We start from the raw sequence: 57,273 nt of genomic DNA, 5'->3' as shown, positions 1-57,273 counted from the left end.
GAGGGTTTAAACATTGTGAAAACCATCTATGTACCAGGCAAATTATTCAGCTTCGTTGCCAAATAACAGCAATACCCCACGCCACCCGCGTGGGGTTCATTTAGGATTTTAGAGAAAACAAAATGCGTAATCTAATGAAAAAATTCTGTCTTATTGCAGGCATTGCGGTGCTAAGTGCTTGCGGTTTCCATTTCCAAAATGGGGAATTGATCCCACAAGAAATGAAAACCCTACGCTTAGAAAGCAATGATCCTTATGACGCAATGACAATGGCAATGCGTAAAGAATTGCGTGCGAATAATGTCAAATTGGTTGAAGAGGCGGACGCGGTGGTACTACGTCTGAATAACGCCCGCACCAATAGCGAAGTGGCATCGGTTTTCAAACAAGGGCGAGAGGCGGAGAAAGTGTTGGTGTTGCAAGTGAGTGCGACAGTGCAACTGGCGAACAAACAGCGTTACCCAATCGAAACCCAAGTTAGCCGAACCTTCTTTGACAACTCCCGTGCGGCATTGGCGAAATCAGCAGAAAAAGAAGTAATTTGGAATGATATGCGGGAGCAAGCCGCTCGTCAGCTCATCACCAAAATGGTGGCATTAAAACAGCAGGTGAAAGGTCAATAATGCAGCGTTTATTTGCGGAACAGCTCGCGGGATCATTAACGGCTCGCTTAGCCACGATCTATTATTTAGTCGGGCAAGATCCGCTATTGCTGTTAGAAAGCAAAGATCACATCTGGGCTGCCGCAAAAGCACAGGGATTTGATGAAAAAAACGAAATCACCATTGAAAATAGCACCGATTGGACAGCCCTGTTTGAGCAAGTGCAATCAATGGGGCTGTTTTTTAATCGTCAAATCCTATTGCTAAATTTGCCCGAAAATCTGACCGCACTTTTACAAAAGCAACTTTCGGAGTTGGTCGCTTTATTGCACCCCGATATTTTATTGGTGTTGCAATCGCCCAAACTGACGAAAGCAATGGAAAAACAGGCTTGGTTTATGCAGGCGAATCAGCTTGAACCGCAACTTTGCATTGTTAATTGCCAAACGCCAAATATTGATCAGCTCCCGCGTTGGATTACCGCACGGGCGAAATCGCTGGATATGTTTATTGAGCCTGACGCGGTTCAGCTTCTTTGTTACAGCTACGAAAATAACTTACTGGCACTCAAGCAAACCTTACAACTGCTCGCTTTGCTTTATCCAAAAGAGAAAATCACCCTTGCTAAAGTGCAAAATGTGGTGGAACAATCTTCCGTTTTCACCGTGTTTCAATGGATTGATGCCTTATTGGAGGGCAAAAGCCAGCGTGCAAGACGCATTTTAGACGGTTTACGCGGCGAAGACATTCAGCCCGTGATTTTGCTCCGCACTTTACAACGCGAGCTGATCACAATCCTAACGCTCACCGCCTCTCAACAGCAGATCAATATCGATTCCCCTCTTTCTACCGCAAGATTGCGGGAACAATTTGATCAACTAAAAATCTGGCAAACCCGCCGCAGCTTATTCACCCAAGCGATCCAACGCCTCACCTACCGCAAACTGTATCAAATTATCCAACAACTGGCAGAGCTTGAACGCTTGGTAAAACAAGAGTTTAGTGATGAAGTGTGGGGAAAATTGGCAGATCTCTCAGTGAAAATTTGCCATTGATTTGTTGCTGTAGAATATAAAACAGCAAAACAATTAAATCCTCCGCATCTTTAATTGTTTTACTGAGCTAATTAAGCATAACCAATGTCTAAACTATTATATAACCATTGCATTTACAAATAATTTTTCTGCGAGTACCAGCGAAATAGCTTTCATTAGCTTCGATCTCACCTTCAAACATTTCTAATGTGTAAATTTGTTTGATAGATGAAAGCATAATCGGTAAAAGTAATAAGCTGCTGTATTTTTGTTTTCATTAGGGCAATACAAGGGGGTTGCCCGACATTTCACGTTTAATTTTAAATTTAAAGTGCGGTGGAATTTTTTAGAATTTTTGGGGAAAATGACCGCACTTTTTATTCTGTAATCAGTTTTCTTACTGGGGCAAAACTTCGGCGGTGTTGGGGTAAGGGGCCGTGTTCTGCCAGTTTTTCTAAATGTAATTTTGTTGGGTAGCCTTTGTGTTGGGCGAAGGCGTATTGAGGATAGTGTTTATCCAACTCTTCCATTTCTAAATCGCGGGCGACTTTTGCCAAAATAGAAGCCGCACTGATTTCTGCCACAAGGCTATCCCCTTTCACCACCGCTTGAGCGGGCATTGCAAGCTGGGGTATGCGGTTGCCGTCCACGAGTACAAAGTGCGGTGTAATGTTGAGCTGATTGACTGCGCGTTGCATTGCTAACATTGTAGCGTGCAAAATGTTAAGTTCATCAATCTCTTCGGGTTCAGCTCGCCCTAACGCCCAAGCTTTGGCTTTTTGCTTAATTTCTTCCGCTAAAGCAAGGCGTTTTTTGTGCGAGAGTTTTTTGCTGTCCGTTAAGCCTTCAATGGGATTGTTAGGGTCTAAAATCACTGCGGCAGTTACCACTGCGCCCACTAAAGGCCCACGCCCTACTTCATCAACGCCTGCGATCAATTCATAATCAGGATAGACAAATTCGCTCATTGTTTTTCCCCTTGCAATAATTCAATCACTGCGTCGGCGGCTTGTTTGTCCGCATCACATTGGATCATTTTATGCAGATCAATAAAGTGTTGCACTAAATTATGGCGATTTTGCACCGCACTTTCTTCTGTGGAAAAATAAGGGGCGAGCTTTTCTAGCAATTTTTCTGCCGTGCAATCTTGCTGGATCATTTCTGGCACGAGCATTTCATTCGCTAATAAATTCGGCAATGAAATATAAGGGGTTTTCACCAAGCGTTTAGCTAGGAAATAAGTGAAGGGTTTCATTTTATACCCCACCACCATTGGCGATTTGCATAGCATACATTCTAATGCTGCCGTGCCTGAAGCAAGCAAGGTGGCTTGGGCGGCGATCATCGCTTGGCGAGCCTGCCCATCAAGCAAGATCATTTCTAAATCAGGGGCTATCTTCGCTTTGATTTGTTCAAATTGTTGGCGGCGTTTTTCATTCACCAAAGGCACGAGAAATTGCACGTCTGGATATTGTTCTTTCAGCAATAAGGCGGTTTGCAAGAAAGGTTCGGCAAGGAATTCCACTTCTGAGCCACGGCTGCCAACCAGCATCGCTAAATAGCGTTGTTGTGGATCAATATTAAGCATTTGGCAAGCGGCAAAGCGATCAGGCTTTAGCGGAATGGCGTCTGCCATTGTGTGTCCAATAAAACGACAAGGTACGTTGAAACGATCGTAAAAGGCTTTTTCAAAAGGTAAAAATGCGAGAACAAGGTTGGTAGCCCGTGCAATTTTGTGAATGCGATTTTGTCGCCACGCCCATACTGATGGGCTGACGTAATGAATGGTTTTGATGCCTTGTTCTTTAAGTTTGAGTTCAATATCAAGATTGAAATCAGGTGCATCGATGCCGATAAACACATCAGGTTTTTCTTGTAGCATTTTGTCAATCACTTGACGGCGAATTTTCAGCAAACGTGGCAAATGTTTCACCACTTCGGCTAGCCCCATTACGGCAATTTCTTCCATATCCACCAAGGTTTCGCAACCTTCTGCCAACATTTGCTTGCCAGCAATGCCGATAAAACGTGCGTTAGGATAACGAATTTTTAGGCTACGCATTAGCCCTGCACCGAGAATATCTCCCGAAACTTCACCAGCGACAATGCCAATGGTAGGAAATTGTTTTGTTTGTTCCATTTCGTTTTTTCTCATAAACCGTTTTCTTTCATAAAAATAACCGCACTTTATCATTGCTAGCTTAATAGATAAAGTGCGGTGAAAAATTGTCATATTTTTAGCCGGTGTTACCGAATAATCCCGCGTGTTGAACGTTTGAAGAAATCAAGGAAAAAGCTAATTGCACTTTCTGTTTTGGCATAATGCTCAATTTCTGGCATCACTTCTTCTAAGGTTTTTCCACTGCGATAAATTAATTTGTACACGTTGCGAATGGCGTGCAATGTAGGTTTATCAAAACCGCGACGTTTCAATCCCTCAATGTTCACCCCAAAAGGGTGAGCGTGATTGCCTTGTGCCATTACATAAGGCGGTACATCTTGGCTCACCATAGAACCACCGCCCAACATAACGTGTGCACCGATAATGACAAATTGGTGAATCGCTGACATTCCGCCAACAATCACGAAATCATCAAGCTCAACGTGCCCAGCAAGCGTGGCATTGTTAGCAAGAATACAGCGATTTTTGATTTTACAATCGTGCGCAATATGGGCGTTGATCATAAATAAGTTATCATCACCCACACGCGTTACGCCACCACCTTGCACCGTGCCACGGTGAATAGTTACACTTTCACGAATGCGGTTACGGTTGCCGATAATGGTTTTCGTTGGCTCATTTTGGTATTTCAGATCTTGGTTTTTCTCACCAATGCTGGCGAATTGAAATATTTCATTGTCTTCGCCAATTTCTGTTACACCATTAACCACAATATGCGAATGTAATACTGTGCCTTTGCCAATTGTTACATCAGCACCAATAATACAAAATGGCCCTATTACCACATTTTCGCCAATTTTTGCCCCTTCTTCTACAATGGCTGAGGGGTGAATTTTTGCACTTGGATGGATCATATTGACCTCTCGTTAGGTTATCTACGTGCGCACATTAGTTTCGCTTCGCAAGCCACTTCGCCATTGACCGTTGCGATGCCGGTGAATGCGGTAATACCACGGCGTTCTTTGATGACTTCAACATAAAGCTCCATTTGATCCCCAGGTAATACTGGGCGTTTGAAACGTGCGTCATCAATTCCCGCAAAATAAAATAATTCGCCACCTTGTAATTCGTGAGTTTTAAACGCCAAAATCCCCATTGATTGGGCGAGTGCCTCTAAAATTAACACACCAGGTAAAATAGGTTCACCTGGGAAATGCCCAGTGAAACAAGGCTCATTAACACTGATGTTTTTGATCGCTTTTAACCATTTCCCTTCTTCAAAATCAGTTACACGATCCACTAATAAAAAGGGATAGCGGTGCGGAAGTAAGGTCATAATTTCTTTTGCTTCAATGACTTTTGCGGTTTGTTCTGTTGTCACAATAGTACCTTTTTAATTTGAAAATAATAGAAAATAAAATTGATGCAAATTATACGGTATTTCATCATTTAATACAAAACGCACCACATAAAGTGGCACGTTTGAGAGGGGAATTAAGCATTATTAAGCTTTTTTTCTACCGCTTTTAGACGTTTGTTCATTTTGTCAATGTCTAAAGTCAATGCGGCGGTTTTACGCCATTCTTTATTTGGCTGCAATGGAATACCAGAAGAATACACGCCCGGTTCGGTGATTGGTCGCATTACCATTCCCATTCCCGTAACGGTAACTTTATCGGCAATTTCCATATGGCCATTGATCACACTTGCACCACCAATTAAGCAATAACGCCCCACTTTTAGGCTACCCGCCATAATCACACCACCAGCCACCGCTGTACCCGTACCGATATGCACGTTATGGGCAATTTGGCAAAGGTTGTCGATGATAACATTATCTTCAATAACGGTGGCATCTAATGCTCCGCGGTCAATACAGGTGCAAGCCCCGATTTCAACGTGATTTCCAATAATAACGGTTCCAGTCTGTGGAATTTTGATCCAACGACCTTTATCGTTTGCATAACCAAAGCCGTCACTACCGATCACAGCACCAGATTGGATCAAGCAATGTTCGCCAATTTGCACTTGGTGATAGATGTTTACATTTGCCCAAAGCTGTGTATTTGCACCAATTTTTGCACCTTTACCGATGAAACAACCTGCACCAATAATCACGTTATCGCCAAGTTCCACATCATCTTCAATCACGGCATTTGCGCCAATAGACACATTTTCGCCTAATTTTGCAGAGGCAGAAATCACCGCACTTGGTGCAATGCCAGCAGCCGCTTTTGGCGTTGAATCCATATATTGTGCTAGCACGGCGTAAGCCACATAAGGATCTTTGACAATAAGCAAGTTGCTTTCAGGTGAACAAAATTCCACATCATTTTCGCTTACCACTAAAATCCCTGCTTGGGATTGTGCAAGTAAATCGCGGAATTTAATGTTTGAAATAAAGGTGAGCTGGTTTGACTGTGCTTTGTCAAGCGGAGCGATACTATCAATAAGCACATTGGCGTTACCACGAATGGTAGCGCCAATTTGTTGTGCTAATTCTTCAAGAGAATAAGACTTTTGCATTATTTGGCCTTTGCTGGCACAGCTGGAGCAGGAATCGCTTTTAATACATCTTCAGTAATATCTTTTCCTTCAACTGAATATACTGACGCCTTATCATCTAAAACAATAGTATATTTTTTAGTTTTAGCGACATTACTCGTTGCAGTTTGAATATCCGAAGCCAATTTACGTTGAATATCCATTTGTCTTTTCTGTACATCTTGTCTGAATTGCTCTAATTGTTGTTGATAATCCGCGACTAACTTTTTAAATTCTTCTTCACGTTTTTGCTCTAATTTCACAATTTCATCTTGACGTTTTTTTATCTCAGCTTGACGTAATTTGGGTGCATCTTTTTCTAAGGCCTTTACCTTACCATCGATTTCTTTTTCAAATGCACTTTTTTTATCTTGTAACGCCTTTTCTGCCGCTTGTAATTTTTCAGATGGGGATTTGAATTCATCATCTAATTTTTGTAACTCTACTTGACGAGCTGGATGATGAGCAAAAAGATAATCTATGTTTACAAAAGCAATATTATCATTCGCCACAGCAGATGTACCTAATGCTAATGCAAAAGAAAGGGTTGTCAATTTTGCTACTTTTTTCATTGTAAATGTCCTTAAGTTAAATAAATAATACGGTTTAACAGGTTATCATTGTTAAACTAGATAAAAAATCATAGGTTCTAATTAAAAAGAACCACCAATACTAAATTGGAATTGCTCAATCTCATCTCCTTGATATTTTTTGATTGGTTTAGCATAAGAGAAAACCAATGGTCCTATCGGAGATTGCCACTGCAATGCCACTCCAGCAGAAGAGCGAATCCGACTTGGATCGCCATAATCAGGTAAATCTGGGAAACGTGTTTTTCCATCAGATTTCCATTTTGTATTCCACACACTCGCCGCATCAATAAAAAGGGAAGTTCTTACTGAATTCTGATTCTTATCGGCAACAAATGGAGTAGGAATTATTAGCTCAGCACTTGTTGTTATCATCGCATTTCCGCCTACAACATCATTACTTGGCTGACAAAATTTATCACTCACATTACAATCTTTGTGTTGATAAATGGCATTAGGTCCTATCGCACCATAAGAAAAACCTCGTAAACTACCTATTCCTCCTGCACTATAGGTTTGATAGAAAGGCAATCTTTTTCCACCAAAACCACTTGCATAAGCAGCTGAAGCTCTTGCTGAAATAACCCAAGAATGATCCCTATCTAAAGGATAAAAACCTTGTATATCCGCAGATAATTTATAATATTTATTATCAGAACCTGGAATCGTTACTTTTCCACCTAAAGAAGCTTTAAGCCCTGAGGTAGGGAAATATCCTCTATTTAAACTGTTATAATTCCACCCCAGTGATAGCTCAAAATCCTGAGATTTAAATGTCCAATCATCAATGTCCATTGATAAACGATACAAATTACGATTGTACTCAGGTGTAACATCTTTGAGTTTATTATAGATATATCCTAAACCAATATAATATGAGTTATTTTCATTTACAGGGAAACCAAGTGTTCCATTAATTCCATAGCTTGCCCTACTATATGAAGCGGTATTATTATTTTTCGAGTTATCGTATTTTTCAACAAATAGATTACCTCCTAAACTCACGCCATCTTTAGTGAAATAAGGTTCAGAATACCCCAAATTTAAACTGGTTCCATAATCATTACGAGAACCCCCAAAGCTCACAGATGATCCCAATCCAAGGAAATTATCTTGTTTAATACTTGCCTGATAACTTAAACCACTTTCCGTTCCATAACCAATACCAAAGTTTATACTTCCAGTATTGCGTTCTTTTACTTTATAAACAACATCGAGTTCGTCATTTGTATTTTCCACTGCATCTGTTCGATATTCGACAGATTCGAAGAAACCTGTACGTTCTAGCCTCACCTTTCCTAACTCAATAAGTTGTGATGATAACCAAGAACCCTCTTGCTGACGCATTTCTTGTCTTAATGTTTCATCGGCACTGACATTATTCCCTTCAAAACGGATTTGTCGAACTGAATAACGACGCCCAATATCTACAACATAGGTTAAAGTAATCGTATGGTTTTTATCATCAAATTCTGGGCTAATACTTACTTGCGGATTAGCATATCCTTGCTGGCTCAACACTGTCTTAATAGCATTTTCAACACCAGCAACATCACTACGACGAAAGTGCTCATTAATATGAATTTGATTTAATAATGGAAGTAACTCATTCTCCATTTGTGCTACATTACCAACGATACGAGCGTTCTTGACAATATACTTTTCACCTTCGTCAATCTTAATAAAAACTTGAACTTCTGTTTTTTCATCATTTAATTGAACATTGGTATTGAGAATACGCATTTTCGCATATCCTTGTTCAAGGTAAAAATTACGCAAGGTTTCTAAATCTTTATTAAACTGAACTTCTTCAAATTTATTACCAAAAATTTTCCACCACGCGTCAGGTTGTAACTCTATCTGTTCCTCTAACTTACTTGCACTAAAGTTGTGATTACCTTCAAAAGTGATATTTTTTAATATTGCAACATCATTTTCTTTTATCTGAATTTTTACTTCCGCTCGATTATTTGGCAGAGGAGTAACAATGGTTTCAACTTTTGCATTATAACGCCCAACGCTATGATAATGCTCCAACAAGCTTTGACGAAAAGCTTCTAATTTCTCAACATTTAATATATTGCCTACAGAAAAACCATTAGAATCTAGATTAGACTTTAAAGCCTCATTGGGTATCGAACTGTTACCGTTAAAAACAACATCAGCAATCACTGGATTTTGTTTCACCGTGATCACTAATGTATCGCCCTCTCTGATGGCCTTAACGCCATCATACCCTTGTAAAAATAACGACCTAACTACATTCGCGATATCATTATCCGTTGCTCTTTGACCAACCCGAACAGGTAAATTTGCAAGGAATTTTCCTTCCCTGCCAGCTTGGATGCCATCTACACGAATATCTTGTACGACAAAAGGAGCGGCAACCACAGAGGTTGAACCAAATAATAAACTTGTGATTAAAAGTTTTTTCATTGTTACTTTTTATCCTTATAAAAGAAAGAATTATAAACGTAAAAAATCATTAAATAAGGCAAATATAGTTAAAGCTAATAAACATATTGCACCTATTCTATAAGCGATATCTTGCACCTTTTGAGAAAGTGGTTTGCCTTTTATCCCTTCTGCCGCAAGAAAAACTAAATGCCCACCGTCCAGCACTGGTAATGGAAACAAATTCATAATGCCTAAATTGACACTAATTAGTGCCATAAAGCTTAGATAGTAAACAAAACCAATTTCAGAGGAAATACCAGCCCCTTTCGCAATAGAAATTGGACCACTCAAGTTATTCAAGGAGAGTTCTCCAGTAAATAATTTACCAACAACTTTGAGCGTCAACACCATTAGATCTTTCGTTTTATTGAAACTTTTTTGTAAAGCCTCAATCGGATCATATTTTAATTCGGTACGGTATTTATCATTAAGAGGCTGAACTGTTGGCGAAACGCCGACAAACCATCTTCTTTTTTCATTCAAAATTGGGGCTAAAGTTTTATATAACGTTTCCCCGCTCCGCACAATCTTAATGGTAAATGGCTGACCTTTCTGCACATCTTGTATAAAATCTTGCCAACTTAGTGGCTCTCCCGTATTGGTATATAATTTATCCCCAACTTGCAAGCCGGCTCTTTCCGCTGGTGAATTAGGTGCAACTTTAGACAAGATCATTTCCACTTTAGTTCGCACGGGAACGATTCCCAATGCACCAAAAGCACTTTCTTTCTCGGGATTAAATCGCCAATGAGTTAAATCTAAAGTGCGGTGCTGTTTGACATCAGAATTAAAAGGCGAAAGGGTGATTTCCACATTCGAACTGCCCATTTTGGTGGCTAGCACCATATTGATGGTTTCCCAATCTGGCGTTGCCGTTCCATCAATAGCCAGAATTTGTGAATCAGGTTGGATCTGTGCAGTCGCGGAGATAGATTGTGGTTCGACCTCTGCAATCACAGGTTTCACGCTTGGAATACCGATGGAATACACCAGCCAATACGCTAACACGGCAAAAATAAAATTGGCAATCGGCCCTGCGGCAATCACAAAGGCTCGCTGAGCCACAGATTTATTATTAAAAGCTTGCGATTTCAATGCTTCAGGCACGGCTTCATTGCGTTCATCAAGCATTTTGACATAACCGCCGAGCGGAATCAGCGAAATGGAAAATTGCGTGCCTTTTTTATCAAAAAACGACCACAACACTTTGCCGAAGCCAATGGAAAAACGCTCAACTTTAACACCGCACTTTCTTGCTGCCCAAAAATGCCCGTATTCGTGTACGAAAACCAGCACACAAATGGCAATTAAAAACGAACCTAGCGACCACAAAAACGACATTACAACCTAGCCCTATAACACATAAAAATAGAAATACGCGAAGAACGGCACAGCGGCAGTTAAGCTATCAATGCGATCCAAAATGCCCCCGTGTCCAGGGATTAAATTACTACTGTCTTTAATACCACTTTCTCGTTTGAACATACTTTCTGTGAGATCACCCAGCACTGAAATTGCCACCGTTGCTACAGATAACACGATAAAAGGCAAGGTCGGCACATTAAATAAATTTTGCGGTGCGACTTGCATAAAAATGCCCGCTAACACGCCTGCCGTAACCAAACCACCTAATACCCCTTGCCAAGTTTTACCTGGTGAAACTTTCGGAGCGAGTTTATGTTTGCCAAATTTTCGTCCTGCAAAATACGCCCCCGAATCGGCTGCCCAAACAAGAATGAACACATAAAAAAGCAACATCAGCCCGTGATAAGGGTTCGTGTTATAGCTGTCTAAACGTAAACGCAAGACCCCAACAATAAACGGAATTAGTGTAACCAATGCAAAAACCCCTTGCAACAGCACCGATTTCGCCCAAATTTTCGCTGACTTCGGATAGCTCACCACAAAGCCAATCGCCACAATCCACCAGACTACTGCCGTGAGTAAAATCGGTTGTGCATAAGCCTCAAACACACGTCCCGCATTGAGATAATGCTTCTCGCTGACAATCCATAAAAACAGCACTGATCCCGCTAATGCAGCGATAATCCAACGCCAAAACGGATTTTTAATTTGAGCAAATTGCGTCCATTCCCACACACCTAATGCGACAACCGCCCCCAGTGCGAGTGCAAAATAAAAGGGGGAAAAGAGAAATAATGCCACACAGACTAACGCAATGAGAATTATTGCCGAAATAACACGTTGTTTAAGCACAGTTTAGTCCTCTTGTTCTGCACCGCCAAATCGGCGATCTCGTTGTTGATAAGCGAAAATCGCTTGATTAAATTCTTGTTCGTCAAAATCAGGCCATAGCACATTAGAAAAATAAAATTCCGCATAGGCAATCTGCCACAGCAAGAAATTACTCACCCGCTGCTCACCACTGGTGCGGATCAACAAATCCACCATTGGCTGATCTTGGGTAACCAAATGTTGTTGGAAACGCTCAGCGGTGATCTCATCAAGCGTCAGCTGCTCATTTTTCACCAAGCCGGCAAGCTGCTTGGTTGCCTGCACAATATCCCAATAGCCGCCATAATTCGCGGCGATATTTAGCGTAAGTGCGGTATTATTTTGCGTTAAATTTTCTGCATTGGCGATCTTTTGTTGTAATTTTTTGCTAAACCGCGAGGTGTCGCCCAAAATTTTTAGCCGAATATTGTTTTTATGCAATTTTTTGACCTCGAGATCCAAAGCTTGCATAAATAACGTCATCAACGCACTCACTTCATTTTCTGGACGACTCCAGTTTTCACTGCTGAAAGCGTATAATGTCAGCACCTTTATCCCGATCTTTCTGGCATAGGAAACCGCTTGACGCACCGCTGCCACGCCATTTTTATGACCGAAGATTCGCATCTTGCCTTTTTGCTTAGCCCAGCGACCGTTTCCGTCCATTATAATAGCGACGTGCTGTGGAATGTTGTTAAGATCGATGTCTGTCATTGCTCAATGAGTTACGCTATAAAATGTGTGAGAATATATCACAAGTTCCACTAACTTGCTATGAAAAGCCAATTCGCGTTCATTTGTAAGACAACAGGGGAAAACAAAAGTGCGGTGCTTTTTTTACAACGTTTTTAGACCGCACTTGTTCTTTTAAGATTGAACCTGCTGCCAAGCCTTCGCTCTAGCTTCCTGATCCACGTTTAGCACGTCGTCCACGCTAGCAATATGGCGTGGCTGAATGGCTTCAACCACTCGTAAATTCAGTTTGGCGATGTCGGTAAATTTGATCTGCCCAGCTAAAAAGGCTTCCACAGCAACCTCATTTGCGGCATTCATCGCGGTGGTGGCATATTGTCCTGCGGCAAACGCGTCCATTGCCAGCTTCAAACAAGGGTAACGCTGATAATCAGGTTTGAGGAAAGTTAGCCCATTTAGCTGATAGAAATCCAACGGCTCAACGCCCGCGAAAGTGCGGTGCGGATAAGCCATTGTTTCGGCAATTGGGGTTCGCATATCAGGGTTGCCCATTTGTGCAATCACCGAGCCGTCAATATAACGCACCATTGAATGGATAATGGATTGCGGGTGAATAATCACCTCCATTTCCTCCGCACTGGCGTTAAATAGCCAACGGGCTTCGATATATTCTAAGCCTTTGTTCATCATCGTGGCTGAATCCACCGAGATCTTTTTCCCCATCGACCAATTCGGGTGAGCCACCGCTTGAGCTGGGGTGATGTGTTCAAATTCAGCTAGATCCGTATAGCGGAAAGGCCCGCCCGATCCCGTCAAAACAATCTTGCTTATTCCCAATTCTTGCAATGGGCAGAAGCCGATTTGCTCTTGGGCTTGCGGCGGTAAAGATTGGAAAATCGCATTGTGTTCGCTGTCCACCGGCAAAAGCTGGGCTTGATGTTTTTTCACCGCATCAATAAAAAGCTGACCGCAAGTAACCAAACTTTCTTTGTTGGCTAACAGTACGCGTTTTCCCGCCTGCACGGCTGAAAGTGTCGGCAACAACCCCGCCGCTCCAACAATCGCTGCCATCACTTGATCCGCCTCTGGGTGAGCGGCTAGCTCGCAAATCGCTTTTTGCCCGCTTAATACTTGGGTTTGAATACCAAGTGCGGTCAGTTCTTGCTTCAGTTTTTTCGCCGCATTTTCATCATCTAATGCCGCAAACGTCGGCTGAAATTTGACGCACTGAGCGAGCATTAATTCCACATTGCGTCCGCCAACTAAAGCAAAGGCTTGATATTGTTCAGGATTTTGCTCAATAACGGAAAGGGTGCTTGTGCCAATAGAGCCTGTTGAGCCTAAAATAACGAGTTTTTGTTGATTTTGCATAAAATTTTGACCGCACTTTATTAAAGGTTGTTACCGTCTTTTGGTGTTAAACTCAAATAATGATATTGTTCATTAAGTGGTGCTGAATATACTCAAAAGCCTGCCATTCAGCAAGAAAAAACGGGCGAACTTACTGTCCGCCCTGTCATTTTAATAATGCGACTTTGCTTTCCTGAGGATTAGAAATCTAATAATTCTTTTTCTTTATCCGCTAACACTTCGTCCACTTTTTTCACATAAAGATCGGTGATTTTTTGGATTTCATCTTGTGCTTTGCGTTCTTCATCTTCGCTGATTTCTTTCTCTTTCAATAAGGCTTTGATTTGATCATTGGCATCACGGCGAACATTACGCACAGCGATTTTTCCTTGCTCAGCTTCACCTTTTACGATTTTGATTAAATCGCGGCGGCGTTCTTCTGTTAATGGTGGAAGGGGAACACGAATGGTTGTGCCTGCTGATGATGGGTTTAAGCCTAAATCAGAAGTTAAAATCGCTTTTTCTACTGCCCCAATAAGGCTACGGTCAAAGACGCTCACCGCTAAGGTGCGAGCATCTTCCGCCACCACGTTGGCAAGTTGGCGTAATGGGGTTAATGCCCCATAATATTCCACTTGAATGCCATCAAGTAAACTCGGTTGAGCACGTCCTGTTCTCACTTTAGAAATATGATTTTTAAAGGTTTCAAGGCTTTTTTCCATACGCTGTTGCGTATCTTTTTTAATTTCGTTAATCACAATTATTCCTTTTAGTCGTCTTAGTTAATCACAAATAAGCGTACCTTCACGCTCACCTAAAATCACGTTGCGTAATGCCCCCGGCTTGCTCATATTGAACACGCGAATTGGCATTCCGTGATCCCGTGCCAAGGTAAAGGCGGCGAGATCCATCACTTGAAGTTCTTTATCGATCACTTCCGCATAAGTGAGTTTTTCATACAGCACGGCATCAGGGTTCTTCGCAGGATCGCAATCATACACACCATCAACTTTCGTCGCTTTCAACACCACATCGGCTTCAATTTCAATACCACGCAAGCAAGCGGCTGAGTCCGTAGTGAAAAATGGGCTGCCTGTTCCTGCAGAAAAAATCACCACGCGTCCTTCACGCAACATTTTAATCGCTTCCGACCAGTTATAAGTATCGCAAATGCCGTTAAGTTGGAAGGCAGACATTAATTTCGCATTCACATCAGCACGGTGCAAAGCATCACGCATCGCCAGCCCGTTCATCACCGTTGCGAGCATTCCCATATGATCGCCCACTACACGGTTCATTCCTGCTTTCGCCAGCTTCGCCCCACGGAATAAATTTCCGCCGCCAAGCACCACGCCAACTTCAACGCCCATTTCTAGCAATTCTTTGATTTCTAACGCCATTCTATCCAAAATAGAGGGGTCAATGCCAAAGCCTTCATCGCCCTGCAACGCCTCACCACTCAATTTGAGTAAAATGCGTTTATATACTGGTTTGCTCATTTTTTCTTCGCCTCACAAAAGTTGAGAATAAAATTCTGCGTATTATAGAGCAACATCGATTTGCTGAAAATACTTCAGACAAAAAATAGACTGGATTCTATGATTAGAACCTCTATTTAATAGAGAGATATATCGCAGAATATCAATGATATACTTTAAAAGTATCGGGCTTCAGATTTAATCTGGAATAGCAATTTGCTGCATTAATTTACAAATGTTTATAATTCACTATCTTAATTTTTAATTAAGCTATAGTTCAGCTTTTGTATGCCTACCTAAAACTCGTTCTAATTCAGCAATATCTGTGATACCTTGTGCTATTTTATGTGAAGCACTATCCCATAATGAGGGATAATCGGTTTGATAAGAAATTTGCCCTGTATTTGAATCAAAAATAGCTTGTAAAAATTGATAAATACCAGTACGCCCACTATAACCTTGATAACATTCGCAATTTTTCGTTTTGTGTAGACATTTTTTACGGACTAAACGCTGGGCAATCACTAATAATAAACAACTTTCAATTTCATATTGTTGAATACCAAGCTGTAACAAGCGAGCAATAGCTGAATGTGCATTATTTGTATGTAATGTTGAAAGGACTAAATGTCCAGTTTGTGCTGCACGTAACGCAATCGCTGCACTTTCTGCATCACGGATCTCACCAAGCATAATAATGTCTGGATCCTGACGTAAAAATGTACGCAACAAACGGTTAAAATCTAAACCAATTTGTGGGTTAATTTGCGTTTGGATAATCCCTGGAAGTTCTATTTCAATCGGATCTTCTGCTGTTAGAATATGTTTTTCCGATTGATTAAGCCATTCTAATGCTGTATAGAGCGTAATACTTTTCCCACTCCCAGTTGGCCCCGTTACTAAAATGAGTCCTTGAGGTTGAGATAAAGCATCTTGTAATGTTTTTCGTTGTATCGCTGTCATCCCCAGCTCAGAAAAATCCAAGGTAACAGGTTTATTTTTTTGTAAACGTAGTACCGCTTTTTCTCCATAATATGTAGGTAATGTCGATATACGGAAGTCTAATATATCGGAAAATGTCGTTTTGAAATGAAATCTTCCATCTTGTGGTAAGCGAGTTTCGCTAAGATCAAGACGAGCTAGAAGTTTTAAACGAGAAATCAAACGTTGGCTCATTTGTTTAGAAATAGGAGGCTGATGTTGCAATACCCCGTCAATACGAAAACGGATCTGCAATTGCTCATTTTGTGGCTCTAAATGAATATCTGAGGCATTTAATTGCATTGCCGATTCAAAAACTTTATTTAGTATTTGAATAATTGGTTCATCAAGTTTTTCTGGTTGATTTTCGCTATAAGGTGAAATAGACGATTGATAAAAATCAAGTAATGCCGGCTCTTCTACTAATGTGGGAGATAACTTCTGTAATAGCGATTTTAAATCTTGTTCTGATAACAAAATCGGCTCAACTATTTTTCCTGTTAGAAATGAAAAACTTTCACAAGCCGATAGATTTGTTAAGTCATCAATACCAAGCCAAAGTGTATGTTCATCCTCCTGTAAAGGTACTGCTAAATAACGTATTAAAATATCTTTTTGCTGCTTATTCTGTTGCCATAAGTGCGGTGTTATTTCAAAGCATTTTCCATCAACAGCATATACAATGTCGTCCTCGTCTAAAGAATACTCAGCCATTACATTATCCTATTATCCGCAAAATCCCGCTGGGAAAAACTCTACAGATTTTCCACAATTTACCGTCCAAGATACACCTTTTGAGGCATCTCCACTGGCTTTTAATGAATAAGTAATATCAGAAAGATTATCTTTTCCTTTAACCGTAATCGTGCCTTTTTGTACATCAATAGAAGCCACTTTCCCTTTATTCGTTAATTTTTTCTGAATTCCATTTGAACCCGCATTACATTTCGTGGTAGCCCCCGTATTATAAATACATAATTCCACCTCTGAACGATAGGGGCTTGCGGCTTGAATTAACTCAGATATTGCCGCTTTCTTGGTGTAATTTTGATAGGCAGGAATCGCAATGGTCGCTAAAATCGCCACAATCGCAATCACGATCATCAGTTCAATCAAAGTAAAGCCTTTTTTGATTTTTAAATGGGTTGGGTTTTGCATAACTTATCCTCTGCATTTCTATTCTGATAAATTTTCGTTACAATGTGAGGGTTTTATCAACCTCGGGATAAGTGTGCCGCAAATGAAAAATAACGCCAAAAACCACCGCACTTTTTCTCGATCTGGATCGCAAAAAAAGATGACACGACCCTATTTAATTAACCAAGCGGGCTGGTTGGAAAATGAAAAACATTGCCCCTCACCCTATTATGATTTACGCCCTGATCCACAGGATATTTCTTTGTTAGTCATTCATTACATCAGCCTACCCCCTGAAGAATTTGGTGGCGGCTATATTGATGCGTTTTTTCAGGGAAAATTAGCTCCCCGCCTTCACCCTTACTTTGAAGAAATCAAAGATCTTCGTGTTTCTGCACATTGTTTGATCGACCGAAAAGGGGAAATCACCCAGTATGTTAGCTTTGGTGATCGAGCTTGGCACGCGGGGCTTTCTTGTTTTCAAGGGCGGGAAAAATGTAACGATTTTGCGATTGGCATTGAGTTAGAAGGTAGTAATAATCAACCTTTCACCGAGCAACAATATGCCACATTGCAAAAGCTTACCCAAAACCTAATGCAACGTTATCCCCAAATTTCTAAAGATCGCATTGTGGGGCATAGTGATATTTCCCCTGGGCGGAAAATTGACCCTGGGCAATATTTTGATTGGAAAAAATATCTTGAGGGAGTATAAAAATGAGTGAAATTTATTCTCTTTTGTGAGGCGTATCACGGTTTTTTTGGCACATCTTTTCTATAATGTGCCATTATCTTTTCTGGGGGCTGAGCAAAATGAAAATTAGAACCATCAACGTTCTTGTTGCACTTATCTATTCACAAATTTTGCTTCATTTTGGAAAACCTTACCAGCTAAATCACGATTATAGGATTGAAATTGCTTTAGTCATTTTTTTGATCTTGCCCTGCTTGCTTAGAAAACTCGGTTTTTTTGCTCAATTTTTAGATAAAAAATTTAATGCAATCAAAGAGGTAAACCAAATTTGCCTTAATGCAAAAGCCACTGTGTCCTATTTTTTGCTCTGCAATATCCTCACAGTCATTTTGTTCACCGCACTATTCTATACAAAAAAATTTGTGATTACCGACAATCATAGTTACCTAATCGCTCTCCTCTTTGCCATTACAGTACTTTTATTTTATGACTGGCTGTATCATAAATTCATCATTCCTCACTATGTAAAAAAACGCTGAAAAAACACACCGCACTTTTTTATTGGTGAATTAGTAATCAGCTCATTTTGTGCTATTCATTCACAACCAATTATTCAGGAACTTTTTCTCTATCTCTTTAATAAATAAAGATTTTTTTATTTATTCCATATCTATCTTGGTGAACCACAACGATTAATTCCCGACTATTCGGTATAAAACCACAATTTTATCCACAGAAATTCTGAATAACTCACAGCAAGCGGAAAAAAGTGCGGTGCAAATCCTGATAAAAATACAGTGTGCGTTTTTTATCAACGGAGATCGATGTAAAAAAATGCGATCTCAGATCCTATTTTTAGATCGTAAAAATTTCCACAACAATAGCTTAACTCATTAATAGATAAATTATTTTTTTCCACTATTCACAAGTCATCTAGGATTATCCCCGCCTCTTCCACAACATTATGCACAGCCCGCTGATTTTTATCTCAGTTATCAACAAGCCTAATCCGTTCTTTGCCACAGAAAAGCGGGTTTGTGGATTGTGAAAACTTCGCGTTTATGTAACAATTCACACTCATTATGAATTTGAAAACAAAGGTGAACGATAGTGATCGATTTCGATGGCTACCGTCCGAATGTGGGAATTGTGATTTGCAACCGTAAAGGACAAGTATTATGGGCAAAACGCTATGGGCAAAACTCGTGGCAATTTCCGCAAGGCGGTATAAACGATGATGAAACAGCTGAACAGGCGATGTATCGTGAGCTTTTTGAAGAAGTGGGTTTAACGCGAAAAGACGTAAAATTGCTTTATGTATCAAAGCAATGGCTTCGTTATAAACTGCCCAAACGCTTATTACGCTATGACAGCAAACCGATGTGCATCGGGCAAAAACAGCGGTGGTTTTTATTACAGTTAGTTTCTGATGAAAAAGACATCAATATGCAAGCCACCAAGTCCCCCGAATTTGACGGTTGGCGGTGGGTGAGTTTTTGGTATCCTGTGCGGCAAGTGGTTTCATTTAAAAAAGAGGTTTACCGCAAGGCAATGAAAGAATTTGCGGCAGTGCTTTTCAACCTCAAAACCGCTGGGGGTTCAACATCTCAGCAAAATGAAAATAAGCTGGCTTATTCAAACTCACATAAAAAATATTCATCAAAAAAATATCAGAAACGTGCATTTCATCGCATAAGGGGATAACAATGCTTAGCTTTTTTCTTATTTGTTTAGCCTTGGGCTGCGTTGTCGGCTTTCTCGCGGGCTTATTCGGCATAGGGGGAGGATTAATCATTGTTCCCGCCTTAGTGTATCTATTACCTATGATAGGCGTACCTAATGAACTGTTGATATCCACCGCGTTAGGAACATCTTTTGCCACTATAGTAATTACAGGTTTTTCATCGGCTCAGCGTCATCACAAATTAGGCAATATTGTTTGGAACGCGGTGAAAATTCTCGCTCCAGTTATAATGATTACCACCTTTATTTCAGGGCTTTTCGTTGGAAAATTAGACAAAGCCATCGCGAGCAAACTGTTCGCCTGTTTAGTGGTTTATCTTGCGGTCAAAATGCTGCTTTCCATTAAGCCAAAAGCGGTGCAAAAAACGCTAACCACAGCATCTTCAATTATCGGCGGAATTTTAATCGGTATCGCGTCCAGTATCGCGGGCATTGGCGGCGGCGGCTTTATCGTGCCTTTCCTTAACGCACGAGGCATTGAGATGAAAAAAGCCATTGGCTCATCAGCGTTCTGCGGAATGCTGCTCGGATTGTCGGGAATGCTGAGCTTTATTGTCGGCGGTTGGGGGCAAATAGGAATGCCAAACTATTCACTGGGCTATGTTTACTTGCCAGCGGTCATCGCCATTACTGCCACCTCATTTTTCACCTCAAAATTAGGGGCGAGTACCACCGATAAACTGCCCGTGAAAACACTTAAACGCTATTTTGCCGTATTGCTGATCTGTATTGCGATCAATATGCTTATTAAATAAAGGAACATTATGACTTCTCAATTTTTCGCTTTTCCTCAATTCGATCCCGTGATTTTCAGCCTCGGGCCACTCAGTTTACGCTGGTATGGCTTGATGTATTTAATCGGCTTCCTGTTCGCCCGCTGGCTTGCGGTTCGCCGAGCTAATCACCCGAACAGTGGTTGGAGCGTTGAACAGGTGGACAGCCTGCTTTTCAACGGTTTTTTAGGCGTGTTTCTTGGCGGTCGTATTGGTTATGTGATGTTCTACCAATTTGACTATTTCCTACAAGATCCCAGCTATTTATTCCGCGTTTGGGAAGGGGGAATGTCCTTTCACGGCGGGTTAATCGGCGTGATTTTAGCAATGTGGATCACCGCTAAATTACAACATCGTGGCTTTTGGGCTACGGCGGATTTCGTCGCTCCGCTCATTCCCTTTGGCTTAGGAATGGGACGCATTGGCAACTTTATTAATGATGAACTTTGGGGACGTGTAACCGATGTACCTTGGGCGGTGCTTTTCCCGTCGGGCGGTTATCTCCCTCGCCACCCTTCTCAACTTTATGAAGCGGTTTTAGAGGGTGTGGTGCTATTTATCATCTTAAATTTATTCATCAAAAAACCTCGCCCAACTGGCTCAGTTGCGGGGCTATTTTTACTTTGCTACGGCATTTTCCGCTTCATTGTAGAATATTTCCGTGAGCCTGATGCTCAACTCGGGCTTTTCTTCAGCCAGCATATTTCAATGGGGCAAATTCTTTCTCTGCCGATGATTTTGCTCGGTGCAATCATTATATTCATCGCCTATAAAAGTGCGGTGCGAAAATAACGAGGTTTTTTATGCGTCAGTATTTAGATTTATGCCAAAAAATTATTGATCACGGCACTTGGGTAGAAAATGAACGCACGGGGAAACGTTGTTTAACCCTCATCAATGCCGATCTCACCTACAACGTGGCGGATAACGAATTTCCCCTTATCACCACGCGTAAAAGCTACTGGAAAGCAGCGATTGCGGAATTTTTGGGCTATATTCGTGGCTATGACAACGCAGCGGATTTCCGCAAGCTCGGCACAAAAACGTGGGACGCCAATGCCAATGAAAATCAAGCGTGGTTGAATAATCCGCACCGCAAAGGCACGGACGATATGGGACGCGTTTACGGCGTGCAAGGGCGAGCGTGGCGTAAACCCAACGGCGAAACGCTGGATCAACTGCGAAAAGTGGTAAACCATTTAAGCAAAGGCATTGACGATCGTGGGGAAATCATCACATTCTATAATCCCGGTGAAATTGATCTCGGCTGCTTACGCCCTTGTATGCACACCCATACCTTTTCTTTGCTTGGCGACACCCTTTATTTAACCAGCTATCAACGCTCTTGCGATGTGCCACTCGGTTTAAATTTCAATCAAATTCAAGTATTTACCTTTTTGGCATTGATGGCACAGATTACGGGAAAAAAGGCAGGAATGGCGTATCATAAAATCGTCAATGCCCATATTTACGAAGATCAGTTGGAACTAATGCAAGATGTGCAACTCAAACGCGAGCCATTGCCGTTGCCGACATTGGAAATCAACCCTGACATCAAAACCCTAGAAGATTTAGAAACTTGGGTAACGATGGACGATTTCAAGGTGGTGGGCTATGAATCTCACCCCGCGATCAAATACCCTTTCTCGGTATAAAAAACAGTGCGGAAAACCCACCGCACTTTGCTTTAACCCACCACGACCTTAACGGAGAAAAAAGTGCGGTCAGATTTTGATGCAAATTTTGACGAAAAAATGATGCGTTATGCCCTAAGCCTCGCCGACAAAGCCGAAGCCTTGGGAGAAATCCCCGTGGGGGCGGTACTGGTTGATGAAACGGGGAATATCCTCGCCGAAGGTTGGAATTTATCCATAACCCACAACGACCCCACCGCTCACGCCGAGATTGTTGCCTTGCGTCAAGCGGGAGAAAAACGCCAAAACTACCGCTTACTCAACACCACCCTTTACGTTACCCTCGAGCCTTGCACGATGTGTGCAGGGGCAATTTTACATAGCCGAATCAGACGCTTAGTTTTTGGTGCGAGCGATTTAAAAACAGGGGCGGTGGGTTCACGCTTTCATTTCTTTGACGAGTACAAAATGAACCACAGCGTGGAAATCACCAGCGGCGTATTGCAGGAAGAATGTAGCCAAAAACTCAGCCGTTTTTTCCAAAAACGACGGGAACAAAAAAAACTAGAAAAACAAGTTCATAAAGAAAAAATTTCAGCCCTATAACAACTAGCTATGATTTAGAAGATTAAATCCGATCACTTGCCATTAAATAAAAATGGTCGTGCTTGGTCATAAAAAATCTGCTCTTTACTCAGTTGAGTATTCCCCCCAACCTTTCAAGAGCATTACTATGCTATCTTCTGAATAGAATAAATCCCTTGATAAAACTAATGAAAATCACGACAAATCAAAGTGCGGTTAGTTTTTATGCCATTCCCACTGCCCATTAACGGCGGTTGCTAGCACGTTAAAATCATTAGTGAACAAGGTTAAATTAGCAATTTTGCCTTCGCTAATATCCCCTAAGCGATCGGTAACGCCAATGGCTTTGGCAGGATAATAATTGCACATACGCAAGGTTTCGTCTAATGGAATACCAACGTGTTTCACCGCATTTTCGACCGATTCCATCATCGTGATCGCCGAGCCGCCCAGTGTGCCGTTGGCGTCATAGCATTTGCCATTGCGAACATAAACCGTTTTGCCAACAAAATCAAAAGAATCAATCTCCGCACCAGCTGCGGCGGTTGCGTCCGTAACAATGCACAACTTGTCGCCTTTCACTTTTTTATCGATCTTGATATTATCAAATTCAACGTGCAATCCGTCCACGATAATGCCTGCATAAATATCGCTTTCCAACACCGCGCCGACAACGCCCATTTCACGTCCTGAGCTAATTGGCGACATCGCATTATGCAGATGAGTAGCAAAACTCGCCCCATTTTCAATGGCTTGCTTGGCAATCTCATAAGTGGCATTGGAATGTCCAATAGAAACCACAATGCCTTTTGCGACAAACTCTGCCACATATTGAGCCGTTGGATTTTCTGGAGCAAGGGTGATTTTGCTAATCACTTCCGCATTTTGGCAAAGAAAATCTTTCATTTCCTCGCTAATCGCACGGATATATTCAACCTGATGCACCCCTTTTTTCTCAACGCTCAAATAAGGCCCTTCTAAATGCAAGCCCAACGCCTGATTTTGATGGGTTTTGAGATACTCACGCATCACCACAACGGCTTTTTTCATTCCCTCATCATCGGCGGTGATAAAGGTTGGCAAATAGCTGGTTGTACCTGAACGCAAATTGGTTTCCTGCATAATTTCAAGGGTTTTCACGCTAGTTTCGCCGTTAAACATCACCCCACCACAACCATTTAATTGCAGATCAATGAACCCAGCGGTCAAATTATGACCTTGTAAATCAATCTGTTCTAACTCTGACGGAACATTTTCTTGTGGCACAATGGCGACAATTTTATCGCCCTCCACCACCACAGCTTGCCCGTAAAGCACGGCTTCCGCTGTATAAATTACGCCATTTACTAACGCATAGCTCATTTTTTACCTTCTTTTTATACTACACTGTGAATCGCTTTCGCCTCTAACTCGGTGAAATATTTCACGGTTTTCACTTTCAATTCTTGCGTTGCGGGTTCATCGCATACAAAAATCGCGTGGCGGTGTAATTGCAAGGCACTGATTGTCCAGAAATGGTTTACACTACCCTCCACACCCGCTTGCAAGGCAAGTGCTTTGTTATGCCCAGTGATCAACAACATCACTTCTTCCGCATCAAGCAAGGTCGCCACTCCAATAGTTAAGGCATATTTCGGCACTTTATTTACATCATTATCAAAGAAACGCGAATTAGCGATCAACGTGTCTTCCGTCAAAGTTTTAATGCGAGTACGCGATGCCAAAGAAGAAGCAGGTTCATTAAAGGCAATATGCCCATCAACACCCACTCCGCCCATAAACAAATTGATCTTACCATAAGACTGAATTTTTTCTTCATAACGGCGGCATTCCGCATCAAGATCGGGGGCATTACCGTCTAATAAATTGATGTTTTTTTCTTGAATATCAACGTGATTGAAGAAATTGTTATACATAAAAGAGCGGTAACTTTCAGGGTGATCTTTTGGCAAGCCCACATATTCGTCCATATTGAACGTAACCACATTCTTAAAGCTCACCTCACCCGCTTGATACAATTTAATCAATTCTTTGTAGGTTTCCAACGGCGTTCCCCCCGTTGGCAAGCCCAACACAAAAGGGCGATCTTCCGTTGGTTTAAACGCATTAATGCGATCTGCAATATGACGAGCTGCCCATTTGCTCACCTGAGAAGCGGTTTTGAGTGGAATTAAACGCATAGCAATCTCCTATTTTGTAAAAATTAAAACATTATTCCGAAGAAATATTTCACACTTTGAATTATAAAGTAATATAAACTCCAAAATAAAGTGAATTTAGAGAAAAAAGGCAAAATAGTGAGATACATCACAAAATTAGACTATTTTTGTCAATTCCATAAAACATATACTCAAAAATAACCGCACTTTTACGACAGTGATCGCAAAACCAAACATTTCTACTTTCCATTTTCTTTTTACCTAATAAGCTAAGCCATATCCAAGCCCAATAAGGAAACTAGAATGAAAAAATTCGTTACTTACCTCATCACATTGCTGTTTATACCTAACCTCCTCAGTGCCACTCCACCAGATTTTATGCTGCTTGGCACTTACAGCAACCAAAATGTCGCAGGCTGGGTAATGAGCGAAAAATTAGATGGCGTAAGAGGCTATTGGGACGGTAAACAACTGTTCACTAGACAAAATAAAATCCTCACGCCTCCTGCTTATTTTGTAAAAGACTTTCCACCGTTTGCGATTGATGGCGAACTTTTTACCCAACGCAATGAATTTGAACGCATTTCATCCATTATCCGCTCACAAAAAGATAAAGGCTGGGAAGACATTAAACTCTACGTTTTTGATGTGCCAAATGCGGAGGGCGATCTTTTTGCCCGCCTCGCTGTGCTAGAGCAATACCTCGCTCAGCACCCAAGCAAACACATTACTATTATTCCGCAAATCCCCATTAAAAATCATCAACATATCAAAGAGTTTCTGTATCAAGTTGAAGCACAAAAAGGCGAAGGTATCGTACTACGCAATCCAAACGCCCCTTACGAAAAGAAACGTAGCAACCAAATTTTGAAACTGAAAAGTACTCACGACGAAGAATGTGAAGTCATCGCTCATCATCAAGGAAAGGGGCAATTCACCAACCTCCTAGGTGCAATCACCTGCAAAAACCAGCGTGGCGAATTTCGTATCGGGTCAGGGTTCACCTTAGAAGATCGCCAAAATCCTCCGCCTATCGGCTCAACCATCACCTACAAATATCGAGGATTAACCTCAAAAGGTCTACCTAGATTTGCGACTTATTGGAGAATAAAAAGCGAATAATCTCAAAATTCGTGGTCAGTATGTTTTAAATGAAACTATATTCATTCAATCCCGATCAATTTATGTGTTTGGATGCTCAGTTGCCATTTGGGTTTATTGGGACGCTGGTTGAGCAGCCCTAATTGGGTGATGGTGTGGAGCAAATTCATCTCGCCATTGATTTCACAAGGGGAAAGATAGTAATGGCTTGCTTGAAATATTTACACGAGCACTTCCATCCGAGAAGATAAAAATGGTTCAAAAAAGCACCGCACTTTATTTAATAGAAAAAATCAAACTGAAGCTCTATACCTCGTTTGATTTCAAAATAATACGGCACTAGCCTGCCTCGTCATAGTCGTCGTACTGTCTATGGAGTACAACGCTTTGCCTTATTTTGAACTAAAATGACTATAATCGAACAGCTACTATCATTCAATTTTCTCTTCTGGTAAGATCACTTTATTATAAAAACTGCCATTAATTTGGGTTTTATGCAAATGGTAGAGATGGTATGCCTTAAATGCTTTTTCATCGGGTTGTTGTGGAGTATGCCAAAATTCTTCTAGTGTTCCTTGGTGTGTAATATCAGGAATATTATAATTGGCTAGTCCTAGCGTCATTACAGGCATATTATGAATGAGTGCAGATAGTCCACTCGTACTGTTCAATGTTACCATTGCTTTTCCATATCGAAGTAAAACAGGCATTGGTACATCATAGACGTAGAATACCCGCCCTTGCAGTTCGGGATGTTCAGATAAATAGCATTTAATCACATTTTTATAGCTAATAAACCCGCGATCCATTGGATGATGCTTGATTACCAAACTCAATGACTTTGGAGCATTTTTTACAAAGGAATTCAGTACATAGATTAAAAATGCTTCAACACTATCAAAATCACAATGTACTTTCACTTGGCTATCATCATAAACTTGTAAAGGTAATATATAAAAATCACCTAATTTATTTTGCTCAATTTTGCGAATAAATCGCTTTTCTTTCACATAACGACAAACACGTTTTAGCCCTGAAATAAGCCATAATTTTATATAATAATTGAGGTTATAAACGCGGTGATGTTTATAATGAGGAAACTGTTCTTCCCTATGTCTAGCAACGACATAATATTGGGTGGCTAATTTAGCCATCGGGAAAAAACCTTTTGCAATAGGAATTGGCTGTATATATTCTGTTAAGTTTTCTGCTTGTTGCAGAAAGAATTGTTTATTTCTCGGAAGCGTTGAATAGGCATTTACGCCCTCTTTTTCTAGGGTAACATAATGAGGGCGAAAATAGCCTTCTTCAAATGCCCAAAATGAATATTGCAATTGTTCTGATACTCTTTTAGCAACTTGATGATAGGGGCGAGTATCACCAAAACATACCAAAGCATCAATTTCATTTTCTTGACACAACTGCAAAAGAAAGGCTTCAAAATTCTCAAAGGTATCACGATAATCAATAATAGATTGTTGTTCTAACGCAGAAGAAAAATAAAATTTATCTCCGGCATTAAAGTTCAATTTATAAACATATTTGCCTTGAACGTTAACTAGCCAATCTGCAAAATACTTAAAAAAAGGACCAATTGGACCTTGCAATAACAAAATTCGTTGTGATGAAGTTACTAGCTCAGTGAGGTTATCCACAATCATTGAATTAAATATATCCTATAAAATTTGGCTTATTGTAACCAAAATGTTCTAATGAAATACCAATATTTTCCTAATTTTTTACTTAACCAATTTTTATACATTCCGCTATCTTTTAATTGTTCACGTTGTTGCAACAAAATTTGAATAGCTGTTTTTGCATCAGTGAGTTGCATCGTATTTGGATTTAAATAGAGTGGATAATATAACAGAGTTCCTGCAATTAACTGCTCTAATGTTAATTTTCTTTTTCTACGCTGCAAGTCATAGGCATCAATGGTTAACCCCCAGTGAGCATAAAACGGTGAACCATAGCAATAGACTGTTTTACCTCGTAATAATGCTTCAAAGCCGGCTAAAGAAGTCATTGTATGAACTTCATCAACAGCTTGAATGCAATCTAAGATATTTGCATCAGTAACCACTTGATCAGCATACATTAATGCTTTTTCTTGTTTTATATCGCCTGTTCGATTTCCACTCAATACGTCAGGGTGTGGTTTATAAATAATATAAGCATCGGGGTAAGTTTCTCTAACTCGTTGTAGTAAAGTCAGGTTTGACTTACACTGGAGGGAACCAAAACGTATAGAAGCGTCATCTTCTACTTGCCCCGGCACTAAAATCATTTTTTTAGCTGTATTTGGGCGTGAAAAACCTGTATAGCCCACATTATACTTACCGATATTCGCCTCAATAAGCTGTTGTTGGATCTCTTTTGCTAAATACTCATCATTTTCTGAGAACTGCGTATTTTGCAAAATATACTCTAGTTGTGAAGGTTGCTGCGGATTGAAATAAATCCCCAGTTGATCCACTACAAGAGAAAGCGGTGCCACTAAATTTGAGCCTAATCCAACAGAACGAATGAAGCCATCTTCCATTCGCCAAATGGGAATATTACGTTGTTCTGCGTATGAGATGATTTCTGGTTTTCCTTGCCCCCAAAGCAAAAGTTTTGCATTTTCGCTCAGTTGAATTTTCTTAAACTTAGCAAGCGAATGGACAAAATGTAAACGGCAGTTTGGCAAATGAAAAAAAGGTTTTAACACCGTTTTTTTCCACAAAGAAAGCCCAATACAATAAAAATCGCCCACTAATACAGATTGCCAATGTTTAACCCAATTTAGATAATGAATGACATCAAAAATATCGCCTGATTTTCCCGTGAAAGGATTGATATAGCGACAATATTGAAAATAGGCAGCATAAAATACAGTAGCCAAATCACGAGAAATGCGATGCTTTGTTTGAATTAATTTAGCAACAAAAGGATGACGATCATCTGTTAAGCCCCAACCGGCAAACCAAGGCACACCAAAGGTAACCACTTCTTTGCCTTGTAGCAATGCTTCAAATCCCATTTGTGAAGTAACACAATATACTTTATCCACCTGAGATAATAAGGTAGGAGGATTAATATCTTGGCTAATGATTCTCACACGAGCTTGATCTAATAAATCGGTTAAATATCCACGTTTTTTCCCTGCAATCACATCAGGATGTGTTTTTACCCAAATTTCAGCATCAGGATTTTCTTGCAGTGCTGATCGCAGCATCTGACGAAAACCATTTTCATCAGCCAAACCATATTGCACCGCCATATCACCAAAGGTTTGATCAATAACTAATACAATTTGATTTTTATGTTCTGTGTCTATTGGCTCGCAAGGTGCGTGATTATATTTAGATAATTGCCATTCACGAATCAATGCCATAGCTCGATGGGATTGTTGCGCTTGCTCATCATTTAAGCAGCAATCAGCAATTAACTTTTCCAACCGTGAAGGTTTTTCTGCCGCATAGTAAATACCCATATCGTCCACAACCAAAGAAATGGAGGGTATCCTTCAACCCCAAGTCCGATAGAGCGAAGAAAGCCATCTTCAAGTGCAATATAGTGCAGATTATGCTTTTTAGCATAATCACGTGCTTTGTTTGCCGTAGGGCGAAATCCCCAACCCATCACAGAATTTCAAAGGAACAGGTTGGGCTATCCTTTAGAAAACTAGATAGATTCGGGATTTTTTTGATTCCAGAGGAAAAAATAATTGGGTTCATCAAATCATCTCAATATTAAATTGTCGCTATCCTAAAGCAGAGAAGCTATTGAATCAATAAAATGGTCTGTATAGAAAACAAACTAGCTATCTTTCAGCATTTTTCTTTGATGTCCAAAATCAAAATTAAAAATAATGGATAAAAAAACAGCGGAAGGATGCTATTTTGATTAGTATCAAATAAAAGAAAAGTATTTATCATTTTGAAAAAACAGAAATTTTTGTAATATTTGCTTGCTTGCTTGCTTGCTTTTTTTATTTTATAATGAACAGCATTTTTAAATCTATCCTTTTTATAATTTGAATATTCAGATATACAGGCACTTATGAATAAGTTATTATTATTGGACATCATTCTTCTCATTTTTTGAATGTTGAGCGGCTACTTCAACAACATGGATTGGATCCTGCTAATAAATCAAAACGAGAGCAACTTACTCCAGTAGAAATTACAGAAATTTTACGAAAAGTATGTTCGCAACAAGAAAATACATCGGCGACTATTTTCCCAGAACAATTATTAATAAATCTCAGATTGCTATCAAAGGTAATAAAAACAAAAGAAGAAAGAAACAGAAGATTATCTCTGTAATGCCTGTAACTGGTTCAAATAATCAACTAAAAATTAATCCAATATGGAATGGATTATTTCTAGACTTAATGCTATCCAACTTAGAGCAAGATATGTGGGGATGGGCAGATTCTAATGCGATAGAAGTTTTAAATTACTGGGCAGAATTAGATCCTGAGATTAAATTTATTTTTGTTTATGATCACCCAAGTAATATCTTCTTACATTCTAACGTAGAGCAAGCATTATCTTTAAGTGCTAACGAGATAGATAATAAATTACAGCAGTGGCAACAATATAACCAAAAAATGTTGACCTTATTTAATCAATATAAATCACGTAGTGTACTTCTTTGTGGGCAACAAATGCTTGATGAAGTTAATAGTGCTGTAGAGAAAGTAGCAAATACATTATCAGCTCCTTTATCTTTAGAACAGCAGTGTGATGTTATGGATGTTGAAGATGATACTGAACAAGGGCAGAACTCAACATTAGAAAAATTTGTAGTAAATAATATCCTTCAAGGCTATAAAGAAGTTGCTAATATTTATGAGGAATTACAAAATAACGCTACCTTACCTTACCTTACCTTACCTTACCTTACTCTTGAAGGGCAAAATTCAGCAGTGTTAAGTGCTTGGAAAGATCTGATTAAACAAAAATCTGATTTAGAGAGCCAAAAATATACCATCAAAAAGAATCAAGATCGAATAGCTGAATTAACTTCTTCAACAACAGAATTGTCTGAGAGATTAAATACAGCACAAAATTCATTTTCATCACAAAAAGCAAATCTAGAACTCAAAAATCATCAATTACAAGACGATTTAGATCATAGCAGAAAAATAGTCAAGAACTTTCTAGACAGCTAGGAAATATACAAGAACAAACCACTAGAATTATAACTGAAAAGAAAAGATTGCTAAGGAATTGCAACAAATAAAAGAGAAAAATCATTTATTACAAAAAGAATTATCTGAGGAGAATAAAGAACTTTTAGAACAGGTGCATATCTTGCAACAAGAGTTAGAGCACTATTTTGAAGAAAATCAAAAATTAAAACAAAAGCCATTATTATTCGGAGCACCTGAACGTGTCAAGCAACAACTGAATTATCAGCTTGGTGCAAAATGATTAAGAATAGTCGTAGTTATCAGGTTGGCTAAAAATGCCGTTTTCACTGTCTCATATTCAACGTGAATATAAAATACATAAAAAATATAACCAACAGCAGAAAACTTTACCTAGATTAGAAGAATATCAAGATTATCTTCAATCAGAGAAAGTGAAACGTCATCTTTCTTATCAATTAGGTGAGCTTTATTTAAAGAATAATATTTTTAGTTTTTTAGCTAAAGTGCCGAAAGTAGTAAAAGAATTTAGAAAAAATAAAAAAGGCTATGGGAAATAAATTACAGCAATTACAGAATAAACGTGATCAGTTGGGTCGAAATATTGGTGCTCTTGATTTTCTTATAGATTTTATAAAAAGAAGAATAATAAATATATTTTTTAGATAAAGATTCGTTAAGACTAAATCAAATGCACATAAAATCCATTTATTGTCAGAAGAAATTTCCAGTAAAAAATCTGGAGAAGAATTTGATTTTTTATTGCAATATACAGAGATTAGAAAATTAGATTAGAAAAATTAGAGTTAACAGAAACATATATAGCATTAGTTAAATATTTATGTCTCATTATCATTCACTCAATCTTAAAAATAAAAAGCAATTTTTAGTACATATATCCAATGCATTAAGAATTTCAGAAGATTCAGAGATTATATAGAGATATATAATGAGTTTTCCTTATTTAATAAAGGATCTTCCCTTATCACCAAAATTAAAGGATAACTTTTTAAAACGAATTTTTCTGGATACTGGGATTACTCACAAACCGAAGATAAATATCTCTTATTTGATTTGCAAGATGATCCTAAACAGGCTTTCACATTCTAATAGAAAAAGAGAACATAGAAACTAAGCTAAAGATTAATCCAGAATTATATGGTGTATTTTGCAATAATTTTAGTGATGATTTTGAAAAATATAAAATATTTTTAATAAGTTTTTAAATTCTTATGCTTTACCATTAATAACTAAGGTCAATAATGGTAAAGGTAATATTCTTAAAAGAATACAATTGAAACAATGATAGGATTGTATTGAGCAAACAGAAACCTAGTATCTATCTATTGTAATGTCAGCCTATAATTCACAAGATACTATAGAGTATGCCATTAATTCTTTATTGAATCAGAGTTATCCGAATATTGAAATAGTAGTTTGTGAGTGATTGCTCTAAAGATAATACCTTGCTATTTAAAAGATATGGAATTAAAAAATTCTAAAATAAGAGTCTATCAGTCTATTAAAAACCAAGGCACATATAAATTTAGAAATGAAATGATTAAATTAGCAAAAGGAGATATATTACATTTCATGATTCTGATGATTTTGCTTTGCCGACTAGAATAGATGAGCAAGTAATATATTAAATAATCATCAGCATATTATGTTGTGTGTTCTCAATGGGTCAGAATTGACCAGATGGAAGATTTTCTATTTTTTTGATGGAAAATTAAATAGATTGTGGTTGTTTCATCAATGATAAGAAAAGAGATTTTAGAAAAAATAGGTTCTTTTAAAAGTTCTTTAGTTGCTGCTGATACTGATTTCTACGAAAGAGTGATTCATTTTTATGGTAGAGAAAGCATTTATAAATTAGAAAAACCATTGATTTTAGGATTATGGGGAGATGGCTCCTTAACGAAACAAAAAACATTAGTAGCAGGAAATAGTGGGTTTGTTGCAAAAAAAGAAGAGCTTCTCTGATATATGTGCAAGGCAAAGATTATTAGGAAATGAAATTTTTCTGATGAAGATATTAATGATGTGTTGAAGGAACATAGCATTTTTAAAGAAAATTTGGAGTATAAATATGATTATGCTAATATGGCAACCTTCCCAGCAAGAAAGGATATGTTATAAAAGTATTCAATCTCTACATAAACAAATAGACTTGCTAAATCTTTGTTTAAATGAATTACATCTATTCTAAAGAATATGCGAAGTTCTTAATTTGAATCCTATTATTCCTAATAAAGATTATAAGGATGTAGGTAAATTTATACACCCTATAGTATTAGATGCCCTCTTATATCTTAGTTGATGATGATATTATTATCCTCCTAATTATGTAGAACATCTACAATATTTTATGAAAATAAAAACTTGAATGTTGTTATCGGTACGCATGGCGTTATATATTCCGATATATACAATGGTTCATTTAAAGCAAGAAAAGTTTTTTCGTTTTAGACAGACCTTAGATAAAATAAGAGTGGTAAATCAATTAGGTACGGGAACTGTTTTTTTGTGAAAGGTCATCAATTACCCTCATTATCTTATATGGAGGGATTCACAAAAATATGTTGATGTGAGATTTAGTAAATATTTATAGGAATAATATATCTTTATTATGCATTCCTAGAGAGGCTAACTGGCAAAAAGAAATAACAGTAGAGAATTCTATCTTTCCAGTTTTACTAAAAAAATGGCCTAGTGAAATTATTAGAGAAGTACAAGTCATATCAGGATATTCAAAATTAAGATTTTCTGTAGTAAAACAAATTGAATTAGATGAATCAATTTCTTATTAATATATAAATATCAATTAATAATAGATATATATTAGATGAGCTTATTTCTAATATTTCACTATTCATAAGGAAATAAAAATGGACTTCTTATTAACTGTTCTGAAATCAGAAAAAAAATTATCGAGATTAAGAGAATGTGCAGAAAATGCAAATAAAACAATTCTTTTTCAATATAATATAAATATTATTATCAAAACAAAAATTTAAGATTGTGTGTTTTTTTTGAGGGGGGGGGGGGGGGGAGAGGGTATAGATGGGGCATTATCAGCCTTTATGGCAATTAATCCAAGTATTACTAGTTAAGCAAATTTTGGATAAGGATAACTTATTTAGATTTGATAAAAATAAAAAATAGACCCTATATTCTAAGGACTTTAAATGACAAAGATAGCTATTATAGGAACAGGATATGTAGGTTTATCTAATGCTGTACTTCTTGCACAACATAATCAGGTTATTGCTCTTGACATTATGCAAGATAAAGTAGATTTAATTAATCACAAAAAATCACCAATTAAAGATAAAGAAATTGAGGAATATCTTGCAAGTAAAAAGTTAAATTTATCTGCAACGACAGATGTTAATTATGCGTACAAAGAAGCTGATTTTATTATTATTGCGACTCCTACAAATTATGATGTAGAAAGCGGTTATTTTGATACCTCATCAGTAGAAAAAGTTATCTCTGATGTTTTAACCATTAATTCATTAGCGACGATTATTATAAAATCAACTGTTCCTGTTGGCTTTACGCAAAAAATGCGTGATAAATTTAATACTAATAATATTATTTTCTCACCTGAGTTTTTGCGAGAAGGGAAAGCGTTATATGATAATTTATATCCTAGTCGAATTATTGTGGGTGATCATAGCGAAAAGGCTAAAATATTTGCTCAATTACTTGCTAATGGTGCAAATAAAAAAGAGATTCCTATTTTATTTACAGATAGTACCGAAGCGGAAGCAATAAAATTATTTGCTAACACTTATTTGGCTATGCGTGTGGCTTATTTTAATGAGCTAGATACTTATGCGGCTATTCATCATTTGGATACAAAACAGATTATTGCTGGTGTGTGTTTAGATCCACGTATAGGTAAACATTATAATAATCCAAGTTTTGGCTATGGTGGTTATTGTTTACCGAAAGATACCAAACAATTATTGGCAAATTATAGAAACGTTCCTCAGAATTTAATTGAAGCAATTGTTCAATCTAATCGTACTAGAAAAGATTTTATTGCAGATGAGATAGAAGCGATGAATCCTAAGGTGGTGGGTATTCATCGTTTTATTATGAAGGCTGGATCTGATAATTTTAGAGCATCTTCTATCTTTGGTGTCATGAAACGTTTAAAGGCAAAAGGAGTAGAGTTAATCGCTTATGAGCCCGTTGTAAAAGACGATGATTATTATTGTGCTACAATTATTAAAGATTTGGAAGAGTTTAAAGATAAGTCAGATCTTATTATTACTAATCGTCTATCGGAAGAATTATTTGATGTTATAGATAAAGTTTATACAAGGGATATTTGGGGTAGTGATTTTTAAATTTTCAAAGATAAATCGATTATTTAAAGAGAGACAATATTCTCTATTATTGGCAAAATATTCAGCTCAATTTAATAAATCTTTATTAGGAAAAACTATTTTTGAGTCCGGTTTATATAGTCAATTTTTGACGGATCCTCAATGGAAAGGATCAGTTTTTTATGCCGTTGGATTATTATTTTATAAAGATTATACTGATTTTAGGGTTTATTGGCGTTCGTTCTCTAAAAAGAAAAAACTAAGTGCATCTGATAAAAGAATTATATTAAAATCTTTATATATTAATTACCCACATAAAGCAAAAGCTTTTTGTAAATTTTATTTTCCACAGGATAAAATATTATATTATTCTATTTTAAGTGTTATAGATGAGAAACTAAAGGATAATTCTCTTTTAGAAATTAGTTTATTAAAAAAACCTCAGAATATATTATTGGCTAGTAATTTTTTAGCAATAGATAATCCATTAAAACAGCAGTATTATTTTAACCAATTAATGGATGCTTATGGGTTAAGAAAAATAGTATTAATTAATTACACTAAAGCTATATTTAGTACTAATTTGCGATGTGATAGAGTTAAAATAGAACAAAAAAATGCAGAAAACTTTCCTTTGGTGTCGATTTTAATGACGACATTTAATAGCCAAGAATTTGTAGAAAATAGTTTGTTATCTTTAATTTATCAAGACTATCCGAATAAAGAAATTATTGTGATTGATGATTGCAGTTCCGATAATACGTGCAATATTGTTCAAAAAATTTCTGATAAATATTCTTTTGTTAAATTAATTCAGTTGTCAGAAAATGTGGGGACATTTTTGGCTAAAACAATTGGGGCTAAATTTGCAACTGGAGAGTTTATAACTTGCCAAGATTCTGATGACTGGGCACATCCAGAAAAATTAACAAAACAAGTAGAACCTCTATTGAAAAATAAAAATATAATAGTCACTTTTTCTAAGTGGTTTAGAGTTACAGAAAAAGGAAAAGCATATTCAAGGATGATCTATCCTTTTATCCGTTTGAATCCTTCTTCTGCATTATTTAGACGTCAAATTGTTGAAGAAAAAACTGGATTATGGGATTGGGTAAGAACAGGTGCTGATAGTGAATTTAATGCAAGATTAAAGCTTGTTTTTGGTAATAAAGCTATTTTTGTTATTAATAAGCCTTTGACTATTGGAGCTCATAGAGAAAATTCTTTGATGACTAGCATTGAAACAGGTTATTCAGATCATAGTGTTTTAATTCGACAACAGTATTGGGAGAATTGGAATAATTGGCATATCAAACAGTTAATGTTAGGGCATTCTATTCGTATGAACTATAAAAATAGAAAAGAGCTTTTTTCTATTCCAAAAGAGATAAGTGTTGATATAAATAAAATTTCCCGAGTCTTTAAAAAATTGGAATTATTTTTATAAAAAAGTTTTCTACAGGAAATTGAGCAAAAATTAATAATTATCTATGATAATTACTCACTTTTAATAGAAAAATCATGATCAAAAACAAAATAATTAAGGTAAAACTATGCGTAAATCGCTGATTGCAGTAAGTTACTGCTTATTATTAATGTCTTGTTCTTATTTGCCAAATTCAGGACCGAGCAAAGGCAATATTGAGGTAGTCAATAAACAGAAATCCAATGAGGATTTGCTTGCAGTACAGTTGATCGAGGTGAATAATAAAGTTGTGGAAAGTATGTTTAATCAACAACAACCTCAATCATTTTTGCAGTTTCCTTCATCAAAAGCACATTATCAGGGGGTAGTAAATGCTGGTGATTTACTTGATATTACTCTCTGGGAAGCACCGCCAGCAACTTTGTTTGGCAGTGTGTTGAATCAAGCCGGTGTGTCGGGCGGACAAAGCACTCACTTACCGGAACAGGTGGTTAATAGCAATGGAAGAATAACCATTCCTTTTGTTGGTGCATTAAAAGTAGCAGGGAAAACACCGGAGCAGATCCAATCTGAAATTGTTGGACGTTTACAAGCAATTGCCAATCAACCACAAGCAGTGGTGCGAATTGTGAAGAATAATTCTGCTAATGTGACGGTTTTAACTAAATCGACTACTATTCGAATGGCTTTAACTGCTTACGGTGAACGAGTGTTAGATGCTATTGCGGCAGCAGGTGGAGCCGGTGGTAATGTGCAAGATGTTTCAGTGCGACTGACTCGTGGAAATCAGGTGCAAACGATTTCTTTAGCCAGATTAACGGAGGAGCCACAGCAAAATATCCTATTACGTTCCGGCGATGTAGTAACGTTATTAAATAATCCACTTTCTTTCACTGCAATGGGTGCGGTAGGAAATAGTAAAGAAATTCGTTTTTCGGCAGAAGGTTTAACTTTAGCAGAAGCAATCGGTCGTTTAGGTGGATTGAATGATGATCGTGCAGATCCAAGAGGAGTATTTATCTTTCGTTATGTTCCATTTGAAGAAATGCCCTTAAGTAAACAAAATGAATGGCAAGCCAAGGGGTATCACAACGGAATGAAAATTCCAACAGTATATCAAGCGAATTTACTTGAACCTCAATCAATGTTTTGGATTCAACAATTTCCAATTAAAGATAAAGATATTGTTTATGTATCTAATGCACCATTGGCTGAATACCAAAAATTTATTCGTATGATTTTTGGAGCAACTACACCGGCGGTTTCAACTGTAAACAGTGTTAATAATCTGTAGGGGGAGATGATGGAACAAAATGTAGTAGTTCAATCGAAAGAACAACTGAGAAAGTTAAAACAGTGGTTGCGAAAAATTAATCTGTTATTTTTACTGACGGTGATTATTCCGACTTTTTGTTCGTTATTTTATTTTTCTATTTGGGCTTCCGATGTTTATATTTCGGAGTCCAGTTTTATTGTGCGTTCTTCTCGTGCTCAAGCATCGCTCGGAGGTATGGGGGCTTTATTGCAGAGTATCGGTTTTGCTCGTTCGCAAGATGATACTTTTACGGTGCAAGAATTTATGCGTTCGCGTAATGCGTTGACAACATTGGAAAGTGAGTTACCGGTGAGAAAATTTTATGAAGATGAAGGGGATTTTTTCAGCCGTTTTAATCCGTTAGGTTTTTTTAATGAACAGGAATCGTTTTATCAATATTTTCGTAAACATTTGATGATTAATATCGATTCTTTATCTGGTATTGCTACTTTACAGGTTCGTGGTTTTAATGCTGACTCGGCACAACAGATTAATGAAGCATTATTGCATTTGGCGGAAACATTAGTGAATAAACTCAATGATCGTGCACGTAAAGATACAATTACTTTTGCGGAACAATCGGTAAATGAAGCAGAAAAATATTTGTCTGAAACCTCGACAGCCTTAAGCCAATATCGTGTAAAAAATGGGATATTTGATATTGGGGCACAATCTGAATCGATTTTAACTTTAGTGCAGAAGTTGCAGGATGAACTGATTGCCATTCAGACGCAACTTGATCAGGTGAGGGCGTTATCTCCGGATAACCCTCAGGTTAAAGTGTTAAAGGCAAGGCAAAAAAGTATTCGTGAAGAAGTGGCACAACAATTGAATCGGGTTTTTGAGGGAAACCATTCTTTAACAACACAATCAGCAGAGTACCAGCGTTTAATTTTAGATGAAACCTTGGCAAAACAGCAATTAACAGCTGCAATGTCTGCGTTACAAAGTGCAAAAGAAGAAGCTGGAAGACAACAGCTTTATCTGGAAATTATTGCTAAACCTAGCCATCCAGATTTAGCATTGGAACCGCACCGTTTATACAATATTTTGGCAACTTTGATTCTTGGATTAGTTATTTATGGCGTTTCAACTTTATTATTAGCCGGTGTGAGAGAGCATAAGAACTGATGCAGTATGGTGAACAAACTTCGTTAAAAGATTCATTTACTATCCAAGGACGGGTGTTGAAAGCGTTGTTGTTGCGTGAAATTATCACTCGTTATGGTCGTAAAAATTTAGGCTTTTTGTGGTTGTTCGTTGAGCCATTTTTGATGAGCCTAGTTATTGTGTTAATGTGGCATTTTTTTCGTGCTGATCGCTTTTCAACATTAAACATTGTTGCTTTTGCAATGACGGGTTATCCATTATTAATGATGTGGCGTAACGCTTCTAACCGTGCAATTAGCGGTATTGATTCCAATATCTCATTACTTTATCACCGTAATGTACGTCCTCTTGATACGCTTTTTTCTCGTATGATTTTGGAGATTGCTGGTGCGACTGTAGCACAAATTGTGATGTTAGTGATTTTAATTGCTATTGATTGGATCGGCTTGCCAAATGATGTGTTGTATATGCTTTTTGCTTGGTTCTTAATGGCACTGTTTGCCATTGGTTTAGGTTTAATTATTTGTGCTATTTCTTATTATTTAGAGTTTTTCGGTAAAATTTGGGGAACATTATCTTTTGTGATGTTTCCTATTTCCGGTGCATTCTTTTTAGTGAATAGTTTGCCAAACAATCTGCAATCTATTTTGCTTTGGTTTCCAATGGTTCACGGTACGGAAATGTTTCGTCACGGTTATTTTGGTTCTTCAGTTATTACAATGGAATCACCGAGTTATTTATTTATTTGTGATTTGGTGATGTTATTAATCGGTCTACTGATGGTGCGTAGTTTTAGTAATAGGATTAATGCAAGATGATTAGTGTAGAACACGTTTATAAAAAATATCAAACACGGACAGGTTCGGTAACCGTATTAAATGATATTAATTTTAGCCTTAACAAAGGAGAAAAAATTGGTATTTTAGGACGCAACGGAGCAGGAAAATCAACATTAATTCGTTTAATGAGTGGTGTTGAAGCTCCAACTTCAGGAATAATTCGACGAGAAATGAGCATTTCTTGGCCATTAGCCTTTAGCGGTGCATTCCAAGGTAGCTTAACGGGAATGGATAATTTACGCTTCATTTGTCGTATTTATAATGCTGATATTAATTATGTTACTGAATTTACGGAATCCTTTTCCGAATTGGGCAATTATTTATATGAGCCTGTAAAAAATTATTCTTCAGGAATGAAAGCACGCTTAGCTTTTGCATTGTCGTTATCCGTTGAGTTTGATTGCTATCTCATTGATGAAGTGATTGCCGTTGGAGATTCTCGTTTTAGTGATAAATGTCGCTATGAACTTTTTGAAAAACGCAAAGATCGTTCCATTATTTTAGTTTCTCATAGTCCAACCGCTATTAGACAATATTGTGATAATGCAAAAGTATTAGATAAAGGAAAATTGTTAGATTTCTCTTCTATTGATGAGGCTTATCAATATTATAATCAGACATAGAGGTTAGATTTTAAAATAAAATAACGTTACTTTCTTGCTTTATCATAAATTTCAATGGCTATAGTTAAGTTCGAAATAAATCAAGGTAACAAGCTGAATACAGTGAAAATAGCACTTTTATGCCAAGTAACGCTGGATGATTTCTAAATTAAACACCTATAAAATTCACAAAAAGAAAACATCGTACTTTGATCTACCCCCAAATCCTAGACACCTAGGAAGTTAAATATTGAGCTCTGTATTGCACAGGATTCAAGTTGTTTAATGCGGATTTCCGTAATTCGTTATAATACGAATATACTCGTACAGTGCCACCTCTAGCTTCGCGACATTGGCAAAGCGATTCGGGTAAAAACATTATTTTACAATGCTAAAGAAACTCTCTATCACCGCAATAGCAATTTCCCTTACGACTCATACTCTGAATCGCCTTTGGAAAGCCCTTTTTACCCATCAATATTTCTCGACACGCAGACAGTTGATAAAGGCAACCTTGCTCTCTATGAATCATCGGTACTGTGCCAGAAGTTCGCTTTGATAAGGCTTCTTCAAGCATTTTCGAAAAAAGCCCAAAACTTTGTCGCCGTCTGATTTGGTAGGTAATAATCTCACGGCTCACCAAATCCATTATGGGTGAAAGATATAACTTTTCATTCCTAACACGAAATTTGGTCACATCTTAGCCTTAAAGTTTCGAGCTATCAAATTCGGCACGACATAGGCTGTTCTTCCCGTCTTCACAAGTTTTTTGGCTTTCACACAGGAACGAATATTCAGTTGACGCATTTGTTTCAGCACCGTTTTTCCACTTAGACAATACTCTTTCTCGCGTAACTTCGCTCGAATGATGCGGTAACCATTTCGCCCTTGATGTGCCTTAAATATTTTCAGTATTAAGTTATCAATATCATCTAATTTCTTGATTTTTCTTGCATAACAGAAGGTTGCACGAGGTAGCTTCGATACGGAAAGGGGATATTGTGCCCTTAGTCAGCAGACGGTGGCACATTTTTCCGTTTGAGTTTGAGGTCTCTGAGCTCCAAAGACTTTTTAAATAGGCATTCTCCGAGCGAAGATATTCAAGTTATTGTAATAAAAGGTTTTTTCATAGATTTTGACGGGTCTTTGGGTAGTTTCGTCGTATTTTTCTTCCGATTAGGCTGGCGAATTAGCCCATTAATACCGTATTCTTTATACGCGTTGCAACCAAATCACAATTTGGGTCTGATTGGAAAGACCACAATATTCCACCACCTGACGCACACTCATTCCTTGCTCAGAAACTAATGAGATGGTTTGTAGTTTAAGTTATGTTGAATAATGTTTTCCCATAAAGAATCTGCCCTTTAATTCGTGGATAGTGTCCAAATTTTTTTAGGTAAATTACTTTATAAAATAAAGTGCAGTGCTTTTTCTTACTTCATTCAATCCCGATCAATTTATGGGTTTGAATACTCAGTTGCCATTTCGGTTTATTGGGACGCTGGTTGAGCAGCCCTAATTGGGTGATGGTGTGGAGTAAATTCATCTCGCCATTGATTTCACAAGGGGAAAGATAGTAATGCGTGGCTTGGATTTTGCTTTCAATTAAGGCACAGAAATCTTGCACATCACCGTCAGCCACAATACGAATTTCATCAGCGTGAGAAATGCAACGTTGGCGATATTTCGCTTCGTATTCCCGCTTTGGGCTGGTGGCGATGTAGTCGATTTGCGTCGGAATGGTTTTTAATCCGTTGGTTTCAATGGCTAAAAAATAGCCTTCCGCTTTGAGTTGATCGAGCAATAACGCAAGTTGCGGTTGGATTGTGGGTTCGCCACCCGTGATGATAATATTCTTCGCCGAAAACGACCGCACTTTTTGCAAAATCGCTTGCAACGACCATTGGCTAAATTGGTTGTACGGCGTATCACACCAAGGGCAAGCCAAATTGCATTTGCCAAAACGCACAAAAATGCTCGGCATTCCCGTGTTTGCCCCCTCCCCTTGCAGGCTTTCAAAAATCTCAACAATGGGGTAATGGGGATTAGAAATTAACGCTGCCATTAGGATTTTCGGTACTCACAAAATGAAGTGGGCGTTTCCCATAAGCGAATGGCACTCAGTGGCAGCCCTTGCTGTTCAAGACGCTGAAAAATAAAACGTGCCATTTCTTCCGCCGTGGTTCGCGTTGGCATTGCAAAGGTTTTGGAGTTCAACTCTTGCAGTAAGCGAGCGATTTTACATTCGCGTTCGCTGGTTTCGTCATAGATAAAGGCGTGATCCATTGGAGCGAGGATCTGTTCTTTGACGATCTTTTTCAAATCGGAAAAATCCATCACCATTCCTTTTTTCGCTCCGCTTGGGTGAAGCTCGCCTTGCAGTTCAACTTGTAATTTGTAGGTATGACCGTGTAAGTTTTGGCATTTGCCATCGTGTCCGTCAAGCAAATGTGCCATATCAAAACTAAATTCTTTAGAAACCTTAAACATTTTGCACCGCACTTTTTTGTTGTAAATATTCTTCTAGCCCTTTGTTACGCAAAATACAGCTCGGGCATTCGCCGCAGCCGCCCTCTACGCCCATATAGCAAGTATGCGTGTGCGTGCGGATATAGTCCAACGCCCCGAGGCTGTCTGCGAGTTCCCAAGTTTGGGCTTTTGTCAGATACATCAAGGGCGTGCGAATGTTGAAGTTGTAATCCATCGCAAGATTGAGCGTTACATTCATTGATTTTATAAACACATCGCGACAATCTGGGTAGCCGCTAAAATCCGTTTCGCAGACCCCAGTGATAATGTCAGAAATGCCCTGCCCTTTGGCATAGATCGCGGTATAGAGTAGAAATAAGGCGTTACGCCCATCCACAAAGGTGTTAGGAAGCTCGCCTTTTGCCTGTTTGATTTGAGCGTGATCGTCCATTAACGCATTGGTGGTAATGGCTTTGATTACGGAGGTGTCAATCAAAGTTTGTTTAATGCCTAAATCCTGAGCTATCCATTGGGCTTTTTCGAGTTCAATGGCGTGGCGTTGCCCATAATGAAAGGTAACCGCTTGTACATTTTCCTTGCCATAATCAGCAATGGCTTGAATTAAACAGGTGGTGGAATCCTGTCCACCCGAAAAGATAACCACCGCTTGACGGCGGTGAATGTTGGTTGTTGTCATAAATTGTCCTAGTTTTTTTGCGTGGGAGGGTCGCGAACCACGATAATAAAGAGCGTTATTCTATAATGATCGCCCCTTGATTTCAAAATAATCGTTACACATCGGGCATTTGTATTGAGCTTGTTTTAAATTTAAACAGCGAAAAAAAGCCCGCACATCGCGGGCTATCATTACTTATTCTTTAAACGAATCTTTTAACCGTTCCTCAGCACGGCGAGATTCTCCTTTATGTTGCAATTTATTGAGCTGACGCTCTAATTTTTCCTCTACTTCATTAATGGCTTTATACATATCTTCCGCCTCACTGCTGGCGAATAAATCACCAAACGGCGTACCAATCGACGCTTCCACCGCAAAGCCTTTCGGCACTTTATTTAAAATGAAATGGGGATTAATCAGTTGAGTTTGCCATTTTCCTAATTTAGCAAGTCTTTCTTCGATGTGAGAACGAATAGCGGGGGTGATGTCCATTTGTTTACTTGTGATATTTAGAGTCATAGCATTTACCTCTTGTTGATTGTCGGTCGCCCGACCTGAATGAAATCCTATGCCTACAACATAACGCCATCAATCTTGCTTTTCAAGTGCTTTATCACAAAATTTTAAATAAAAATGTAAATTTATGATCTTAAATAAAATATAAGAAAGCTTTCATAAAAATATATTTACAAAAATAAAAATTCAAAAATCAAACATTGCAAACATTTTATTGATATGCCTCAATAAAATCCCTATGACATATTGAATTTTCTATAAAATGATTGACCCGTTAAACAATACGTAGCTAGGATAAATGGATATTGAACAGATAAAAAACATAATTAGAATTTTTATAATAGGCTAAAAATAGTCACCAAATGGACACCAAAAGAAAAGGGAGGATAAAAATGAGATATAAAAAAAAGCCGCTCTTGGCGACTATCTTATTGATTTACTTACGCTTTTAAATGGTGCCCGAGGGCGGACTTGAACCGCCACGACTCGAAAGTCGAGGGATTTTAAATACTTTTTAACCCTATTAAAAACAATAAGTTATTAATATTCTTATTTATTTAATTAGTAAATATAAATATATATGAATATATATTGACGAAAATAGTCACCAATAGTCACCAAAAAGAACAAGGGATTTTGAAAAAATCAATCCCTTTTTAGATTAGATAATGGATTGAGTGCTACCGCACTTTCTAAGTGAGATGGGGCGAAATGAGCGTAACGCATAGTCATTTCAACAGTGGAATGCCCTAGTATTTCTTTTAGCACAAGGATATTACCCCCGTTCATCATAAAATGACTGGCGAAAGTGTGGCGTAAAACGTGGGTAGATTGCCCCTTGGGTAAGTCAATGTTGGCACGCTCCACCGCATTTTCGAATGCTTCATAAGCGTCATCAAATAAACGCCCGCGTTTTTTAGGCAACATATCATAAAGCTCTTTACTAATTGGGATTGTGCGATTTTTCTTAGATTTTGTGTTGGTATAAGTAATTTTATAAGGCATTATTTGCGATTGGGTAAGCTGTTCTGCTTCGCTCCACCTTGCCCCCGTTGCAAGGCAAATTCGCACTATTAGCCCTAAATCTTTATTGCGGGAATTATCGCATTCAATCAATAACCGCTCGATCTCATCGCTATACAAAAAAGCAAGTTCCGTTTCAGCCTCTTTGAATAAGCGTACACCCTCCAACGGATTTCCCGCTTTCCATTTTCCTAGATTACGCATTTCATTAAAAACGGCACGCAGATAGGCGTGTTCACGGTTTACCGTTGCTTCTTTCGGTGGGCGTTTTGGGTTTTTAGAAAATTTCCCCGCAAGACGTTGTTTGCGATATTCCGCAAAAGTTTCTTTGCTTAGTGCGTTGGCTTTTAAATCGCCTAAGTTTGTGGCAAGGTTAAGTAATTTATTTAAACGATTTTCACCGTCTGATAAAGTTTGCCCGTGTAGCTCATACCATTCTTTAATTAACTCTTTCAGCGTTGGGCTATCATCGTCTGACGTTACCAACTCAATATCTTCTAGCTCATCATTTTTTGTGCTATGCTGATTTTGATAGCGTAACGCTTCGCCCTTGGTTAAAAACCATTTGCGAATGCGTTTGCCGTTTTGATAAAAGTCAGCGAGCCACTTGCCGCCTTTGCTAGGATCTTTTCGTACTGACATTTATTATTTAAAAGTTTTTGCTAATTCCACAAAATCATCACGCTCATATTTTTCATTGTTGTATTTTATCAATGTTCTAATCGCTGTTATTCTAATATCAACACGTTCATTATTGGCTGTATTAATACCCGTTAAAGCATAAGGATTTCCACTATCTGCATACCCAAGAATACCATCGCATAATAATTCAAATTTCATATGATTAGCTGGCTGATTAAGATCAAAGTAATCACCAAAAATAGAAAAATTCAAAAGCACAGGAGAGAATGAAGCAATTTTGAGTTTCTCATCTCTTTCTTGGCTATCAAGCTCTTGTATATAACTAATATAATCTGTTCTTGGCTCATCAACCATTTCACAGAAATCATCAAATCCGATAGCTTCCTCCAAAACTTCATCAAAATCATCATAACGTTTACTTTTATAAGTAAACTTTGTTTCTATATCTTCAACATCAATAATTAATTCGTTATTTTGACTATCTATACATAACAATTTATCCCACCCAGTTTGAGAAACCATCAATTCTGTCACGGTATAATCCTCAATTTTTGGTGTTTCAGGAGCTTTAAATGAAACTATTATTTTCCCTTTCCATAAAGAAAAATAGCCTTTTTCATTCAGTTTAAAACGTTTATTGATAAGTTCTTCTCTTGTCAAAACTTTTTTTATATCTTTATTCTTATTAGGATTTTTCTTCTCTTCCCTATATGCAAAAATAGAAATGATAGCCCAACCAATAGCAACATAAATAATATAACTATTTGCCGTTTCTGACGAACTAAAAAGGCTTATCCCCAAATAAATAAGGATATTAGCAATAACCCACCCAGATAAATATCGAAGAGCAAGTTTCATCACATCATCTCCATTTTCAAAATCACTTTACCCACGATGTCAATATCATTGACATCACACTCAAAAGAAAACTTCCCGCCGTCCACTCTAATTTTGCCTGCTGGTAGCACAGTGATGTAACGGATTAGGTAGGAATTTTCCACGATAACGAAGTACTCCCCGTCAGTTAAGTTACCAACCTCTTTTGTAGCGAAATAAGTCAAATTATTTTCCACAATGGCAAAAACATTGTCGTAAGCTTCGCGGCTTTCTAAATTTGGTAACAGATTGATAAATAAAGGCGTTGTGCCTTTTATGAAAGATTTTCCATTTTCAAGTAAGATTGTATGAAAATATTTCAAGTCGCTCATTTCATCAAAAATAGGCTCTTCACCATATGCCACAAAATCTAATCTTGCACCAGTTTCTTTAACGCAACGTATTACAAGTTCAGCAGGAAAAAAACCGCGTTTAGCCCAAGTTCCAAAGGTACTATGTGGCATTCCTAAATGCTCTGCTAACAGCTTTCTATTTGCAAAACCATAAGCAACCATTATCCGAGAAATTACTTCTTTCCCACCTATTAATTCTTTTTTAGGCATCATTTGACCTTAAATTTTATATTGACAAGGTCAAATGACCCAGTTTATATTTAATGGGTCAAATGACTTAAATTCAATATTTACCAATATTTACCAATATTTACTAAACAGAGAGGTTACCCTATGGAAGCTCAAAATTCAATTTGTATAAATATACAGTTACACACAGCCCCCTATGTAACAGTAAAGGAATACGCTCGTTTAACAGGGGCTTCTGTCGATAAGGTGCGAAAAATGGTGATTGAAGGTAATTTGCCAATTCGACCAAAGAAAAAGCTAAGAGATACCGTGTTTATCAATATGGTGGCGATTGCAAAAGAAGCATCAGCACAGCAATAAAAACCGCACTCATCAAAGTGCGGTGGGATTTTAAAGAAAATTTATAAGGTGGAGAAAATGGAAAAATTAAATCAACGTGAAATTCATATTAAATTAGAAGCATCAAGCTACAACCTGACAACATTAACCGTCATTAATCAAAAAACTGGTGATGAGCTTTCCGAAGTAAGAAAAGCCATTGAGGAAGTTAAGCAAGCGATTAATCCTGCCCCTTATCAACCAACAATTCAGCCAAATAGCGTTCAAAAACACCAGCCAATTCGGGAGACGTTTCGGCTATTGTGTCGCTTGCGTGAACAGTCTCTTGCTCAAAAACGTCAAGAAAATCATCAATCGTTGGAGAACGAACCAACGCCCGCACCAGTGAGCGATTCAGCGTTTCCAAAAATGCCACTTTCATCTCAAGCTCGTTTAGACGTTCTTGCTGTGCTTGATCGTTTTGCTTTTGGGGAACAGACATATGATGACCTCTTTAAGTTAAGTTGTGAGTTAGTTGAAATTTATACGCAAGGATACAGTAAAAATAGCCTGTAATACAAGGTGAGAAAAAATGCTTTATATCAATGAACACGAATCACTGGCAGAAAAATACTGCCAATTACATCATATTGAGCCACCCAAAGTGAAAAGTTGGAAAGATTGTTTGCAGTTTTTAGATAAAAGCCGTTATGCCGTGGAGCGAGCTTTTAATTCCCTTTCTCGTTTTCAGCGTGCATTACTGACTACGGTCGCCAACATTGACGCATTACAAGATTTTCAACGGCAAGAAAGCCCCGTGAGTGGTGAAAAATTACATCACTATTCCGTAACAGGACAATTAAAAATCGCTAAAGGATTGAAATTACTAAGAACAATTAGTAATGCCTTTCCTAAAGGGATTCGCTTTTCCGACTTTTGCCATACCGAGCAGAAAAAGGAGAACAATAATGGCTCAAATTAATCCGATTATTTGTGGGCAATATGCTAATCACCGCTATCGCCAATATTTGAAATGGCGTAATAAATGGCTTCAAGCCGTTAACGAGGGCAATCAACAGCAAGCCGATTTTTATCATCAGCAGCTTATTTGTGCTGCTGATGAACGCATTCAATTTTCTAAACTCGCAAACCAAGCTAGAGGAATGAAGCAATGACAATCCAACATCAACACATTATCGAACTTTCCAATCGTTATCAACTTTGTGTCAATGATAACGGGTTTATTCTTTATCAGCTCACACTCAATAATGAGGGCGTGTGGAAACGGTCAAAAGGGCAAGTTTGCCGTAACTTTGAAGCGGTGGTTGAAACCCTTGAGCATTGCGAGTTAAACAATGAAGACGTAAATAGTTTGCGTGATTGTGCAAGCACGTTACAAGCCATTTTAGGCGAAGTTAAAGAAATCAAAGCGTTATCAGTTAGTCAATAATCCATTTTCAGGGCGGTTGTGATGTCATTACTTCCTTCTAGCAATTCCACAGCAGCAAGCCCTGAACCTTTCTTTCAGGTGTCGCCACCTATTCCCTATAAACCGCAACGCGATCCCGATGAACAACTCACCACGGCACAGTTGGAACTGTTTGAAACCGTGCCAGAAGATTATGAATTTGTCGAAGCCTTTTTAAAACAATTCCCCCGAGCAAGGTTGCGTGAGCATTTTCGCCATTTGTATTTGCGAGAATATCGCAGCGTGAAAGATGATGGGTCGATTGCCTTTGCTTGTGGCAATAAGCAACGTTATCACGCCAATACTTGGCTGCGTGCTTTGGGCGGGCGGTTGGAGTTGGTGTTTGGCCAATACCCTATTCACCTTGAGGGGTTGCTTGCCTTTCAGGGGAAAAACCCGAAATGGTTAGAAGATTTGCTGTTTGATCTCAAGGTAAGTGCAGCAAACGAGAAATACAAAAAAGCCTTTGAAGCAGACTATGACAGCGAGAAAACTGCTCAAAACTATGCCCGCTGGTATGCTCAACAACGCAATAAAGCCAGTGTGCCATTTTATTTGCTCACCGAAACCAAGTTAAAAGCCCTTGCCGACCAGTTAGCCCGTGCCTTTAGCCAACATCATTATGACTATGTGCAACGCATTGCGAAACAGCACCAAGGCGAGCCATTAAGTACGGTGGAAATTCAGCAACATTTTTTTAAGCTCTACCAACAATGCGGCGAACTTTGCGAAAAAATCGGCTTCCCGATGAACCATTGGGAAAGCCACAAAAACGCTAAGAAATTGAAAGGGGAAATTGTCGATGCCGCTCTTTGCCGTATGGCGTGTGAAAAATATTGGTTTAAACGTATGCGAACCACACAAAAGCAAATGGTAGAACATATCGCCATTGCGTGCGGTGGCGTGCGTCGTGGGTTGGCTCAATATATTTCTAACGAGGGCTTCAAAGAGTGGACGTATCAAATCAAGAAAAATCACGATTTTTTGAAGCAAATGATCGTAGAAAATATTGACGACCCCGCCGAGCAAGCCGAGCTGTTCGATATGTATTTCAAAAGTTCCAGCAATCCCGCGTTACGTCGTAAAGAGCTAATGAACCGTTTACGCGGCATTGAAGAGTGGGCGGAGGAAAAAGGGCATATGGCGTTATTTTTAACCTTAACCGCCCCGAGCAAATACCATTCATACCACGAAAACGGAAAGGAAAATAAAAAATATAACGGAGCAACACCAAAGACAACGCAGAGCTATTTGAATAAGGTATGGAAACGCTTCCGTGCCTTACTCAAAAAGCGTCGCATTGCCTTTTATGGTATGCGTGTCGCCGAGCCACACCACGACGGCACGCCGCACTGGCATTTGTTGCTTTATATCCAACCGAAGCATAAAGACGAAGTGATCCGCCTGTTTCGCTTGAAAGCCCTTGAGGAAGATGGCGACGAGCGAGGGGCAGACGAACACCGCTGTAAAGTGGAAGAATGCGATCCCGCGAAAGGTACACCAACGGGCTATATTGCCAAATACATTTCAAAAAATATCAACGGCTTTGCCCTTGATGATGAATATTCAGACGAAGATCCAGAAATGCGATTAAAAGACAATGCCGCCCGAGCAAGAGCCTGGGCGAGCCTTTCGGGCATTCGTCAATTCCAATTCTACGGCGATAAATTCGTTACGTTATGGCGTGAGTTACGTCGCCTTGCGAGCCAAGTAACGAAAGAAGAACGCAACCAAAAAGCCCAAGGTTACAGCAATCAGTTAAGCCTTGAGTTATCCCACTCACAAGCAAAGCCTTATCCGAAAGCGTGGCAATTTGACGATCGCACCCTTGCTCGTGCGGTAACTTGTGCCGACGTGGGCGATTATGCGGCGTTTGTAGATTGCTTAACGCCAAACGGTTTTTTAAGTGAGCGGAAAGATAACCCGCTCAAAATGCACTATGAAACCAGCGAGCCGAATAAATACAATGAAACACGGAAAATAATTAAGGGGGTGAAAAATGCCTTTTCCTTGGCTGAACCTATTTTAACCCGTCTTAAAAAATGGGTGATTAAGAAAGGTGATCCAAATCGCCACACCAAACCCCACGAGCGAAGCGAGGCTAACTTAGGCGGGCTTGCCCGCCCTTGGACTTGTGTCAGTAACTGTAACCTTAAAGAGCGGTCAAATTTAGAGCAAAAAATAAGGGAAGCAGTGAGACCGATAGCCAAGCCGCTCAATGATCACCAGATAGAACAATTATTGATAGGTAAAAGGCTAATTTTGAATAGGAAATATTCGATACAAATTATCAATAATGATGTCGTTATCAACGAAAGCAAGCAACCCGTGCAGACGGTATTGTCTGACGCAAGCGGCATTTTGCAAAAAATCTGGAAGCTCTTTTCTTGATATTAATTAAATTCACAAAAAGGAATGCAATTATGAATAAATCTAATACAAAGAAGCAAGATAAAGACCTATGGGCTACGCCTTGGTGGGTGTTTTGGTTTGCAGAAGCCTACTTCGGGATCAAATTTGATCTTGATGTGTGTGCAATGGCACATAATAAAAAAGTGAAAAAATACATCAGCCCAGAACAAAACACCCTACTTACAGACTGGAACGGGCGTTTTTGTTGGTGCAACCCGCCCTACTCTAACCCGTTGCCGTTTGTAATGCGGGCTATTCAGCAATCCGTACTACACAACAAAACCGTAGTAATGCTGCTCAATGTGGATAATTCGACGAAATGGTTTAATCAATGTGTGCGTAATGCTAAAGAGATTGTTTACATCACGGATCGGCGTATTCCTTTTATTAATAACGAAACGGGCGAAGAAACCGATCAAAATAATAAAGGGCAAATGCTGGTTTTATTTGCCCCGAATAACGGCTTAGATTGTTTGAAAACAAGCTATGTTTCAATGCTAAAAATGCGAGAAATTGGCAATCAATGGGGGCGTGAAAATGGTTTATCAGCCTTTTAGTCATATACCCGTAAATCGTAATGCATTGCCTTATGATTTACCTTATCAACCTAAAAATGAGGATAAAAAAATGAATAATATCAATATCACACCTATTATTGATTGGTTTAAAACTGCTATACCACAGCCTACAGATAAAAATAGAGCTGTACAAATTGGAGTACATTTTGAAGAAGTAGCAGAAATGACTACTGCTATTTATAAAGATGGCTTACAAAATCCATCTATTATTTTAGACTCTCGTAAATCATTCAGTGAATTATCAGAACATTTTAAACAAGATTGGCTGGTTAAAAATAATTCATTTACTAATAAACAGAAAAAAGAACTATTAGATTCACTGTGCGATCAAATAGTTACTGCAATTGGCGTAGCCCATATGTTAGGAATGGATATTCAAGGGGCATTAAATGAAGTTAATCGCTCTAATTGGTCAAAATTTGAAAATGGTAAACCAGTTTTTAATGAGCAAGGAAAGATCGCAAAAGGGAAAAACTACTTTAAACCTAATCTAAGTAATTTTATAAATAAAGGTGTATTATGAAAGAGCATTTCACTAAATTATTAAACCTAGTAATAGCCATACCTAATCTATTATTATTAATTTCGTTCCATATAATACTTTTCTACAAAATCCCTATGGATTTATTAATGGGAGATAAGTTAGATTTTTTCAAATGGTTTATCGCTTATAAACATTGGTGGCGTGTGTTATTAAATGATTTTGGGTTAATTAGTAAAGAGGCATTGCAAGAAACGCAGGAGGCCTTTGATAATCTATTGGAAGATTAATCAACCATAATTAATGAGGGTGAAAATATGCTTAAGAAACTGAAATATTTTTTATTCGGGCTATGGTATCCCGTTTCTTATGAAAATTATCGGGATATTAGTTACAGCAAGATAGGAGCAGAAAGCCATAGAATTTATTGGATTAATTTAAAAACGGGTAAACACAAAACAACCTACTATTTTAATAAAGGGTTTATGTCAGATTATCGTTTTAATATTATGCAAAATATTTATAAAAAGAATTATATTATTAGGGAAAAGAAATAATGTATAAGATTAAAAATATCATTAAATTTATAGTGACTATATTAAAATTTATTTTTGGTGTGTTACTTTTATTATGTACTATTTATCTAGCTATGAAATATGAAAATAGTTTACAAGTAATTCCTATCAGAGAATGCAGCCCTTTCTCTTTTTGTGATTATAGAAAATAAAATCAGTACGACGCTCATAAAAAAACAAAACCGCTTAAGCGGTTTTATTTTTGTAAGTGCGGTAAATTTCACAAAGGGCTTTTATTCCTTGCGGACGTGAATTGCCAAGTTCGGCAAGAATTTCATCAAATTCATTGGCTAGGTCTGTTGGCATTTGTAGCATAATTCGGCGAACTTTCCCTTCTTCAAGGGCTTTTTTGGTGTGGGCGGCTGCGGTTTTGGCTCTTAATTTTTTGCTGTGTTCTGTCATTGCGTTTGCCATAAGTCTTCCTCTATTACATCAAAACTTGATTTTTATCTGAATATTCATTAAGATTGGAGTCATCGGGAGGGTGCGACCTCCCGATGGATTATCTTAGAACGCTGGCATAGCCACCATTAGCAAGATAATTAGGATAATCACTTTGACTAGCATATCCTAAACTCCATTTTAGCCCCACTCTGAACAGCGTGGGGTTTGCTGTATCTAGCCCTTGCTAGATGTTTTGCATTATACTATATAAAATAATAAACGCAAGTATTTTTTCATTTTTTCCTCAACAAAAAAGCCGCTTTCGCGGCTTTATTATCGTTATAATGCTCGTTTTATTTTTTCTTTATCTTGTTCTGATATCAAACCCAAAATATGTGTTAATAAACTATCTTTAATTAACAAACTCGTTTTAGTTGTATGGCTGAACTCTTGATTAAAAACAAAATGATGGTTGCATTCGGGATTACAGCAAGAACAATACAATTTATTAAAATTTTCATTCAAATGTTCTGTTTTTTCAATTCTTGCCTTTGATTTACATACATTGCAATAAATTCTCGGATTCCTTGCCATTTTCAAATCCCCCTATCTACCAATTAATGTTATTACTATATCAAATCACTGTGCATTTATACAGATTGAAAATGAAAAATTATTCCACTTTTTTTGCGTCTAAGAACTTGACTTTTAACACATTTCCAATCTCGGGATCGCTATTAATCGCTTGGCTAATAATGGACTGCATTGGCAACACTTCATCTTGTCGATAAGTATCACGTAATTTGATCGGGTCGCCCAATCCGCCTGCATTACTTGGGATAATTCCCCCTAAGCCGGGTGGGAATCGGTGAGCGGTTAAAATATCCTGGGCGGATATGTTTTTGATGTTAGCAAATTCATCTTTAGTGCCAGTATCGCCAATTGGAATAATTTTCACACCATCGGGCGAACCATTGGGAATATTGATAAACATACTTTTAAAATTCCCCACTCCGCGGCTTTGCTCAATTTTTTTCGCTAGCTCTTCTTCCATTTCCTCGTTGAGATCGGGATCGGTCGCATACAAAATAAAGCCCATATGAGCCCCATTGCTAAAATAACGGCGGCGGAATATGGTTGCATCTGAATTGAGCAAAGCGGATTGAATCCCGCCCACATAATCGGGTGAGCCGTAAACTTGTTGCATTGGGTCATAGAGCTTAATAAAAATGATGTCTTTCGCCTCAAATTGATACACTTCGTTATCTTCATTCAGCAAGGATTTACGCAGTAAATAGGTATAGCCGCCGTCTTTACGCACACGCAAATAAAGGGAAGATAACACGTGCAACCGTACCACTTGCCCAAAGCCATTGCGGATTTTGAGCAAGCCCACGTCGCCAAACTGAATGAGATTTAAACATAACGCCCGCATATCCATTTTTGACAATGCCCCGCCCGTATAATCACTACTGATCATATTGGCACGGCTATTTAAAATGCCGCAATGTTGGGCGTTTTGGTGTGGTAACTTTGCCAACACTTGGCGATTAATCGGCGGAAGATAACAGTGGTATGTGTTATCAAAGCCTAAGCCCATATAATCCAAGGCTGGTGCACCCGTTAGGCTATTTTTATCTAGTTCATCATAATTGAATGATTTAACTTGAACAGATTTATATTTTGAAAGTGCGGTCTTTTTTTTCGTCATTTTTTACATTCTCCAAACGCTGCGGCGTTTTTTGTTTTCATTAAGAGGTTTGTGATCAACGGCATTACAAATCGCCCAAAACACATCAGCGTGCTGGTTTTGGCTAGTGCGGTCAGCGATATAAGTCATTTGCCCACCGCTTCGGGTGGTGGTCTGTTTAATCATTAAGAAACTGGCTGGAATATCCGTTTCTTGCTCCGACCATTCGATCAAGCCGTTTTCAACTAAATCATAGACTTTCAACACCATTGAGGCTTTCACCTCTGGGCTATAATTAATCGCGGTGGTTGCACGTGGGGCGAAATCTTTCACCATTTCATACACCCCCACACCTACGCCCGTGGCATCAATGCCGATATGGGTAAAATGGTATTTTTCAGCCAGTTCTTTAATTTGTTCTGATTGATACTTATAGCTTAAGCCGTGCCATTGGTGGCGTTCTAATATGCGGAATTTTTCTTTTGGCAGAATAGGCGGAGCTATCACGACAAAACTCGCTCCATCCACACTGTGAGCGGGATCATACCCGCCCCATACTTCACGCCCTCCGATCGGGTTCGGATCGTTAAAATTAACGTCTTTCCATTTGTGCGTTTCTACCGCACATTTGAGCAATTTCCCAATATTGAAAATGGAATCGGCATCATCAACCCACTTACACATAAAGAGCTGTTCAAAGGCGGCTTTGCTATATTTTTGGCGTAGAGCGTCAATATCAAATAGCACGCCTGCCCCGCCTGCAATGGCATCTTCAATAGTGATGACATAACGCCATTGCCCATCAGGGCAAACGCAGCCGCCTTTTCGCATTGCTTCAAAAGTGGGGAAAACAACTTCTTTACGTTCAGCCGATCCTTGTTTCCAAAGCTCACCACTCCAGAACTTATAAGCTCCGTGAAATTTTGAAGAAGGGGTAGTAAAATAGGTTTCACGCCATTTTTTGTGCGTTGCCATTGCCGAAGATACGGTATTAAACTCTTCAAAATTGCGTAACCACGCGTATTCATCGCCGTAAACGTGTCCGTGATAACCTTGTGCCGTCGATTTATTAGTGGATAAAAAATGCAGCTCCGCCCCATTGCTCAAAATAATCGGATTGCCTTTAAGTTCTACCTCAAAGTATTCTTTCGCCATTTTGATGATGTAGGTTTTAAAGATTTCCGCTTGGCGTTTGGAGGCAGATAAAAAGAGTTGGTTATCCCCTGTTAAAATGGCATCTTCTAAGGCTTCAAAAGCAAAATAGTAGGTCATACCCACTTGGCGAGATTTTAGAATATTGCGGACTTTGTGATGCTTGTTGTCGCGACAAGTGAGCTGATAACTAAAAAGCGTATCAAGAAACGGCTGAAACATTTCGGGCGTAATGTGCGAAACGTCATTTTTCGCTTTTTTCGGCTTTTTCTTGCGATCTTCTGTTTCGGAAAAATGGGCTTCAGATAACACCGCACTTTGATTTTCCGCAATCGGCTTTTGTTTTTGTGTTGCCCGTTGCTTTTTATATTGCAGATCCTTATCAATCAAGGCTTCTAATTCCTTGATTTCTTGCTCTGTTTTGCCCTCTCTTTCCGTGAGCGTGATAATCCGCAAGGCAATCAATTCTTCTATGCCTTGTTCGTTGATTAAATTTCGCCAGTTGTATTTTTCCGCCCAATAATAAATCGGGCGGGCAGAATTTAGCCCCAGTTCTTGAGCGATTTCGGCGGGTGTCCATTTTTTCAAATATAAATGTCTTGCCCCGTAAATCACTTCATCAGAATAACGTTGGGATTTTCGCTTGCGTAATGTTTTGATCGTATCCATACCGCTATTTTTCGCCATTTCAACGGAAAAAATAGCGACAGAATTCGGATATGTTCGGATATGGCTTGTTTTGCGGTATATCCGAACATATCCGAATTTTACACCGTGATTT

At 38.5% G+C, this 57,273-nt stretch carries 63 protein-coding genes, 3 pseudogenes and 1 riboswitch (1 of these 67 running past the window's edge); of the genes and pseudogenes, 32 read left to right on the top strand and 34 right to left on the bottom strand.

Annotated elements, in window-relative coordinates; translation table 11 throughout:
• The 3 genes in view from leuS to holA are tightly spaced (at most 56 nt apart) and all read left to right on the top strand, a layout consistent with a single transcriptional unit that may run on beyond the window.
• Positions 1-66, top strand: the end of a protein-coding gene (leuS, locus tag HBL79_RS01290; protein ID WP_035686994.1) for a leucine--tRNA ligase. Its footprint begins 2,517 nt before the window's first position; 66 of the gene's 2,583 nt are visible here — the last part of the coding sequence; the start codon falls outside the window, past its left edge; its stop codon occupies positions 64-66.
• Between the two features lie 56 nt (positions 67-122).
• Complete coding sequence (locus HBL79_RS01285) at positions 123-623, top strand: LPS-assembly lipoprotein LptE (protein ID WP_035686996.1); 501 nt, start codon at positions 123-125, stop codon at positions 621-623.
• Positions 623-1,657 (top strand): DNA polymerase III subunit delta, encoded by a 1,035-nt coding sequence (gene holA, locus HBL79_RS01280; protein WP_035686998.1) that lies wholly within the window; start codon positions 623-625, stop codon positions 1,655-1,657. The genes HBL79_RS01285 and holA overlap by 1 nt, the downstream gene beginning before the upstream one ends.
• A gap of 127 nt (positions 1,658-1,784) precedes the next feature.
• Here holA and HBL79_RS01275 read toward each other — a convergent pair.
• The 16 genes and pseudogenes from HBL79_RS01275 to HBL79_RS01200 form a co-directional block, all read right to left on the bottom strand.
• A pseudogene (locus HBL79_RS01275) lies at positions 1,785-1,915 on the bottom strand (IS1595 family transposase); the annotation flags it as partial.
• Positions 1,916-2,013: 98 nt separating this feature from the next.
• Positions 2,014-2,604, bottom strand: coding sequence for a ribonuclease HII (gene rnhB, locus HBL79_RS01270; protein ID WP_035687001.1), 591 nt, complete (start codon positions 2,602-2,604; stop codon positions 2,014-2,016).
• A complete protein-coding gene (gene lpxB, locus HBL79_RS01265; RefSeq protein ID WP_233570694.1) occupies positions 2,601-3,791 on the bottom strand; it encodes a lipid-A-disaccharide synthase in 1,191 nt (396 codons plus the stop codon). Before lpxB ends, rnhB begins: the two co-directional genes overlap by 4 nt.
• A gap of 92 nt (positions 3,792-3,883) precedes the next feature.
• On the bottom strand, positions 3,884-4,672 hold the full coding sequence (gene lpxA, locus HBL79_RS01260; RefSeq protein ID WP_017807063.1) for an acyl-ACP--UDP-N-acetylglucosamine O-acyltransferase: 789 nt from the start codon (positions 4,670-4,672) through the stop codon (positions 3,884-3,886).
• A 17-nt stretch (positions 4,673-4,689) separates the two neighbouring features.
• On the bottom strand, positions 4,690-5,094 hold the full coding sequence (gene fabZ, locus HBL79_RS01255; protein WP_069202131.1) for a 3-hydroxyacyl-ACP dehydratase FabZ: 405 nt from the start codon (positions 5,092-5,094) through the stop codon (positions 4,690-4,692).
• Between the two features lie 158 nt (positions 5,095-5,252).
• Entirely contained in the window at positions 5,253-6,284 is a 1,032-nt protein-coding gene (lpxD, locus tag HBL79_RS01250; protein WP_035687004.1) for a UDP-3-O-(3-hydroxymyristoyl)glucosamine N-acyltransferase, read from the bottom strand.
• Positions 6,284-6,874, bottom strand: coding sequence for an OmpH/Skp family outer membrane protein (locus HBL79_RS01245; protein ID WP_017807060.1), 591 nt, complete (start codon positions 6,872-6,874; stop codon positions 6,284-6,286). Before HBL79_RS01245 ends, lpxD begins: the two co-directional genes overlap by 1 nt.
• An 81-nt stretch (positions 6,875-6,955) precedes the next feature.
• Positions 6,956-9,328: an outer membrane protein assembly factor BamA gene (bamA, locus tag HBL79_RS01240; RefSeq protein ID WP_035687007.1), complete on the bottom strand. Its 2,373-nt coding sequence runs from the start codon at positions 9,326-9,328 to the stop codon at positions 6,956-6,958.
• 30 nt (positions 9,329-9,358) lie between these two features.
• The gene (rseP, locus tag HBL79_RS01235) at positions 9,359-10,690 is read right to left on the bottom strand and encodes a sigma E protease regulator RseP (RefSeq protein WP_046097318.1); all 1,332 of its coding nucleotides are present in this window, start codon (positions 10,688-10,690) and stop codon (positions 9,359-9,361) included.
• A gap of 12 nt (positions 10,691-10,702) precedes the next feature.
• Entirely contained in the window at positions 10,703-11,566 is an 864-nt protein-coding gene (locus tag HBL79_RS01230) for a phosphatidate cytidylyltransferase (protein WP_035687012.1), read from the bottom strand.
• 3 nt (positions 11,567-11,569) lie between these two features.
• Positions 11,570-12,298: a polyprenyl diphosphate synthase gene (gene uppS / locus HBL79_RS01225; RefSeq protein ID WP_035687015.1), complete on the bottom strand. Its 729-nt coding sequence runs from the start codon at positions 12,296-12,298 to the stop codon at positions 11,570-11,572.
• 153 nt (positions 12,299-12,451) lie between these two features.
• Positions 12,452-13,648 carry a 1-deoxy-D-xylulose-5-phosphate reductoisomerase gene (ispC, locus tag HBL79_RS01220; RefSeq protein WP_035687018.1) on the bottom strand — a complete coding sequence of 399 codons (1,197 nt, stop codon included), beginning with the start codon at positions 13,646-13,648 and terminating at the stop codon, positions 12,452-12,454.
• 179 nt (positions 13,649-13,827) lie between these two features.
• Entirely contained in the window at positions 13,828-14,385 is a 558-nt protein-coding gene (gene frr, locus HBL79_RS01215; protein ID WP_017807054.1) for a ribosome recycling factor, read from the bottom strand.
• Positions 14,386-14,409: 24 nt separating this feature from the next.
• Complete coding sequence (gene pyrH / locus HBL79_RS01210) at positions 14,410-15,126, bottom strand: UMP kinase (RefSeq protein WP_035687020.1); 717 nt, start codon at positions 15,124-15,126, stop codon at positions 14,410-14,412.
• A gap of 249 nt (positions 15,127-15,375) precedes the next feature.
• Positions 15,376-16,800, bottom strand: coding sequence for a GspE/PulE family protein (locus HBL79_RS01205; protein ID WP_035687022.1), 1,425 nt, complete (start codon positions 16,798-16,800; stop codon positions 15,376-15,378).
• Between the two features lie 12 nt (positions 16,801-16,812).
• Positions 16,813-17,244 (bottom strand): pilin, encoded by a 432-nt coding sequence (locus HBL79_RS01200; protein WP_035687024.1) that lies wholly within the window; start codon positions 17,242-17,244, stop codon positions 16,813-16,815.
• A 139-nt stretch (positions 17,245-17,383) separates the two neighbouring features.
• Between HBL79_RS01200 and ampD the strand changes: the two genes are divergently transcribed.
• From ampD to tadA, 7 genes are all read left to right on the top strand, one after another.
• A complete protein-coding gene (gene ampD / locus HBL79_RS01195) occupies positions 17,384-17,938 on the top strand; it encodes a 1,6-anhydro-N-acetylmuramyl-L-alanine amidase AmpD (RefSeq protein WP_035687059.1) in 555 nt (184 codons plus the stop codon).
• A gap of 98 nt (positions 17,939-18,036) precedes the next feature.
• Positions 18,037-18,456, top strand: a complete 420-nt coding sequence (locus tag HBL79_RS01190; protein WP_124994872.1) for a hypothetical protein — start codon at positions 18,037-18,039, stop codon at positions 18,454-18,456.
• 571 nt (positions 18,457-19,027) lie between these two features.
• Positions 19,028-19,621, top strand: coding sequence for an RNA pyrophosphohydrolase (gene rppH / locus HBL79_RS01185; RefSeq protein ID WP_035687029.1), 594 nt, complete (start codon positions 19,028-19,030; stop codon positions 19,619-19,621).
• Between the two features lie 2 nt (positions 19,622-19,623).
• Positions 19,624-20,415 (top strand): sulfite exporter TauE/SafE family protein, encoded by a 792-nt coding sequence (locus tag HBL79_RS01180; protein WP_035687031.1) that lies wholly within the window; start codon positions 19,624-19,626, stop codon positions 20,413-20,415.
• 9 nt (positions 20,416-20,424) lie between these two features.
• The gene (gene lgt, locus HBL79_RS01175; RefSeq protein ID WP_035687035.1) at positions 20,425-21,225 is read left to right on the top strand and encodes a prolipoprotein diacylglyceryl transferase; all 801 of its coding nucleotides are present in this window, start codon (positions 20,425-20,427) and stop codon (positions 21,223-21,225) included.
• A gap of 11 nt (positions 21,226-21,236) precedes the next feature.
• Positions 21,237-22,088 carry a thymidylate synthase gene (locus HBL79_RS01170; RefSeq protein ID WP_017807045.1) on the top strand — a complete coding sequence of 284 codons (852 nt, stop codon included), beginning with the start codon at positions 21,237-21,239 and terminating at the stop codon, positions 22,086-22,088.
• Between the two features lie 99 nt (positions 22,089-22,187).
• Positions 22,188-22,673 carry a tRNA adenosine(34) deaminase TadA gene (tadA, locus tag HBL79_RS01165; protein ID WP_046097356.1) on the top strand — a complete coding sequence of 162 codons (486 nt, stop codon included), beginning with the start codon at positions 22,188-22,190 and terminating at the stop codon, positions 22,671-22,673.
• A 195-nt stretch (positions 22,674-22,868) separates the two neighbouring features.
• Here tadA and nagA read toward each other — a convergent pair whose 3' ends face one another.
• Positions 22,869-24,014 carry an N-acetylglucosamine-6-phosphate deacetylase gene (gene nagA, locus HBL79_RS01160; protein WP_035687040.1) on the bottom strand — a complete coding sequence of 382 codons (1,146 nt, stop codon included), beginning with the start codon at positions 24,012-24,014 and terminating at the stop codon, positions 22,869-22,871.
• Between the two features lie 14 nt (positions 24,015-24,028).
• Positions 24,029-24,832 carry a glucosamine-6-phosphate deaminase gene (nagB, locus tag HBL79_RS01155; RefSeq protein WP_017807042.1) on the bottom strand — a complete coding sequence of 268 codons (804 nt, stop codon included), beginning with the start codon at positions 24,830-24,832 and terminating at the stop codon, positions 24,029-24,031.
• A gap of 282 nt (positions 24,833-25,114) precedes the next feature.
• On the opposite strand from nagB, the gene HBL79_RS01150 reads away from it, so the two are divergent.
• On the top strand, positions 25,115-25,933 hold the full coding sequence (locus tag HBL79_RS01150; protein ID WP_017807041.1) for a DNA ligase: 819 nt from the start codon (positions 25,115-25,117) through the stop codon (positions 25,931-25,933).
• A 41-nt stretch (positions 25,934-25,974) separates the two neighbouring features.
• On the opposite strand, the pseudogene HBL79_RS01145 reads toward HBL79_RS01150, so the two are convergent.
• From HBL79_RS01145 to HBL79_RS01135, 3 genes and pseudogenes are all read right to left on the bottom strand, one after another.
• Positions 25,975-26,124, bottom strand: a pseudogene (locus tag HBL79_RS01145) (radical SAM protein); the annotation flags it as partial.
• A 219-nt stretch (positions 26,125-26,343) separates the two neighbouring features.
• A complete protein-coding gene (locus HBL79_RS01140; RefSeq protein ID WP_035687043.1) occupies positions 26,344-27,573 on the bottom strand; it encodes a capsule biosynthesis protein in 1,230 nt (409 codons plus the stop codon).
• Positions 27,574-27,602: 29 nt separating this feature from the next.
• Positions 27,603-29,631: pseudogene (locus tag HBL79_RS01135) on the bottom strand (capsular polysaccharide biosynthesis protein).
• Between the two features lie 470 nt (positions 29,632-30,101).
• Here HBL79_RS01135 and HBL79_RS01130 point away from each other — a divergent pair.
• The 11 genes from HBL79_RS01130 (at position 30,102) to HBL79_RS01080 (ending at position 40,708) form a co-directional block, all read left to right on the top strand.
• Positions 30,102-31,073 (top strand): hypothetical protein, encoded by a 972-nt coding sequence (locus HBL79_RS01130; protein WP_167316906.1) that lies wholly within the window; start codon positions 30,102-30,104, stop codon positions 31,071-31,073.
• 58 nt (positions 31,074-31,131) lie between these two features.
• Positions 31,132-31,335, top strand: coding sequence for a hypothetical protein (locus HBL79_RS01125; protein ID WP_167316905.1), 204 nt, complete (start codon positions 31,132-31,134; stop codon positions 31,333-31,335).
• A gap of 34 nt (positions 31,336-31,369) precedes the next feature.
• Positions 31,370-31,612, top strand: coding sequence for a hypothetical protein (locus HBL79_RS01120; RefSeq protein ID WP_167316904.1), 243 nt, complete (start codon positions 31,370-31,372; stop codon positions 31,610-31,612).
• Positions 31,613-32,403: 791 nt separating this feature from the next.
• Positions 32,404-32,499, top strand: a complete 96-nt coding sequence (locus HBL79_RS12585; RefSeq protein ID WP_167316903.1) for a glycosyltransferase family A protein — start codon at positions 32,404-32,406, stop codon at positions 32,497-32,499.
• A 296-nt stretch (positions 32,500-32,795) separates the two neighbouring features.
• Positions 32,796-33,038, top strand: a complete 243-nt coding sequence (locus HBL79_RS01110; RefSeq protein ID WP_167316902.1) for a hypothetical protein — start codon at positions 32,796-32,798, stop codon at positions 33,036-33,038.
• 1,205 nt (positions 33,039-34,243) lie between these two features.
• Complete coding sequence (locus HBL79_RS01105) at positions 34,244-35,416, top strand: nucleotide sugar dehydrogenase (protein WP_017807035.1); 1,173 nt, start codon at positions 34,244-34,246, stop codon at positions 35,414-35,416.
• A complete protein-coding gene (locus HBL79_RS01100) occupies positions 35,406-36,842 on the top strand; it encodes a glycosyltransferase family 2 protein (RefSeq protein ID WP_051128123.1) in 1,437 nt (478 codons plus the stop codon). The genes HBL79_RS01105 and HBL79_RS01100 overlap by 11 nt, the downstream gene beginning before the upstream one ends.
• Positions 36,843-36,948: 106 nt before the next feature.
• Positions 36,949-38,115 (top strand): polysaccharide biosynthesis/export family protein, encoded by a 1,167-nt coding sequence (locus tag HBL79_RS01095; protein ID WP_035688629.1) that lies wholly within the window; start codon positions 36,949-36,951, stop codon positions 38,113-38,115.
• Between the two features lie 9 nt (positions 38,116-38,124).
• The gene (locus HBL79_RS01090) at positions 38,125-39,267 is read left to right on the top strand and encodes a capsule biosynthesis protein (protein ID WP_046097312.1); all 1,143 of its coding nucleotides are present in this window, start codon (positions 38,125-38,127) and stop codon (positions 39,265-39,267) included.
• Complete coding sequence (locus tag HBL79_RS01085; protein WP_035688630.1) at positions 39,267-40,064, top strand: ABC transporter permease; 798 nt, start codon at positions 39,267-39,269, stop codon at positions 40,062-40,064. Before HBL79_RS01090 ends, HBL79_RS01085 begins: the two co-directional genes overlap by 1 nt.
• Positions 40,061-40,708, top strand: a complete 648-nt coding sequence (locus HBL79_RS01080) for an ABC transporter ATP-binding protein (RefSeq protein WP_035688632.1) — start codon at positions 40,061-40,063, stop codon at positions 40,706-40,708. The genes HBL79_RS01085 and HBL79_RS01080 overlap by 4 nt, the downstream gene beginning before the upstream one ends.
• 370 nt (positions 40,709-41,078) lie before the next feature.
• On the opposite strand, the gene HBL79_RS12580 is transcribed toward HBL79_RS01080, so the two are convergent.
• The 9 genes from HBL79_RS12580 to HBL79_RS01040 form a co-directional block, all read right to left on the bottom strand.
• Positions 41,079-41,336, bottom strand: a complete 258-nt coding sequence (locus tag HBL79_RS12580) for a hypothetical protein (RefSeq protein ID WP_370539172.1) — start codon at positions 41,334-41,336, stop codon at positions 41,079-41,081.
• Positions 41,337-41,380: 44 nt separating this feature from the next.
• Positions 41,381-41,593, bottom strand: a complete 213-nt coding sequence (locus HBL79_RS12575; RefSeq protein ID WP_370539171.1) for an IS3 family transposase — start codon at positions 41,591-41,593, stop codon at positions 41,381-41,383.
• 535 nt (positions 41,594-42,128) lie between these two features.
• The gene (locus tag HBL79_RS01070) at positions 42,129-42,755 is read right to left on the bottom strand and encodes a 7-carboxy-7-deazaguanine synthase QueE (protein WP_035688634.1); all 627 of its coding nucleotides are present in this window, start codon (positions 42,753-42,755) and stop codon (positions 42,129-42,131) included.
• A complete protein-coding gene (gene queD, locus HBL79_RS01065) occupies positions 42,755-43,180 on the bottom strand; it encodes a 6-carboxytetrahydropterin synthase QueD (protein WP_035688639.1) in 426 nt (141 codons plus the stop codon). The genes HBL79_RS01070 and queD overlap by 1 nt, the downstream gene beginning before the upstream one ends.
• On the bottom strand, positions 43,173-43,856 hold the full coding sequence (gene queC, locus HBL79_RS01060) for a 7-cyano-7-deazaguanine synthase QueC (RefSeq protein WP_017807028.1): 684 nt from the start codon (positions 43,854-43,856) through the stop codon (positions 43,173-43,175). The genes queD and queC overlap by 8 nt, the downstream gene beginning before the upstream one ends.
• Before the next feature lie 2 nt (positions 43,857-43,858).
• Positions 43,859-43,903, bottom strand: a riboswitch (PreQ1 riboswitch).
• A gap of 127 nt (positions 43,904-44,030) precedes the next feature.
• Positions 44,031-44,354: a ribosome-associated translation inhibitor RaiA gene (gene raiA, locus HBL79_RS01055; RefSeq protein WP_017807029.1), complete on the bottom strand. Its 324-nt coding sequence runs from the start codon at positions 44,352-44,354 to the stop codon at positions 44,031-44,033.
• A gap of 642 nt (positions 44,355-44,996) precedes the next feature.
• Positions 44,997-46,016, bottom strand: coding sequence for a site-specific integrase (locus HBL79_RS01050; protein WP_035688609.1), 1,020 nt, complete (start codon positions 46,014-46,016; stop codon positions 44,997-44,999).
• A 3-nt stretch (positions 46,017-46,019) separates the two neighbouring features.
• Positions 46,020-46,877, bottom strand: a complete 858-nt coding sequence (locus HBL79_RS01045) for a hypothetical protein (RefSeq protein ID WP_152436196.1) — start codon at positions 46,875-46,877, stop codon at positions 46,020-46,022.
• Complete coding sequence (locus HBL79_RS01040; RefSeq protein ID WP_035688605.1) at positions 46,874-47,455, bottom strand: phage repressor protein CI; 582 nt, start codon at positions 47,453-47,455, stop codon at positions 46,874-46,876. The genes HBL79_RS01045 and HBL79_RS01040 overlap by 4 nt, the downstream gene beginning before the upstream one ends.
• A gap of 123 nt (positions 47,456-47,578) precedes the next feature.
• On the opposite strand from HBL79_RS01040, the gene HBL79_RS01035 reads away from it, so the two are divergent.
• The 10 genes from HBL79_RS01035 (at position 47,579) to HBL79_RS00990 (ending at position 53,248) form a co-directional block, all read left to right on the top strand.
• On the top strand, positions 47,579-47,794 hold the full coding sequence (locus tag HBL79_RS01035) for a MerR family transcriptional regulator (protein WP_035688603.1): 216 nt from the start codon (positions 47,579-47,581) through the stop codon (positions 47,792-47,794).
• Positions 47,795-47,851: 57 nt separating this feature from the next.
• The gene (locus HBL79_RS01030; RefSeq protein ID WP_035688601.1) at positions 47,852-48,328 is read left to right on the top strand and encodes a hypothetical protein; all 477 of its coding nucleotides are present in this window, start codon (positions 47,852-47,854) and stop codon (positions 48,326-48,328) included.
• Between the two features lie 16 nt (positions 48,329-48,344).
• Positions 48,345-48,734 carry a hypothetical protein gene (locus HBL79_RS12410; RefSeq protein WP_035688599.1) on the top strand — a complete coding sequence of 130 codons (390 nt, stop codon included), beginning with the start codon at positions 48,345-48,347 and terminating at the stop codon, positions 48,732-48,734.
• The gene (locus HBL79_RS01020; protein ID WP_035688597.1) at positions 48,721-48,927 is read left to right on the top strand and encodes a hypothetical protein; all 207 of its coding nucleotides are present in this window, start codon (positions 48,721-48,723) and stop codon (positions 48,925-48,927) included. Before HBL79_RS12410 ends, HBL79_RS01020 begins: the two co-directional genes overlap by 14 nt.
• The gene (locus HBL79_RS01015) at positions 48,924-49,202 is read left to right on the top strand and encodes a hypothetical protein (protein WP_035688595.1); all 279 of its coding nucleotides are present in this window, start codon (positions 48,924-48,926) and stop codon (positions 49,200-49,202) included. Before HBL79_RS01020 ends, HBL79_RS01015 begins: the two co-directional genes overlap by 4 nt.
• A 21-nt stretch (positions 49,203-49,223) precedes the next feature.
• Positions 49,224-51,611 (top strand): replication endonuclease, encoded by a 2,388-nt coding sequence (locus HBL79_RS01010; RefSeq protein WP_046097311.1) that lies wholly within the window; start codon positions 49,224-49,226, stop codon positions 51,609-51,611.
• 32 nt (positions 51,612-51,643) lie between these two features.
• Positions 51,644-52,189 (top strand): phage N-6-adenine-methyltransferase, encoded by a 546-nt coding sequence (locus tag HBL79_RS01005; protein ID WP_035688593.1) that lies wholly within the window; start codon positions 51,644-51,646, stop codon positions 52,187-52,189.
• Complete coding sequence (locus HBL79_RS01000; RefSeq protein ID WP_241431805.1) at positions 52,170-52,733, top strand: nucleoside triphosphate pyrophosphohydrolase family protein; 564 nt, start codon at positions 52,170-52,172, stop codon at positions 52,731-52,733. The genes HBL79_RS01005 and HBL79_RS01000 overlap by 20 nt, the downstream gene beginning before the upstream one ends.
• 107 nt (positions 52,734-52,840) lie before the next feature.
• Complete coding sequence (locus tag HBL79_RS00995; protein ID WP_156127759.1) at positions 52,841-52,981, top strand: hypothetical protein; 141 nt, start codon at positions 52,841-52,843, stop codon at positions 52,979-52,981.
• A 27-nt stretch (positions 52,982-53,008) separates the two neighbouring features.
• Positions 53,009-53,248 (top strand): hypothetical protein, encoded by a 240-nt coding sequence (locus tag HBL79_RS00990; protein WP_035688589.1) that lies wholly within the window; start codon positions 53,009-53,011, stop codon positions 53,246-53,248.
• 204 nt (positions 53,249-53,452) lie between these two features.
• On the opposite strand, the gene HBL79_RS00985 is transcribed toward HBL79_RS00990, so the two are convergent.
• The 4 genes from HBL79_RS00985 to HBL79_RS00970 all read right to left on the bottom strand — a co-directional run bounded on the left by HBL79_RS00985 (position 53,453) and on the right by HBL79_RS00970 (position 57,179).
• Complete coding sequence (locus HBL79_RS00985; RefSeq protein ID WP_017807140.1) at positions 53,453-53,680, bottom strand: hypothetical protein; 228 nt, start codon at positions 53,678-53,680, stop codon at positions 53,453-53,455.
• A 309-nt stretch (positions 53,681-53,989) separates the two neighbouring features.
• On the bottom strand, positions 53,990-54,244 hold the full coding sequence (locus HBL79_RS00980) for an ogr/Delta-like zinc finger family protein (protein ID WP_046097310.1): 255 nt from the start codon (positions 54,242-54,244) through the stop codon (positions 53,990-53,992).
• 79 nt (positions 54,245-54,323) lie between these two features.
• Positions 54,324-55,361, bottom strand: a complete 1,038-nt coding sequence (locus HBL79_RS00975; RefSeq protein WP_035688587.1) for a phage portal protein — start codon at positions 55,359-55,361, stop codon at positions 54,324-54,326.
• Positions 55,362-55,364: 3 nt separating this feature from the next.
• Positions 55,365-57,179: a terminase large subunit domain-containing protein gene (locus HBL79_RS00970; protein ID WP_244300915.1), complete on the bottom strand. Its 1,815-nt coding sequence runs from the start codon at positions 57,177-57,179 to the stop codon at positions 55,365-55,367.
• Positions 57,180-57,273: the final 94 nt, after the last annotated feature.

It is taken from the genome of Avibacterium paragallinarum, from assembly GCF_011765605.1.
In the GTDB taxonomy this organism is placed as follows: Bacteria; Pseudomonadota; Gammaproteobacteria; order Enterobacterales; family Pasteurellaceae; genus Avibacterium; species Avibacterium paragallinarum.
The sequence above is the reverse complement of the archived record's forward strand: the minus strand, read 5'-3'. Positions and strand labels throughout refer to the sequence as shown.

Excerpts from the sequence above, each read along its gene's own strand:
- HBL79_RS01285 (WP_035686996.1), top strand. The coding sequence starts at position 123 with ATGCGTAATCTAATGAAAAAATTCTGTCTTATTGCAGGCATTGCGGTG.
- holA (WP_035686998.1), top strand. The coding sequence starts at position 623 with ATGCAGCGTTTATTTGCGGAACAGCTCGCGGGATCATTAACGGCTCGC.
- rnhB (WP_035687001.1), bottom strand. The coding sequence starts at position 2,604 with ATGAGCGAATTTGTCTATCCTGATTATGAATTGATCGCAGGCGTTGAT.
- lpxB (WP_233570694.1), bottom strand. The coding sequence starts at position 3,791 with ATGAGAAAAAACGAAATGGAACAAACAAAACAATTTCCTACCATTGGC.
- lpxA (WP_017807063.1), bottom strand. The coding sequence starts at position 4,672 with ATGATCCATCCAAGTGCAAAAATTCACCCCTCAGCCATTGTAGAAGAA.
- fabZ (WP_069202131.1), bottom strand. The coding sequence starts at position 5,094 with ATGACCTTACTTCCGCACCGCTATCCCTTTTTATTAGTGGATCGTGTA.
- lpxD (WP_035687004.1), bottom strand. The coding sequence starts at position 6,284 with ATGCAAAAGTCTTATTCTCTTGAAGAATTAGCACAACAAATTGGCGCT.
- HBL79_RS01245 (WP_017807060.1), bottom strand. The coding sequence starts at position 6,874 with ATGAAAAAAGTAGCAAAATTGACAACCCTTTCTTTTGCATTAGCATTA.
- bamA (WP_035687007.1), bottom strand. The coding sequence starts at position 9,328 with ATGAAAAAACTTTTAATCACAAGTTTATTATTTGGTTCAACCTCTGTG.
- rseP (WP_046097318.1), bottom strand. The coding sequence starts at position 10,690 with ATGTCGTTTTTGTGGTCGCTAGGTTCGTTTTTAATTGCCATTTGTGTG.
- uppS (WP_035687015.1), bottom strand. The coding sequence starts at position 12,298 with ATGACAGACATCGATCTTAACAACATTCCACAGCACGTCGCTATTATA.
- ispC (WP_035687018.1), bottom strand. The coding sequence starts at position 13,648 with ATGCAAAATCAACAAAAACTCGTTATTTTAGGCTCAACAGGCTCTATT.
- pyrH (WP_035687020.1), bottom strand. The coding sequence starts at position 15,126 with ATGAGCAAACCAGTATATAAACGCATTTTACTCAAATTGAGTGGTGAG.
- HBL79_RS01205 (WP_035687022.1), bottom strand. The coding sequence starts at position 16,800 with ATGGCTGAGTATTCTTTAGACGAGGACGACATTGTATATGCTGTTGAT.
- HBL79_RS01200 (WP_035687024.1), bottom strand. The coding sequence starts at position 17,244 with ATGCAAAACCCAACCCATTTAAAAATCAAAAAAGGCTTTACTTTGATT.
- ampD (WP_035687059.1), top strand. The coding sequence starts at position 17,384 with ATGACACGACCCTATTTAATTAACCAAGCGGGCTGGTTGGAAAATGAA.
- HBL79_RS01190 (WP_124994872.1), top strand. The coding sequence starts at position 18,037 with ATGAAAATTAGAACCATCAACGTTCTTGTTGCACTTATCTATTCACAA.
- HBL79_RS01180 (WP_035687031.1), top strand. The coding sequence starts at position 19,624 with ATGCTTAGCTTTTTTCTTATTTGTTTAGCCTTGGGCTGCGTTGTCGGC.
- lgt (WP_035687035.1), top strand. The coding sequence starts at position 20,425 with ATGACTTCTCAATTTTTCGCTTTTCCTCAATTCGATCCCGTGATTTTC.
- HBL79_RS01170 (WP_017807045.1), top strand. The coding sequence starts at position 21,237 with ATGCGTCAGTATTTAGATTTATGCCAAAAAATTATTGATCACGGCACT.
- tadA (WP_046097356.1), top strand. The coding sequence starts at position 22,188 with ATGATGCGTTATGCCCTAAGCCTCGCCGACAAAGCCGAAGCCTTGGGA.
- nagA (WP_035687040.1), bottom strand. The coding sequence starts at position 24,014 with ATGAGCTATGCGTTAGTAAATGGCGTAATTTATACAGCGGAAGCCGTG.
- nagB (WP_017807042.1), bottom strand. The coding sequence starts at position 24,832 with ATGCGTTTAATTCCACTCAAAACCGCTTCTCAGGTGAGCAAATGGGCA.
- HBL79_RS01150 (WP_017807041.1), top strand. The coding sequence starts at position 25,115 with ATGAAAAAATTCGTTACTTACCTCATCACATTGCTGTTTATACCTAAC.
- HBL79_RS01140 (WP_035687043.1), bottom strand. The coding sequence starts at position 27,573 with ATGATTGTGGATAACCTCACTGAGCTAGTAACTTCATCACAACGAATT.
- HBL79_RS01130 (WP_167316906.1), top strand. The coding sequence starts at position 30,102 with ATGTTCGCAACAAGAAAATACATCGGCGACTATTTTCCCAGAACAATT.
- HBL79_RS01120 (WP_167316904.1), top strand. The coding sequence starts at position 31,370 with ATGCCGTTTTCACTGTCTCATATTCAACGTGAATATAAAATACATAAA.
- HBL79_RS12585 (WP_167316903.1), top strand. The coding sequence starts at position 32,404 with ATGTCAGCCTATAATTCACAAGATACTATAGAGTATGCCATTAATTCT.
- HBL79_RS01105 (WP_017807035.1), top strand. The coding sequence starts at position 34,244 with ATGACAAAGATAGCTATTATAGGAACAGGATATGTAGGTTTATCTAAT.
- HBL79_RS01095 (WP_035688629.1), top strand. The coding sequence starts at position 36,949 with ATGCGTAAATCGCTGATTGCAGTAAGTTACTGCTTATTATTAATGTCT.
- HBL79_RS01090 (WP_046097312.1), top strand. The coding sequence starts at position 38,125 with ATGGAACAAAATGTAGTAGTTCAATCGAAAGAACAACTGAGAAAGTTA.
- HBL79_RS01085 (WP_035688630.1), top strand. The coding sequence starts at position 39,267 with ATGCAGTATGGTGAACAAACTTCGTTAAAAGATTCATTTACTATCCAA.
- HBL79_RS01080 (WP_035688632.1), top strand. The coding sequence starts at position 40,061 with ATGATTAGTGTAGAACACGTTTATAAAAAATATCAAACACGGACAGGT.
- HBL79_RS12580 (WP_370539172.1), bottom strand. The coding sequence starts at position 41,336 with ATGGATTTGGTGAGCCGTGAGATTATTACCTACCAAATCAGACGGCGA.
- HBL79_RS01070 (WP_035688634.1), bottom strand. The coding sequence starts at position 42,755 with ATGGCAGCGTTAATTTCTAATCCCCATTACCCCATTGTTGAGATTTTT.
- queD (WP_035688639.1), bottom strand. The coding sequence starts at position 43,180 with ATGTTTAAGGTTTCTAAAGAATTTAGTTTTGATATGGCACATTTGCTT.
- queC (WP_017807028.1), bottom strand. The coding sequence starts at position 43,856 with ATGACAACAACCAACATTCACCGCCGTCAAGCGGTGGTTATCTTTTCG.
- raiA (WP_017807029.1), bottom strand. The coding sequence starts at position 44,354 with ATGACTCTAAATATCACAAGTAAACAAATGGACATCACCCCCGCTATT.
- HBL79_RS01050 (WP_035688609.1), bottom strand. The coding sequence starts at position 46,016 with ATGTCAGTACGAAAAGATCCTAGCAAAGGCGGCAAGTGGCTCGCTGAC.
- HBL79_RS01040 (WP_035688605.1), bottom strand. The coding sequence starts at position 47,455 with ATGCCTAAAAAAGAATTAATAGGTGGGAAAGAAGTAATTTCTCGGATA.
- HBL79_RS01035 (WP_035688603.1), top strand. The coding sequence starts at position 47,579 with ATGGAAGCTCAAAATTCAATTTGTATAAATATACAGTTACACACAGCC.
- HBL79_RS01030 (WP_035688601.1), top strand. The coding sequence starts at position 47,852 with ATGGAAAAATTAAATCAACGTGAAATTCATATTAAATTAGAAGCATCA.
- HBL79_RS12410 (WP_035688599.1), top strand. The coding sequence starts at position 48,345 with ATGCTTTATATCAATGAACACGAATCACTGGCAGAAAAATACTGCCAA.
- HBL79_RS01020 (WP_035688597.1), top strand. The coding sequence starts at position 48,721 with ATGGCTCAAATTAATCCGATTATTTGTGGGCAATATGCTAATCACCGC.
- HBL79_RS01015 (WP_035688595.1), top strand. The coding sequence starts at position 48,924 with ATGACAATCCAACATCAACACATTATCGAACTTTCCAATCGTTATCAA.
- HBL79_RS01010 (WP_046097311.1), top strand. The coding sequence starts at position 49,224 with ATGTCATTACTTCCTTCTAGCAATTCCACAGCAGCAAGCCCTGAACCT.
- HBL79_RS01005 (WP_035688593.1), top strand. The coding sequence starts at position 51,644 with ATGAATAAATCTAATACAAAGAAGCAAGATAAAGACCTATGGGCTACG.
- HBL79_RS01000 (WP_241431805.1), top strand. The coding sequence starts at position 52,170 with ATGGTTTATCAGCCTTTTAGTCATATACCCGTAAATCGTAATGCATTG.
- HBL79_RS00995 (WP_156127759.1), top strand. The coding sequence starts at position 52,841 with ATGGGAGATAAGTTAGATTTTTTCAAATGGTTTATCGCTTATAAACAT.
- HBL79_RS00990 (WP_035688589.1), top strand. The coding sequence starts at position 53,009 with ATGCTTAAGAAACTGAAATATTTTTTATTCGGGCTATGGTATCCCGTT.
- HBL79_RS00985 (WP_017807140.1), bottom strand. The coding sequence starts at position 53,680 with ATGGCAAACGCAATGACAGAACACAGCAAAAAATTAAGAGCCAAAACC.
- HBL79_RS00980 (WP_046097310.1), bottom strand. The coding sequence starts at position 54,244 with ATGGCAAGGAATCCGAGAATTTATTGCAATGTATGTAAATCAAAGGCA.
- HBL79_RS00975 (WP_035688587.1), bottom strand. The coding sequence starts at position 55,361 with ATGACGAAAAAAAAGACCGCACTTTCAAAATATAAATCTGTTCAAGTT.
- HBL79_RS00970 (WP_244300915.1), bottom strand. The coding sequence starts at position 57,179 with ATGGCGAAAAATAGCGGTATGGATACGATCAAAACATTACGCAAGCGA.